The following is a 54478-nucleotide window of genomic DNA, read 5'->3' as shown; positions in this document are numbered from 1 at the left end:
TTGGGCTGGCTGGTCTGGCCCTCGCGGCTCATCTGTCTCCCAGTGGTCGGCTCTCTATAGAGCTGATCGTACGGGCGGACGGCCGAGGCAGGCCAAGGCCGTCCCTGACAATTTAGCGCGTCTCTCTAATGAACCGTTGACCTCTATAAAGAGATTTGCTCTACTGGAGGCAAGCGAGGTCACGACGAGCGATCTGCCGATCACCCCGTGCTGCCCTACTCGACTCACCGCTCTGAACCAACCAGGACAGACCCCTTGCGAGAGGACCACCCCATGAACATCACCCGCCGTCCCGCCGCCAGCCTCGCCAGCGAGTCCTTCGACGGCGAAACACTGGCGCTCCTGGCTGAACTTGAGGTGGAGCTCCCCGAGTTCGGCGACGTTGACCTGGACATGGCGTTCGGTACGCCGCTGGAGATGTACGCGGCTGGTCATCTCCCCCATGAGCAGTTGGACAGCCTGGACATCAAGGCAGCCATTGAGGCGATCGAGGCCCGCGAGAACCGCATGCTCGCCGCCCGCGACATCGCCGCCGACCCGGTCGCCACCGAGCTGGTGCGCGAGCGCCTGGTCGACGTGCTCATCCTCTTCGCCGCGCAGCTGCGCAGCACGTCGCTGGCCGCCGCAACGGCCCTGCCGGTCGCGGCCTGACTTCTCCACTCCCGCCGGGTCTTCGGACCCGGCTCCCCCACCTGGAACCGCCCACGGGCGGCGCCGGATGAGGGAGCCGGACCCACAGTCCCAATCCCGATCAACTTCATATGTCTGGCTGTCCGTGCTTACACGCCGGCCTTGGTGACGAGTTCGACGCGGTCCCTTGGAGCCACAGCCAGATGAGCCACCCGCAGCTATTGCGCTGCCCGCCGGTCAGGAAACGGGCCCCGCCCGGCTCCTGGCTGAAGGAGAACGCAATCGCCACCCAGGGAGTCAACTCGATGCGCCACAATGGCCGCGCCCCCATCAAGGCCAGCAGCCTTCGCCCCGAGCACCTCAACCTCCGCGAGGGCGAGACCCGCATGGTCGTATGCCCCGAATGTAAGACATGGCACCGCCTGACCCGGTCGATGATTCACCCCCACCGCGACGGTGTGGAGCAGCCGAAGCCCGAGGGCCGCCGCTACCGTGACGCCTCCGTCAAGGCCAAGCCGTCCAACGGCCGCCGCTGCCCCGGCAGCGCGCAGCGCATCGAGATCGACATCACCTCCGAGCAGTGGACCGAGCGGCTGCTCGCCGCTGAGAGCACGGCGTCCAGCCGGCGCACCACCAACCCGGTCCGCAAGCCGCGCCCTCAGGCCCCGCCTGCGACCGTCCAGATGAACTCTGCTGCTCGGGGCCCGCGGGAGCAGCTTGCCGAGCACCTCCAGGACGACTGCTCGCAGTGCCGCCTCGGGCACTGCGCCACGGTGATCGAACTGCGCAAGCTGATCAGCCGCATCGCGCAGACCAACGTCCCCGCTCTGTACGGGCAGCTGCGCACGGCTCTGCAGCAGCACCGCACCACCTGCTCGCCGTGCAAGGCGGGCACGCCCTGCGAGGGGGGCCGCCGACTCACCGCCCGGATGTCCGGGCTCGCCCAGGACCAGATGCGCAGCACCCGTCCCGACCTGTACCGCACCACCCGCCAGGTCCCGACAGTCCACCTCACCCGCAACGGCTTCATCACCCGGACCGCGCCCGCCGCCTCGGACGGCCGCGACGCCGAACGGGGTTGAGGCCCGCACGAACGACCGCGGCCGCGGCTGCTCGTACGACAGCCGAAACGACGACGACCCCGGGATAGCGCCCCAGGGCCGTCAGCAGGTCAATCCAGTGGAGGAAAAACCTTGAGTCCCATGATGACATCTCCCGCGCCTCCTGGTGCGCGCGGTGACAGCAGCCCGTGCATGGACGACATGCTGCGCCGGGCCCGCCAGGCCGACTCCGGCCGGCCTGCGGCCCGCCCCGAGCTCCCCGCCGTCGTCCCCGGCCTGTACGTGCGCCACCGCGAGGGCGGATTCACCGCCCACATCACGGCCTCCCCGGACACCTTCAGCGAGGTGCGCCGGCTGACCGCGACGGTGCCGGTGGCGTACGGAGCCGAGCAGGAGGCCGCGGACACCGCGCAGTGGGTCGTCTCGGAGCTGCTCGGCAACGCCGTGCGGGCCAGCGGCGATCACGTACCGCTGATCGTGGAGGTGTACGCCACCGGCCGCGGTGTGGCGGTGAGCGTGCACGACCCCGTCGGCGAGCTGCTGCCGATCCGCCGCTCGGTGGCGATGGACAGCGATGACGCGGAGTCCGGGCGCGGCCTGGACCTGCTGGACGTCCTCACCTCCGGATGGCGCGTCGTCCCCACACCGCTCGGCAAGCAGATCCACTGCCACATCGGCGGCACGCAGTAGCACCTCCCGCCGAAGGGGCGGGTGTGAAGAAGGTCAGCCCGGTGATGGCGCGCACGTTGCGCTGGAGGGCCGCTGATCACCGCACCCCGCCCCTTCGGCTTGCCCGCACACCCCACCCGCCTGAACCGCCCGCTACGGAGGACACACATGGACTGGCGTCACAACGCTGTCTGCCGCGAAAAGGACCCCGATCTCTTCTTCCCCGTCGGCAACACCGGCCCGGCTCTGCTGCAGATCGAGGAAGCCAAATCGGTCTGCCGCCGCTGCCCCGTCATCGAGCAGTGCCTGCAGTGGGCGCTGGAGTCCGGCCAGGAGCACGGCGTCTGGGGCGGGCTGAGCGAGGACCAACGCCGCTCGATGAAGCGCCGCGCCGCCCGTAACCGGGCCCGGGCCGCGGCACAGGCCCGTGGCTGAGTCCCTGTACGACCGCTACATGAAGGCCACAGCCGCCAACCGTGCGCACGGCGAGACCTGCACCAGGTGCTCACCGGACGCGCGGTGCGACACCGGCCAGCGTCTGTACGAGTCGCTCGCCCGGTTCCAGGACGCCTACCTCGCCCAGCAGAAGCAGAAGCGGGACTGACCGCAGCACGGGACGGAAACCCAACTTCCGTCCGCACCACGTTGTTCCACCAGGCCGGCCGCCCGCCGTACGGGCGCCGGCCTTTCGCGCGTCTCCAGCCCGGGAAAGTCTCGGGCTCGCTTCCCCCGCCAGGAGAGCCCCATGCGCAGCAGCACCCAGCTCGACACCGCGACGACCACCACCGGCGCCACCCGGCTGCCGGACTCGCTGTGCACGCACACCCCGAAGTGCCCGTCGGCCGACAGTCCGGACCGGGAGGCCGCGCACGTCGTGGCCGCTCACCCGGAGCAGGGCTGGAGCCTGCTGTGCAACGGCGTCCTGCTGTTCGAGGACACCGGCGAGCTGCTCCCCGACGGCCAGGTCATCGCCCCGCACCGGCCCCTCGCGGTCGTGGCCTGACGGCTGCCTGATCCGCCCGCACCGGCCGCCGACTTCACGGCGGCCGGGTCGGGCGGTGACTGGGAGCCGGACAGTCCGGACCGCGTGACCCGCCAAGGAGTTGCCGTGCGCGACAGCGCCCAGAGCACCACCCCCGCGATCAAGTTCAAGCGGGGCCAGTTCGTCCTGTACCGCGCCCCGGAGCTGTTCTGGACCGGGCAGACCAACCACACCTTCGTCTGCCGCGTCGACCGGGTCTGCCTGGACAACACCTACGACCTGACCCCGCTGCCCAACGGCCGCCCGATCTACTACGCGAACCCCGACTACATGCGGCTGCTGCCGGCCGTCGACGCGATGCGCGACATCGACACCGCGCCGCTGAACACCGACGGCGCGGCCGACGACATGACCGCGGCCGCCATCGCCTGGCTCACCCAGCAGCACGCGACCGCTAACCAGCGGCCGGAGCTGCCCGCCCAGCGCGACTGACCGAACCACCCGTGAACCGCCGCCCCCGTGGGGCGGCACCCGATCTGGAAGGAGGCGGCGTGGCCGCCACTCGAACCCGTAAGAGGCCCACCGCCCGCAAGAAGCCGGCGGCATCCCGTCCGACTCAGCAGCCCACCGCCTCCCCCACCCCCGACGCTCCCCCGGCCCAGGCCGGAACTACTGAGACGGAGATGGACTGGGAGGCGCTGGCCCGTGTCGCGGACGCCCGGGACCGGGCCGCCGACATCATCGACACCGCGCGCGAGCAGGCCGCAGTCCTCCAGGCGGAAGCGGAGACGGCGGCCGCGCGCACCGTCGCCGACACGCACGAGCAGGTCACCGTGCTGATGACCGAGGCGCAGTCCCGCGCCGCGGGCATCACCGCCGACGCCGACCAGGAGGCCACCGCCCAGCGCGCGGCGGCGAAGAGCGACCTGGAGGCCGCGCGCGGCGAGGCCGACCGGCTTCTGGCGGAGGCCCGCGACCGTGCCGAGACCCTGGTGGCGGAGGCCCGCGCGCAGGTCGCCGACCTGACCGAGCTGGCCGCCACTGACCGCGAGGCGACCGGCAAGGCGGTTGCCGAGCTGCGGCGCCTGGCCGAAGCCGATCTCACCGAGATCAGCGCCCTGGTCGACCAGCGCCGCCTCGAGGCCGGGCAGATCCTCGCCCGCGCCCAGGAGCAGGCCGACGAACTGGTGGCCGCTGCGCAGCGGGAGGTCGACCAGGCCCGCGAGCGGTTTGCCCAGCTCGCGGCGAAGGCGGCTGAGCAGTACGACGGCCGCCGGGCGGAGGCGGAGGCGCTGTACGCGGACGCGGTCAAGGCCGCCGACGACCGGCGCCGCGAGGCCGACCAGCACGTCGCCGCCGCGCACACCGAGGCGGAGCAGGCCCGCACCGAGCTGCGTGAGAAGCTGCGCGCGCTCACCGACCAGTTCGACACGGAGGCCGCGACCAAGCGCAAGGCCCTCGCCGACGAGCTCGCCGGGCTCAAGCAGGCGTGCGACAAGCAGCGCGAGCGGCTGCGGGAGGAAGCCAAGACCGTCGCGGCGCAGCTGCGGGAGGCCGCCCAGAAGGAGGCGAGCCGCATCACCACGGAGGCGGAGCGCAAGGCGAAGGGCATCACCGATCGGGCGCAGGCCGATGAGGCCCGCGCACGCCGGCTGCTCGATGAGGCCCGGGAGGCGAAGCGGGCCAACTCCCGCTTCCGGGGCTGGCAGCAGAACCTCAGCCGCAAGGCGTGGAAGACCGCCCCGTGGATCGCGCTCGCCGCCGGCGTCGGTCTCGCCGCCTCCGGCGAGTACGAGCTGGCCCGCATGGTCGGCATCCACCCCTACGTCGCCCCGCTGCTGCCGGTCAGCATCGACGTCTACTGCGTCACCGCGTTCCGGGCCAAGAAGGACATCCCCTACGCGCTGCTGCTGATGGCGTCGGCGAACGTGACGTACCACCTGTCCGAGCAGGCGCACATCGTCAAGGAAGGCCAGTCGGCACCGTGGCAGCTGACCACGTTCGTCGTGCTGATCTTCGTGGCGGTCATCTGGCGCGTCCACACGCTCATGCACGACGACGGTACGGACGGACACGGCAGTACGGCTGCTGCGGGCGGCCGTACCGGTACGGACAGCGGAAACGGAACGCCCGCCCGTACAGGTACGCACCGGCGTACAGACGGAACGGATGGCGCGTCGTCCAGCCGTACAGGGGCCGCCAGCCCCGACCTGTACACCGCTCACAGCGCGGTCCGGCCGGACGGAACGGGCACCGGACGGGACGGTACGGACCCTGTACGCCCCGCCTCGCACCCGCCGCACGATGACGGGTTCGAAGCGGCGGTGACCAGGCCGTACAGCGACCGTACAGACGGTGTACACACCACCCCCGAGGGGGCGCGGCGTACAGGTACAGCGGCTGCGGGGCGTACCGGTACGGCCAGTGCGGCCGTACAGGCGCGCACGGGTGCCATCAGCGTCCGTACACAGTCCGGCGGTGACGGTGTTCCGGAGGCCCGTACAGGTACGGGTGCCGCGTCCTCTCCTGCAACCGGAACCAGCGGTACGGCGGGTGCGGACCGTCCCGGTACGCCTGTACGGACGGACGCTGAACTCCTGCCGCTCGTACAGAACCTGCCGCGTGACGAGGACGGCTTCGTCACCCTCTACCAGGCCCGCACCAAGCTCAGCGTCAACCAGTCCCGCGCGGTCCGGCTGCTGAAGGAGGCCGGCCTGCTGCGTCCCGAGGACGCGGACAAGCACCTGAAGTGATCCACCGTCCGGCACACAGCAGTGAGGGCCAGCCCATCGGAAGTGGGCTGGCCCTCGCTGCGACTGCCGGAAGCAGTCGACAGCCCCACAAGTACACCAGGAGGGAATCCCCGCCGTGAACAGCAACAACGACCCGAATTACGCACCTCTGCGCGACGTCGCGCAGAGCCCGGAGGCAACCGCCCGGTACCTGGCCGACGTTCAGCGGGTCCTGCTGGACATCGGCAAGAACCTGGAGACCCTCGCGCACGAGACCCGCGTGCACCTGCGCGACACGCACGTGGAGGGCGACCGCTGGTACCACGCCAGGCTGCGCGCGATGCCCGTCGAAAAGGCCCTCGGAAACGTGCTCAAGAACCTGAACAACCTTACCGAGGGCCTGGAAAAGAGCGCCTATAAGCGCCGCGCCCACGACGAGGCCGTTGTGAATACGGCCAAGGGCAGGAAGGAAAAGGAAATCGAAAGGCAGCGGAAGAAGAACCCGCCGTCGCTCCAGGCCGCGCCCAATCCGCCGCAGCAGGGTGGACAGAACCAGAATCCCGGGTACAGTGGTGGTCCCACGTCGATTTACGACCTCGGTCGGGAGTCGGCGTGAACCGCCCCCTCAATAGTGCCGAACGCTCCGCGCAGCGGCGGCAGAACTGGCTGACGGAAGAGGCGAAGAAAGCCCGCGAATCTCGCGGCGAGGCAGGTCAGATGGAATTCTGGCTCCGCCTGGCGCGATCCCGAATGGCCAAGGACGTTAAAGCCGGTCGCGGCGACGTCTACTCCGGATTCGCGATGATCTGCCGCCTGTTCATCACGGCGCTGGACCAGCGCGTGGAGGGCAACGGACGGATCTGGAACGACCTGCTGCAGTACGCGGAACAGGTCGTGGCGAAGCACGACCCGCGTAACTGAACGTCACCAGCGAAGGCCCCGCCGGGCTCCGGCGGGGCCTCGCGCGCGTAAAGCGTGCACACGTGCACGTGCACACGCGTGCACACAAGACCCCACGCTCTGTCAAGTCCCAGGAGGGAGGCGCACCGTGTCCGATGAGGACGGCACCGGGACCTTGGTCCAAGGCCCCTGGAGCGGTGATTCCACGTATGTGCCACCGCCGATCCCGGATTACGGCGACACCATTCCGCCGCCGGAAGACATTCCCCCAGCGCCGCCGGAGTCGCCGGAAGAGACGACGATGGAACTGCCGACGATTCCGGCTGCCCCGGACCCGTCAGCGGCCCTGCGCTCTGAAGGAATTACGGCACCGGAAATCAGCGAAGATGACGGCGAATACGAGGAAGGTGAATACGAACAGCCTCGTTCTCTCGCTGACCGTCTCGGTGACTGGTTGGAATTCCGCCTGGAAATGGCGCGGGCCAACCATGAAAGCGAAGTGCCTTTCCGTGAGGCGGAAATAGCACGGAAGGCGGCGCTGCTGGAGGGCCGCACCGCGCAAGAAGTCGCGATGATGGAGCAGAACGGAAAGCTCCACGCGGCGATGATGAAAGCGAAGGGCGACAAGGCGGCGGCGCGCGGAAAGGCCGACGCCGACCGCACGAAGTCGTCCGGCTCCGGCCTGGGCGCGGACAAGGGCCGCTCGAAGGCCGGCGGCGGGGGCGGGTCCTCGCGCGGCGGTGGCGGCAGTGGCGGCGGACCGTCTCGCAACAACTCGGGTCCCGGCTCCAAGGGGCCCGGGTCACGTGGCTCCAACTCCGGAGGCCCCGGCGGGCGTTCGGGGTCCGGATCGTCCGGGGGCAGCGGAGGCGGCAAGGGCGGCACGAAGGGCTCTCAGACGGGCTCTGGCGGCCGTGCATCCGGTCCCGGGCGCAGCGGTTCGTCCGGGGGGTCGAAAGGCTCTCAGACGGGCTCTGGCAGCTCCGGCCGGGGCGGCAACTCGAAGGGCGACGGCGCAAGTCAGGCGTCCGGCGCCCGTGCCGAGCGGGCCCGCGGCCGCCAGGAGCGCGCCGGGGCCCGGCAGGCCGGGCGGCAGGAGCGGCGCACAGCTGGGCACGCCGCCGGCGTCGCGGACCGGAGCAAGGACCGCGACCAGGCCCGCGCCCAGCGGCAGCAGGCGTGGGAGGCCCGCCGGGCCAAGAAGGCGGAGCGGGCGGAGGCACGGAAGGCGAAGCGGGAAGCCGCGGCGTCGGCCGACTCGGGCCGCACCACATTGGGCAAGGCCGTCGGTGAGGAAGCCCAGCGCCGCTTCGACAAGCGCCGCGCCGACGCGAAGGCCGCCGCGGACGCGAAGGATGCCAAGGGCGCCAAGGCCGGCACCGAGAAGGTGAGCCTGACCAAGGACAAGGACTCCAAGGGCAAGGGCAAGGGCACCGACGACGGCAAGAGCACCGACGGCAAGGACGGGAAGTCCGCCAAGGACGGCCCTGACGGGGCCTCCAGCGCCGCGAAGGACGGCAAGGCGGGCGATGAGCCGGGCAAGGACTCAACGGCCGGTGACGGGGCGTCTGACGGTGCGAAGAAGCGGCGCCGGTTCCGGCGTCGGCGCACCGGCGGCACGGGACGGGCCGGACGGCGTGGACGTACCCGCCGCACGGGTCGCACCGGTCGGGCTGGGCGTGGTCGTACGGGTCGGGCCGGGCGGCGTGGCCGCCCGGCGGACAGCCCGTTCGGCGAGGAGGACTCCACGCCGACGTGGGAGTGGCTTGGCCGTCCGGCCCGCTCGCCGCGCACGGACAGCAAGGGCGAGGACGACATCGTCGACGCGGACATCGTCCCTGACGGGCCCGCAGCCATGACGACCGGCGTGAGGGGCCTGCCGCCCGCGCCGGAGCGGCACACCGCACGGCCCGGCACCAGCCGGCCGACCAGCACGGAAGGGAGCAGCGTGAGCAGTTCGGAGGTCAGCAGGCCGTCCGGCGCGGGCGGCCTCGGAGCCCAGCACCGCACGGACATCACGTTCGGCGAGTACCTGATGGAGATGGCGAACATCGCCATCCAGGCCGCGTCCGACCAGGAGCGGGCCGAAGCCCTCGCGGAGGCCCTCGACAAGGTCGCCGACGCCCTGCGGGACATGGCCGCCGACCTGATCGGCGACCACAACGTCAGCACCGAGGTCACCGAGCTGATCTCGGACCTGGCCGACTCCGCGGCCCGGTTGAAGCAGCTGGCCGAACGGTGCGCGTCCGAGTGCGGGCTGGCCCTGGAGGCCGCCAAGCTCGCGGCCGCCATGGTCGCCCGCGTGTACGGCCAGGACATGGCTGCGAAGGAAGACGCGGGCCTGAAGTACACGTCGGCCGCCGCCCACCACGACTAAGACCAGGGAGGAAACCCGCTGATGAGCAGCGAACTCGCACCCCGCCCCAGCGGCGCGGCGCCCGCCGTGGCCGACGGCGACAACCGCTATAAGGCCGTCCAGGCCAAGCTCGACGCCCTCGGACGCGCGCTCGACGATGCCGGGCTCGGCCTGGAGGAACTCGTGCGCAGCATCGCGAAGAACCGCAAGCGTGCCGAGGACGCGGCCCGCGACGTCGCCAACGCCGAACTGGACCCGAAGTTCGTGGAGCTGACCAGCAACGTCGGTGTCGCCCTCGGGGGCGCCGGGGTGCAGGTCAAGAAGCTGCACGATACCGCGCAGGAGACCGCCGACCTCACCTTCGAGACCAAGCGGACCCACTCCAAGCTGTACGGCGCGCTGGACGACATCCGCTCCAACCGGCGCGAGAGGACGCCCAGGCCGGGCTTCTTCAACGACTGACCCCCACTCCCCCACCCACCCCCGCCACGGGCGGCTCCGCAGATCGCGGGGCCGCCCGTCCCGTTTCCCGAAGGAGAAGCCGGTGACCACGCCGCGCAGTGTCGCGCTCGAACGCCTCGCCTACACCCTCGCCGCGCCCGTGCTGGCCGTGGCCCCGAACCTCTACCCCGACAGCCCCGTCAACCAGGTCGTGCAGCTCGCCGGCGCCGCCGGGATCGGCGGCTGGTTCCTCGCCGCCAAGAGCGATGAGCCCGGCGCCGGACGCAAGATCCTGCGCTGGTCCCCGCTGGTCCTGGCCGCCGCCGTCGACGTCGCCGCCAAGACCACCACCGGCTTCGGCCCGTACTGGATGGACGCCCTGCTCGCCGCCGGATGGGCGGCGGCCGGCTACCTGGTGATGCCGTTCTCCCGGCACACCCGCCACCGCCACCGCCCCGCCCTCGCCGCCCCGGCCCCGCAGCCGGCGCCCACGGAAGTCCTCGAGGAGCCGGTGGTACAGCCGGACGACGGAGCCGACCTGCTCACCCGCGACGCGCGCGTGCTGTGGGAGCAGGCCGGGATGCCCGGCCGCACGCACATCGTCAAGGCCACCCGGCACGACGGTCAGCGGCACGACATGACGATCCTGCTGCGCGCCTCGGAGACCGGACGGCCGATCACCGGCCTCACGGAGGCCGCGGTCGCCGCGCCGTTCGGCGTGCACTCCAGCGACGTCGTCCTGTCGGAGGTCGCCATCCAGCCCGGCCGCCAGGGCGGGCCCGGCTGGATGGAGGCCCGCATCACCCCCGACGCCAACCAGCGCCGCCGCACCAAGCCGACCGCGCAGGAGCGCTGGACGGACCGGGTCGGCGGACCCAAGGGCGGCGCCCCCGGCTCCGAGCTGGTCCACAAGACCCGCGACGACGAACGCGGGGTCACCTTCTACCGGGCGAAGATGGCTGACTCCACCGAGACCCCGCGCATCGACCTGCCCAAGGTCTGCCGCGCACTCGGGCTGCCGGAGGACGACTCCTGCGTGTTCGTCCTCATCGACGGCAGTGAGTTCCTGATCAGCGCGTTCGACACCCCGCCGCTCAGCGCGATCTTCCCCGCCACCCGTGAGCTGCTCACCCCGGACGCCAAGGGGATGTACGTGTGCGGGTTCACCATCACCGGCCAGCCGGTGAAGACGATGGTGTACCAGCACGACAAGAACGCCGCCGCGCACGGCCTGATCCTCGGGGTGTCCCGCTCCGGCAAGACGCAGTTCTTTGCGATCAACATGGCCGCCCAGTCGCTGGACGGCCAGGTGGTGTGGCTGTCGACCGTCCGCAAGGACGAGAAGACCACCGTGCTCGGTCGGTACATCGACCGGCAGGGCTCGAACGCGCTGTGGATGGCCCGCCAGCTGCGCGCGGCCAAGGCGCTGTGCGAGATCAGGGCGGAGATGCCCTGGCCGCACGACGGCCAGCCGCACGACTACAAGCCCGGCGACACGCGCTGCCCCTACCGACAGCTCAACGTGTACGCGGATGAGTTCATGACCGCCGCGCAGGACGCGGACTTCGGCGAGTTCATCCAGAAGGACGGCGACGACCTCACCGTCACCGGCCTGAAGTACGGGATCGGCTTCAACCCTGCGGGCCAGTCGCCGTTCGCGCACAACGGCTTCTCCACCGAGATGAAGGACAACCTGCGGCAGAACAGCCGCCCGATCATCTTCAACATGGGTTCGCCCGGCGCCACCCGCAAGGCGGCGGAGGGCACCATGGAGAACGCCTACGACGTGCCGACCATCCCGGCCCGCTACTCCCGCCAGGAGGGCTCCGCAATCGAACGGGCCATGAAGGGCGAGGCCGACCCGGAGAACGGCGTCTCCACCGGCGGCGTCGCGGTCATCGTCCTCGACAACGGCCGCGCCGTGCTCATGCGGTCGCTGTACGCGGACTTCGACACCGACCTGTCCACGCTGTTCCCCGACGAGGTCAACCGGCTCACCGACTACGAGATCAGCGAGCTGGAGAAGCGCGGTCTGTGGTTCGACTGGAACGAGCCTGTGCGGCCCGGCGAGTTCTGGCCCGAGCCTGACGAGGACGACGAGGGCGAGGGCCGGTCCCGCCGGCGCGGCGGTGGAGGCGGCGGCAAGGGCGGAGGCGGGCGCGGCTCCAAGGGCGGCGGCCGCCGCTCCGAGCAGGTCGCCTCGCCCCGCCAGGCGCTGGAGGCCATCAAGAACCTCACCGACGCCTGATCACACCCACCTATCCCTGGGGTCGGCCTGCCCGAGCGCGGCCGGCCCCACCCGACCCCTTGTGAAGGAGCACCACCGCCGTGGCCCTTTCCATCTCCGCCGCCGCGCTGCTGGGCATCATCGTTGTCGTCCTGGTCAAGGGCGGCTACGTCCGCGTCGGCTCCGCACTGGCCTGCACGCTGTTCGGCTTCACCCTCGCCGCCACCGGCTTGGCCCCGGCCATCAACAGCGGCCTCGCCTCGCTCGCCGGACTGCTCTCCAGCCTCTGAACTACGCCTCGGTCCACGGCGGGTCGGGCGTGTAGTTGAGCCCGTCGCAGAAGCGGCAGTCCCACTCCGAGGGGATCTCCCACTTGTCGACCCAGAAGCCGACCTGCTTGCCCACGAAGTAGTTGTCGCCCCCGCACCATCCGCAATCGAAGACGAACTCCACCAGATCCCCTTCCCCGCGCCTGTTGGTTCGAGGATGCCCGGGGCGCAGGTGCGGTGACTACCCACCCGCCAGCCTCAACTCACCTGCTGCGCAATTCCGAAGGGCGCCACCGGATACGACTCCGGCGACGCCCTTCGCCGTTGCGCGCGGCCACTCCCCCACGCGCCCTCCCGGCCACCACGGCCAGGAGGGCGCTCCCCTTCCCGCGTGATCGGAGAACCCCGATGGACCCCCTGAACACCACCCAGTCCGGCATGCCCGAGTCCGAGGCCGCGGCCGAAGCCCGCCGCCTGCTCGACGAATGGGCGAGCAAGCCCGTACGTCACCACCCCACCTCGTTCCGCGACGACACCGAGACGCCGGCCTACGGCGATGCCCCGCCCGTGAAGCAGGAGGACCACCGGGTCGTCCCGGCCTGGGCGGCCGGGATCGCGGTGGCCTCCATCGGCGTGGGCGCCGGGGTCACCGGCATCGGCTGTGGTGCCTGGCTCGTGCTCCAGGGCCTGGCCTCCGTCACGTTGAACGGCGTCCTGATGGTCACCCTGCCGTTCGCGGGCCTGGCCATGGTCGCCACCGCCATCGGCGGCGCGATCAGCAAGGCCCGCGCGGCCGTCACCAGGAACGTCTACGAGGGTCCGGTCACCCACCACACCGAGATCCACAACAACAGCACCACGCGCGGGGCGTTCTTCGCCCGCACCCGCAACGAGATCCGCTGACCAGCTCCGGCCAGCCCGCACCACCCACAGATCCCCTTCGCCGAAGGAGCAGCTACGCCATGCCCAGCAACGACAAGCCGGTCAACGGCCAGGAGAACCCGTCCTTCCTCGACGTGCTCAACCAGTTGCCGCCCGTGCCGCCGACCCCCGAACCGGACGGCAAGCCCGGCACCCAGCGGCTGGCCCGGCTGCGCACCGCGTGGAAGGAGTCCTGGGAGGAGGGCGGCTTCCTCTACCAGCGGTGGGAAGAGATCTTCCAGGCCCGGCACGCCAGCTGGCACGAGATCGCCACCTGGCTCAAAGCCGCCGCACTGTTCGGCGGGCTCAGCCTCATCGTTCTGATGGTGGACGCCGCCGGCGACATCGCCTCCGCCACGCTCAAGGGCCTGTCCGCCGTCCCGGCGTCCGGCGCCGGTGACGGCAGCGGCCTGTGGGGCACGGTCGACCACCCCATCCGGCTCTTCCTCACCGACCAGGCCGCGCACCTGTCCGTCGCCCCGGCCGCCCTGTACGCGTTCTGGCAGATGACCGGTCTGGTAGGCCTGGTCGGCGGGTTCTTCGGCAACGCCGGAGCTCGCATCGCCTGGCTGCTGTTCGGCCTCAGCAGCCTCGCCATGATCTGGTCCGCCGCCCCGGCCGGAGGCCGCGCCGCCGCCATCGGGCTCGCCGCCCTGATGTGGGCACTGGCCAGCATCTTCGCCCTGCGCGGCCTGACGCTTCGGCCCATCGTCCACAACCACCCGCCGCAGTACCAGTTCAACCCCGCGCTCCACCTGCACGCCACCATCCCCGCCCCCAGCCCGGCAGGCGACGACCTCGGTCCCGACAACATCCGCCCGATTCAGCGCTGACCTGACGCTCTGCCTGGCCCTCGCCCACCCCGCCCCGGGGTCCGGCGAGGACCGGACAGGCCGCCCGGCCGCACGCACCACCCCGTTCCGATCGAGAAGGAGACCCCGTTTTGGCTGCGAAAGCCCCGACCGTCATAGGCGTGCTCACCGAGCCCCCGGCTCCGACCTGGTGGAAGGCCAACCGACACAAGGTCTTCGGCGTCACCGGGCTGCTGATCGGCTACCTGGTCGGCACCCACCTGCACGGCGCCCCGCAGCAGCCGGAGACGCCCCGGCCGGGCCACACCACGCCCGCGCCGGTCGCGCCCGGAGCTCTCCGCACGCACACGGCCCACGGCCTCGCCGCCTAACCAGCCGCCCCCCCGGCCGCGCCCCGCCGACACCAGCACGACGTCGGCGGGGCGCGGCACTGTCCGCTCGACGACTGGAGGAACTGCTCGTGCTCATTCCCCGCCCGCGCCGTCAGATCGGCCGGCCCCGCCCGCAGCGTCCCGGCCCCCGCTACCCGCACCGCCCCTACCGGCTGCCCGGCGCCTGGAGCAGGTGATGACGCGCCCGCGGAAGAAGCGCCGCCGCCCCGAGGTGACCCGGGTGCCGCGCAGCGACGCGGCGCTGCCCGAGTACGACCGCAGCACGGTGCCCGAAGGCTTGGTCACCAGGCGGCAGTTACGGGAGATGGGACTGAGCCCCGGCGACAACGAGGGACCAGTCGCGATCCTGCGCTGCAAACTGTGCGCGACCCGCCCGCAGTGGTCCTGCCGTCACCCCACCCGCGGCTACCTGCTCCGCGTCGACCTGGCCAAGCCCAAGCGTGTTCCGACGCTCGCTCAAGAGTGGGCCCTGGACCGCGCCATGGCCGCAAGATCCACCTGCCCCGAATGCGGGCGCCGGTACTGGTTCTGTCTCCCGCTGCGCAGCCAGGGCTGCTGCGACCCCTGCGCCAGGGGCTTCGAGCCCAGTCCCGACACCTACGTCGCTTCCACGGCCCCGGTCATCCACCGGCTCGCCGCCTGACCAACGAACCCCTCGAAGGAGAGTCAACCGTGGCTCTGTTCACCCGCCCCGCCCCAGCGCCCGAGACCTGGACGCCGGAGGGCACGATCGTCTCCCAGCGCTACCGGGCGCTGGAGGGCGCGACCGTCCTCGTCTACACGCCGACGCCGACCGGGGCACCGCGCACTACGCCGCCGCCTGCCTGGGCTGCACCTACCGCGCGGACCAGAACGTCGCGCACAACCCGATGAAGGAGACGGAGGCCGCCAAGGCCGCCAACACGCACGCCGCGGCCTGCCAGGCGATGCCGCGCGGCGTGCCCGCCCGGCCCGACGACACCGAGGCCGCCGAGCTGATCCGCACCCGGCTGTGGGCCCGCCGCTACGGCACCCAGCCGCACCCGGTGCACCTCGCCGACTTCAACGCGCTCCGCGTCGACCTCCAGCGCCCCACCGACTGGATTGAGGCGCTGCTGGCGTCCCTCGCGCAGACCGACCCCGGCTTCCTCACCGCGACGCCCACCAGCTCCGGGCAGGGCACCCGCTTCACCGTCCAGCCCTTCGGCCGGCCCTGACGTCGTGCGCGCCCGAACCGCCGTGCTGGTCGCGGCCGCCGTGCCCGTCACGGTCATCGCGGCTGCCGCCGTCCTCGAGACCGGCCACTGGAAGCTGCATGCCGACCGGCACTGCATCGAGCTGACGCCCCGGCCCCGCCGCTCCTGCCCCGACTACCGGGGCGCGGGCGGCTGGTGGACCAGCGGGCCGTTCCCGGACATGGAGGCGTGCGGCTGCTGGTCCGACCGGCGCGAGCTCCGCATCCGGCTCCTGCCGCTGCCCGCGACCCCCGACGAACCACCGTTCTGACCACCTCCGGCGGGCCGCGCGCGGCCCGCCCGGCAACGACAAGGAGAAGCACCGCCCATGACCTCCACGGTCACCGCTCCCAGCATCGACAAGAACATGGACGCCGCCTGCGCCTCGGTCGCCAGTGAGATCAGCAGGACGGACGGAAAGTCGTCCTTACTGCTTGCCTTCAACGGAGCCGTCCTGGCAGGCCTCGCGTCCGTCGCCGACAAGGACCTGCCCCTGCCGACCAAGGTGTTCGGCGCGGCGGCCGTCCTCGCCCTGGGCGCAGCCGCCGTGCTGCTGCTCCTGGTCGTCCGGCCCCGGCTCAGCGGCGCAGACCGGGCCTCCTTCCCGTACTGGGCACAGCTCGACGAGGACGCGATCCGCGACTGCATGGACGGCGACACCCGAGCCGCCCGCATCCGGGTCCTGTCCACCCTTGCCGTACGGAAGTTCACCCACCTGCGGCGCGCGGTCGACCTGTCGCTCGCCGCCCTGGTCCTGATCGCGCTGGCCGCCGCCGGCCTCGCCCTGTGACGGCGGCCGTGACCCGCACGCGCCTCGAGCGCGTCCGCGCCTCGGTCGGCATCGCCTCCCTGGCTCTCCAGCAGATCGAGGACGACCTCAGCGCCGAGGACATCGACCAGGAGGAACTCGCCGCGATCCTGCGGGAGCTCATCGAGGACACCGACCCGCCCGGCGGGTTCATGGCCCGTGTCGCGCAGCTGCTTACCGTCGCCGCGCACCGTGCCGAGCAGGTCGAGCCCGACCGCGACGGCGACGCCTCGTGCCCGCTGCACGAGGCCGCTGCCCTGCTCACTGACAACGCCGGGATGCGGCTCATCTGGGCTGCCCGCGCCCTTCACCCGCAAGGAGCCAGCTGAGATGGCGAACACCAAGGCGATGAACCCGCCCCGGGGGCAGTGCACGCAGTGCTGGTACCACGCCTACGCCAGCCGTGAGGCGCACGCCGGGCTCGGTCCGCGCGAGGACTGCCCGCAGTGCGTGGACCACATGAAGAACGGCCACCCCGCTCGCATGATCGTCCGCTGACGGCGCCGCGCAAAGCCGCCGCCCTGCTCACCCATCACGCCGGGCAGCGCCCCATCCAAGCTGCCCGGCACCTCTCACTCCGTTTCGCTTCGCCGAACAACCAGAACCCGCCGCGACCCGGCCACACCGGGCGCCCGCTGCTAACCCGGGAAGGACACCCACGCATGGGGATCACGATCACGAACACGTACGGCACCGCGCACAACGTCAGCGAGACCAACCCGGCCCACGTCACGAGCTGCGACTACTACCGGCTGCCCCTCGTCGGCACCATCGCCCCCGGAAACCCGGGCTACGAGGACATGGTCGAGATGCTGCGGGAAAACGGCCACGACACCCGACCCGAGGGGTATGGCCTGATCTTCCTGGAATCCGAGGAGTTCAGCGCGACGTACTTCGGGTCGATCGAGCAGATCGAGAAGTACAAGCGCGAGAACGTCGACGGCAAGGCGACCTTCGACGCCTCGCAGGGCGTCATGTACGCCCAGTGGCCCCACGGCAAGGGCTGGGACGACTTCCTCTCCCGCGTCTTCTGGAACCAGGCACAGCGCGGCGCCATCGCGGACGGCGTCGGCCTCGTCACCGCCTTCTCGCACACCGAGATCCCGGGCGCGGAGGTCATCGTCTACGAGTTCGAAGGCACGTGGCTTCCCGGCGGCGAGCCGGACCAGCTGATCACCTACCACTGCACCGTCTGCCACATGGACACGTTCCACGACTGCGGGCACGTCCACGAGAACACCGGCCCCGACAGCCGCCGCTGGGCCGCCCGCCAGGCCCGCCAGCACATCATCAGCGCCGCCCGGCACGGCGTCGGCGACACCAACAGCGCCTGCCGCCCCAACAACGGCGAGATGCTGCGCGCCGTGAACGCGGTCGCCCGCGAAATGTGGGGCACCACGGGCAACGCCCTCCCCGAGACCGACGACGCGTACTGCGCCACCAAGGGCCCCTGCTCCATCATCCGCGAGCTCCGTGCCGGAGTCCGCCCGCCCGTCTACCGCGCCTGACGGACGCTCCGTGCCACCCCGGCCCACGACAAGGCCGGGGCGGTCGCGGTGGTCCCTCAAGCAGCAGAAACCCCCGGGACCAGGACCAGAGAGGAGATGGACGTCATGCCGGACCACGAGTTCTACGAGGTAGACGTCCCGATGCACCACACCACCAACCCGGCCCTGCGGGGTCTGCACGTCTTCGCCGGCGTGGCGGACTCCCGCAGTACAGCCCTGCGACGCGCGCACGAGGTCTGCGACGCCGCGCTCGCCGCGCAGCAGGCCGGACTCGAGGACCCCGGCAAGCAGCCGGACAGCTGGACCGCGCGCGGGCTGCGACCTGGCTGGGAGCTCGACTGGCTCGCCGCGAAGGCCGGCCCCTGGAAGAGCCCCTACAGCTGGACCACCCGCAGCGACTTCGAGCTGTAGCTACGCCCCGGGACGGACGTCACGGCGTCCAAACCAATCGCCCGTCCCGGGCCCACCCAACCCGTACGAGACGAGAGGGAGATCCCCAGTATGGACTCCGTCCTGCGCGTTCAGGGCCGGATTGGCCCGCGCACCCTCCTGATCACCACCGCTGCCCTGCCGTTGACCGGCTGGATGGTGCACGCCTTGGCGCTGCACCGCAAACTTGCGGCAACCCGGAAGGATCCGCTGACCGGCTTGATGCGCCGCGACGCCTACACCGCCCGCGCCCGCCGGCTCCTGGCCCGCCACGGCGACGACACGACCGTGGTCCTGGTCGACGTCGGCGCATTGGTTGGCGCCGCGCCCCCGGACGTGATCGACGCACGCGCCCTGACGCGCCTGCAGAGGGGGGCCGACGCAGCCCTGTACGCCGGCAAGCATTCCGGCCGCGCGGTCCTCGCCACCGCCGTGCACGCCACCGTGCCGTCCATCAACGGGCGCCGGGCCGGACGGCCGGGCACGGCCGTGTGGGGGCGAGCCGCATGAGCCCCACGACCCTGCCCGAGGGCGACTGGATCCGAGGCATCAGCATCCGGCAGCCGTACGCGGCCTGCATCCTCGCCGGAGCCAAAGACGTGGAAAACCGGCCCGCACCGTGGCGGACCGGCTGGGTGCTGCTGCACACGAGCAAGACCATCGACCAGCCCGCGCTGCGCACCCCGCTGATCGGCCGCACGATCCGCGGCCGCCAGCTGGTTACCGGCTCGGTGGTCGGCATCGCCCGGATCACCGACTGCCACCAGGACCCCGACGGAGCGCCGCCCTGCTCGGAGTGGGCGCACCCGGGCGCCTGGCACCTGGTGCTCGCCGACGTCCAGGAGCTGCCCCTGCCCGTCCCCGCACGCGGGCAGGTCGTGCCCTGGAAGCCGACGCAGGACCTGCTGGAGCGCGTGTTCCAGCAGCTGCCCGGCTTCCGGCCGTGAAGGGCCGTCCCAGCAAGAAGGAGTCGCCGTTCGAGCCGGGCCTGATCCCGGCTCCCGGTGGCCTCCTGGAATGGCGCGACGCTCGGCACTTCGCCCGCTGGAAGGACCTGCCCTGCGTGTTGTGCGGGCGGCCCACACCGATGCGCTCGCACTCAGAAGAGCCCGTGCACAAGGCGTGCGCCGAGAGCTGGATAGCCGCCAACCCCGTTGAGGCCCGCCTTGGGCGGTTTGCCTCCGACGCCAAGCCGAAGCCCAAGTCCAGGGGCCAAGGCGACGACCACGCCTGACTCCTCCGCCTGGAGGCTCCCATGAGTAACACCCACCGCGACGTCGACCACGCCCTCGCCTATCCCGAGCCGCCCGCCTCGCCGCTCTGGCACCGGCACGGCGCGAAGGCCCGGCCGCTCACCGACGCCCAGCGCAAGCGCAACCGGGAGCTGCTGGACCTCGCCCAGCGCAAGCCCCGCACCACCGCCGCGTAGGAGGCCGGGCTGTGTTCACCGACAAGAAAGAGGCCCTCGAAGCCGAGGCCCTCGAACTCACCCCGCTCGGCAGCGACCAGAGCAACGCCGCCTCCCTGGTGGTCGCCCACCACGCCCGCGACAAGGAAGACCTCGCGGACCTGCTGGGCGCCCTCGGACTGCCCTGCGCCGAAGACGACCTCGTGCGGCTGCTCCCGCACCTCACCAACCCCGACGACACCGGAGAGACGATGACCGTCAACGCCTTCACTGCCACGGCCGCCTCCATGCTCAAGAACGGCAACAGCCCCGAGCACGTCCGCAGCACGCTCGGCCTGTCCGAGGGCGAGCTCGCCGAAGCCGTGAAGCACGCCGACCTGCCCGCCACCACCACCGTCCCGGCCCCGGGCACGGACGACAGCAGCACCCCGGAGGCGGCTGTCCAGGCGCCCGACGGCACGGCGGACTCCGACGGGATCGAGGCCCTGCTCGCGTGGGCGGAGAACCACCCGGCCGCCAGCATCCGCAACCGGGCCGCCCGCGTCCGCGCCGACCTCACCGAGCTGACCGAGCGCCGCGCCACCGACGCCGCCCAGCGGGAGGCAGAGCAGCGGGTCGCGAAGGCCAAGGCCGAACTCGAGGCCGCGCAGGCGCAGCTGCGCAAGGTGAAGGCCGGCGGCCGCGCCGCCACGGCGGAACAGGACGCCACGCCCCTGGCTCCCGCCCCGGCTCCGGCGGTTCAGACCGGCAAGCGCAGCAAGGAGGAGCTGGCAGCGATCCGGACGTGGGCGCGGGCCAACGGCTACCAGGTCGCCGACCGGGGCAACCCGGCCAAGGCCGTCCTGGACGCCTACGACGCCGCCCACCGCACCAACGGCCTGGCGGAGGCGAGCTGATGGACGCCATACCGCTCGCCCTGGACGGCTACCTGGCCGCCGAAGCCGAACCCGGCGACCGCGAGGGCACCGTCTCCTGGCGGCTGACCTGCTCCGCCGGGACCGACCACCTGGTCGAAGAAGCTGTCATCCCCTGCACCACCATGGAGCCGGAGATCGCGCACGCGTTGCTCACCGAGCGGCAGCCCGGCGGCCTGCTCCGCGTCATCGGCCACCTCACGCTCCCGGACACCGCCGACGGGTCATCCGGCTGCACGCCGACAGCCTCGAAGTGCTCTGGGAAGCACCGGTGCTGGACGCGGGCGACGAAGCAGGGGACACGGCGACCGCGACGGACGCGGACGCCGACCGCACCAGTGCGATCGCAGCTCTCGCTGAAGCCCTCACCGGCTTCGGGCAAGCCGCCCTCGGCCCCGGGCAGAGCATCCGCATCCACATCAGCCCGACCGGAGCCCTCGGTTCAGGCCTGGAGCACTGCCACAGCCTCGACGTCACCCCGGCCATAGCCCACCGGCTCGCCGACTACATCGACGCCATGAACTGTTCATGGACAGCGAACGCCCCGACAGCGTCGTCCTGGACCCGGAGACCATCGCGGACCTGACCGACCTGTTCGAGGACATCGACCTGATCGACCTCACCAACACGGTCCTCAACGCCACCCGGCCCGAACACCGACCCGCCGTCACCCAGGCGATGGACGACATGTTCGGCGACGTCCCCGCCCCCGAGGACACCGACCCGTGACCGCCAGCCACACCCGAAGGGAAGCACCCCTGATGGTTACCCAGCCCCAGCGCACTGTCCTGGAGAGGTTCCCCGCCGGAGGCCCTCGTGGCTCCTGGCCGGCGGAAGAGTATGCCGCCGCCCAGCGCGCCCAAGGCAGGCCGGACGCCCAGGTCGTGATGGACCTGCCCAGCGACCAGTTCCTCGTGGTCACCGGCACCACCACCGAGTAGCAACCCATCCCCCTGAGCGCCGCGCCCGCCTCCCCGGCCGGGCGCGGCCTCTCTCGTCCTACAAGAAGGACCCCCGTTCATGGCCCGCAGGTGCTTACCGTAGAGCCATGGCTTTTCGCTCACGCCGGCTGGAGGCACTCCTCGGTGGCCGTCTGGAAACGGTTGGATACGGCGACATCGCCGCTCTCGTCGGACGCCAGGAGGCAATCGAAGCCGAAGACCTCGACTACAAACAGCAGCACTACGGCGGCGAACCCAAGCACCGGGAAGAGCTGGCCAAGGACGTCGCAGCTCTGGCCAACCACCTTGGCGGCGTGCTCGTCATCGGGATGGCAGAAAGCCGGGGCATTCCGTCCCGTGCTTTCGACGTCGACCTCGATGACCAGCACATCCGAGACCTCCAGCAGCGCATTGCCTCGTCCACTGCCCCGCCGGTGCAGTGGGAGCCGTTCCTCAAGGAGAACCCCGGCAATCCAGGGCACGGCTTCCTGCTAATTGCCGTCCCCCGAAGCCCGCAGGCGCCGCATGCCATCACCATGGCGCCGACGAAACCAAACGCCCCAGCCCTGCGATACCCCCGCCGCTCCGGCAGCAAGACGGACTGGCTGTCCGAGACCTACGTGGCCACGGCCTACCACCAGCGCTTCACCGCTGCCGCGGACCGGGCGACGCGCACGCGCGACATCGAGACATGGCTCGTGACGAGCGAACTGACCCGCGAGCGCCCCCATCTGCTGGTGACGCTGGTGCCGGACATGCCCGGCGAGATGCGGATCAACCAGAGTTCCTTCACTGAGTACAAGGAACAACTCCTTGCGGCCCAGCCCTTGATCGGCTCCGGGACACGACTGTTTCGGCAGGTCAGTGTCGGCCCCCACAGGCTGACCCTGGAGCAACGCGCCGGCCGCTCCGACGGAGACCTGGTCCACCTCTATGACGACGGATCCGGCATCTGGGCGCAGCCCCTGCCGACACGCGTCGACACGGACGAGGACCCCACGGACCGAGTCCGTTCCCTGCAAGGGGACGTCCTCGCCCATCGACTGATGTCAGCGCTGGCCTTCCTGGCCGCTCATGCCCGGGACCGGTGCGCAGCCACCGGAACAGCAACTGTCGAAGTCGACCTCGTCGACGGCATGTACGCCCACCCCTACGCCCCGCCCAGGCCCATACGCAGGCCCGGACAACCCGCACGCAGCGAGACTTACCCCCTGACGGTTGAACAGGTACCACCCTTTCCGTCGGGAACGCATTGCGCCGAAGCGGCACAGGCCGAAGCCACCGCGCTGGTCGACGACCTGGCGGACGGCAGCACCGGCATGGTGCAGGCCGCATCGCTCCTGGCGAATCACCTGGTCCACACCTTCGGTATCCCCGAAGCTCACAGCATCACCGCCGCGGGCGAACTCCGTCTCGTGGCATGGCAGTCGGAACAGCGCGAGAACATCAGTGTCTGGGCGCACCAGCAATCCATCGCGACAACCGAGTAGAAGCTGCCATGGCCGGGGACCCCGCTAACCCCGGCCGCGTTCACCGTTCTAGGCAGCCAGAAGCATCCGCGACCTGGGCACCCTGACACCTGCTCCACCATGAAGCTCCGCTCCCCGGCTGCGTGCCGGGGAGCGGAGCTTTTTGCGTTTCGAGCGTCTGTACGGCGTCTCACTTCGCTGTCGGGTCGAATGACGGTCAGGTGGCTGCTGCCTGCTCAGCGAACTGAGCCCGCTTCTCGGCGCGGGGTACGGCCTTCCAACCGGGCAGCAACGCCGACAGCATCGGGTCGCTTTCGATTCTCTGCTGGGTGAGCCGCATGCCTTCATCGATGACCGCGTCCCACTTTTCGGTGGCGAGTTCGACGCGGCAAGGCAGGTCTTTGATGATGTTCGTGTCCACAGTCAGGTAGTTCGACGCCCGGCGCTTGCCGCCTCGGTCGGCAGCGACGTAGGCGTCGGGACCGGCCTGTTCAGGCAGGAGTGAAATGAGGACGGCGTCACCGTCCTCAGCGATCTTGCGAGCCGCCTTGCTGGCCGCAGAAACCTCAGTCTTGGAGGGCGCACGTCCGAGTACGCCGATCAGTGTGCCGCGGACGCTGACTGTGTCCCGGTCGGTCAGGGCGCTGCACAAGGCCGCCAGGAGAGTTTCCGTTGTCGATGCCATGACCGCGATTGTTGCGATCGGCCAGCTCGCAGTGGCGCGCTCATTGCCGTGCTCCGTGTGTGTTCCCCCATACGGCAGATGAAGGCCGAAGGCCCGTACTCCCCGCTGAACGCGGGGTACACGCCTTCTTGTGTTTGCGGAGGGCCGAGCCCAGGGCCCGCGTGGGTGCTTCGGGCCGGTCGAAGCAGCTGTTTCCAATTCGTTCGACCGTCTCGAATGACTGCTGTGGCTAGCTGTGCGGACTAAAGTCATCCGACTCGCCAGCCTCGAGCAGGCCCTTAACCGGGTTAAGGCCACCTCCTTGTCTGCGTACGCTCAGGCTTCCTCGATCTGGGCGCGTAGAGCTTCTTCTTCCTCTGCGCGCCTGCGATCTACGAAGGTGTCTGAGGCGAGGTTCATCCACAGATCCTCATGGGTGCTGCCGTCGGCGTACGTAAAGGTCGCGGCCGGCCCCATGGGGATGTCTTCGTAGAGGTGATCGAAGTAGCCGAGAAGGTAGCCGTCGAGGGCGAAGCTGCAGACGCTGCACAGGAAGTGGCGGGTGACGAGGACAACCTGCGGCTCTTCTTCCATTTCCGCGAAGCTGGTATCTAGATCACCGCCGACCCAGCCGCGGTTGGAGCAGGCAGGGCAACGGCGCATCGCTGCGGCTTGCCCAGCTACCATGCTGTGTACCTCTGCGCTGGCTATGGCCTTACGCCGCTCCTCGGTGTCGCTGGCGCCGAACCGTGCCACGTACGTCTTCTGAGCGCGGATCTTCAACGCCTCGATCCGGATCCAGTCCGCGCGGCGCTTCTCCTCAAGGATCTTGTCGTGCAGAGGCTGGAACTCCCCCCAGTACTCGGCAGCGTCCTCTTCAAGCGCGACGAGAATGGCGTCGACGACCTTGATCCCGGTACTGAGAAGGTCCTCTAGCTGGGCGGTGTCATGGACTCCGATATGAGCGACGCCGTTGCGTGCGTCGGCAATCACGCGGAACTGCTCCTTGGTCACTAGCAGCTTGTCCTTGTCAAGGATCTGACTGACTCGCAAGAAGGCGTCGACGGCACCGATGGTCTTGACCAGCGGCAGTTCCTTCTTTGCGAGATCACCTCGGCCAGCGGCGTGCAGCAGACTCGGGAGATCGCGCCCGTCGACGACAAGAGACGGGTGGATGTCGCACAAGTGCGCCTTGAGAGCGTGCTCGATGGCGACGCCTGCGTGCAGGACAACCACGTCAGCTTGCTGGTCAGCAGCACCGAGGTCCCCGAGGGCCAGGTGCATGAGGCGCCTACTGGAGGCGAGGAGATCGCTCTTGTTCACGTCTTCTTCCATGACGGTCGTGGGGAGTCGCTGAACTCGCAGAGGCCCCGGCGTGGTCTCGGGCACTCGACAAGGAGGGTCCGGACTCCTAGGGGAGTCCGGACCCTCGACCATCCAACCCGATCGTTGGTTGTACGGTGCCGTCAGCTATCTGCCATGAGCAGCAGCACGAGCTCCTCGCGGTGCTCATCCGACATGTGCGCGCGGAGCTGCTCGTTGAACCAGGCCGGATCCGTCCAAGGAAGATCTGGGACCTCGGCGGGCCTCTGCACACCCTTAACCGGGTTAAGACTGTCAGCGTCCGGAGCTGCGCTCGTTGCGTCCCCAGGCACCTGGGAAGGAATCGGAGGCGCAGCCGACTCGCTGGCTGGGGCGCCGGTTTCCTTGGACTTGCGCTTGCGAGGAGTCTTAACCCGGTTAAGGGCTGCGGCAGCCTCGGTCTTCTGCCGGTCGGCAGGGAGCCGGCCGATGCGGCGCCCATCCTTCACTGTCAGCTCGCCGGACTCGACCTTCTCCTTCAGATCCTCGGTCAAGCCGAGCAGCGCCAGCCGCTGCGACACCCAGGCACCCGACTTGCCGAGTCTCTTGGCCACCTTCTCCTGGCTGCCGTGCTTGGTGAGTAGTTCCTGGATCGCCTTCGCCTGATCCAGCGGCGGGACATCGACCCGGTGAACGTTGGCGATCAGCGCTCCCTCGAGCATGTCCTCCGCGCTAGCGGCGAGATCGTCGTTGACATCGATCCGCAGCTCCGTCAGCCCGGCAACGGACGCGGCAGCCAGACGCCGGTTACCGTCGATGACGACATACTCAGCAGTTCCGATCTCCTCTTCCCGCCCAGGATGCACTGCCAGGAACGCCGCCCGCCGGACGACCGCTACCGGCTGAAGCTGGCCCTTCTCCCTCAAAGAGTCCGCGGTTTCGTCGATCTCGGTGAGCTCATCGCGCGGGTTGAACGGGTTGTGCGCCAGCATCGACAGGGGCACAGACGCCGGGGGGCGCTTCCCCTCCCCATTCATGATCTGCTGCCGCGTCCGAATGCGACGGGGCGCAGGCTTCGCCTCCTGGCCCTCCTCGTCAATGCTGAACCCGCGGGTGACCCGCTGCGTCGGGGGCGTCATACGGCCAGCTCCTTTGCCAGGTCGCGCATCACCTGCGCGTGCTCACTCTCAGGCGCGTACTCCAGCAGCGGGATCTCACCGTCTGCCGCCTCACGCCCTTCCTTGAGGTCACCGATCACGGCCAGAACCGCAGGAGAACTGCTCTTCTCCCACTGGTCCTTGTTCTCCTTCACGAGCTTGCCTCGGCGGCTGTCGTACGCGTTGATGATCAGACCGAGGTAGTCGACCTGGATGCGGCCCTTACGGCACAGATCATCCATCTGCGACTTCAAGAGCCGGAACGCCCGATGCGAAGCCTTGTTGGCCCAAACCGGCGTGATGACGCCGGAACGGTCAGCGAGTTCACCGTCGCGGCGCCGTACGTAGTACAGGGCCGTGTCCATGTTCAGTCCGAGGCTGGGCGGTCCGTCGATGATGATGACGTCGTAGTCCGCCTCCAGCGGCTCCAGCGCTCGCTCCAGCGCGGCCTCGCTGAAGCTCACTTTCGACAGCGCCACGTCACGGAGGAACGCGTCATCGGATGCGGGCAGCAGGTGGAGCCTTTCCCCGAACCGCTCACCGTCCAGCGCCACCAGCAGGTCATGGATGTCGCCCTTGGCGCTGCCGTCCATGTGCATCATGAGCGTTTCGACGTCGTCCTCGTACATGAGGTCCTCGAAGCCCAGCTCGGCAGTCAGGTGGCCCTGGGGGTCGTAGTCGACAAGCAGTACCCGGTGGCCGGCCTCCGCGAGAGCTTGGGCGATGCCAGAGGAGAGGAACGTCTTGCCCACGCCGCCCTTCTGGTTGGCCACTATCACCCGCACCACCGGCTGAGCCACCAACGGGGCGCTGGGGGAGGGGTGGTTGTCGAGCCACAAGGTGATGGCCTGCGCCAGACCCTGGACGTAGGTGACACCGCGCTCCGAGCAGGCCGCCTTGAATTTGTCCGGCTCGCCGACAGGGAGGAATGTCCCCCATGTCTTTGCGCCGTCCGTCTTGACCTCCGGCAAGCCGTCGGCCGAGTACCAGGCGTTGATCGCGTGCTCGGTCGCGTCCTGGATGTCCATTCCGTGCTCAAAGGCGCGGATCTTCAGGTGTCTGCGCAACTGGGGAGTGAGAGCGGTGATTAGCTTCTCTCGCTCCCCCCGGGGGCTGGGGATGCTCATGCGGCCGAACATTACTAGGTGATGATGGGGGAGAGGCACGCTCTGAGTGCAAGACACTCACTTCGGCCCAACGGTGTACGTGCCACCTGCCCGGCAAGTTCGCCGTCAGCGCTGGGCCATGGACCTTCCTGTCCGGCGGAGTCTCCAACGGGCCGTGACCGAGCCCTCCGGCGGTCGTTGTCTCCAGCAGAGTCGCCCGTGACGGCTCCAGCTCAGCAACCGCCGCCCCGTGAGCGCCGACTGCATCGAGAGCTGAGACACGCTCCGCGTGATCGCTGCCGGCTCATTCGCGTCATCACCGACTGCCAGCGCCGGGTCACGGGTCTGGCGCGGAAGACGAACCATGCAGTCCCACAACCAGGCACGGGCCAACGCGGCCCGGCGACGGCAAGCCGAAACCGGCGAGTCCTACGCGGCTGCGCTAGAAGCGATCCGTCTGGACCGGCTCCACGAGGATGATGGCGTCGCTGGAGCAGGCAATCCTCGTGACGGCAGAGGACCCGACTACTTCCACAACGAGCCTGTCCCTGAAGTGCTGACCGAACTGGTGCGATACCACTCCCACCGAATCGCCAAGTACCTCTACTTTGCGATGGATGAAGGGCGCTGGCGCAGCGACTTCGCGGAATGGCAGGCCATGACGCTGTACAAGCTCACCGATGCCATGGCGCACCTGCAACTGCTGATCGGCACGATCTCCGCGTACCTACGAGACGAGGGAGTCGAGCGGTATTTCCTGCGCCGGTACCTCCAGGTCAACGAGGACCGCCAGGTAGAGGCGTACTTCACCCCACGAGTGGAAGAGCATCTGGCTGGACTCACTGGCCAGCCGGCACCTGAACACTCAGTGGTCTGGCACTCCGTGGGCAGTGACATCGCCGGCCAATCGGGGTGGAGCCATCCGGAACAGCACGAAGCCCTGGAAGCGGCGCTGCACGCGCTCTACGGCAACTACCCGGACGACAGCGAAGCCTTCGACCACTTGCCGCCAACTCTTCAAGACCGCGTCCTCGCGCTGATCCCGATCATGAAAAACCCGAGCACCACGGTGCCGCCGACTGAACCGTCGCAGTGCGAGCGCGCTGAGTAGGCCGTTGTGGCCATGGAGGCGGAGCTCCAATCGGGAAGGGCCCCCGGGGTCACACCCCAACGCCCCGCAAGCCCAATGGGGTGAACCGTGGACGCAACGTCCCCGATGTAACCATCTGTGCCACTACGCTGCTGAACGGCCTATCAGGAGGCCATCACCCACAGGCGCGCCAACCGACCAGGTGCCCAGCACACAGATTGTGGGTGTGAAGGAGCCAGGCCCCGCCCCACTAACACCAGCGCACCCAGATCACCGACCTGAGTGCACCGGGGTCGGACGGCGCACAGATCAGGATGATCATGAGCCACGGAAGCGCGCTCACGCAGAAAGCCCGCTACCGCTCCCACTGCACCGGCAGAGGCCACCAGACAAGCCTGCAGCAACTTGCATCGCCAGTAGACCAGCATCCGGTGCCCGACGCAGATCGTGATCAGGCCCGGCTCGAAGCGAGCGTCTTCGAGCGCCTGGGCGGCACGGTCGACTACTGCGCCCATCCCGTCGGCGTCGCCTACACCCTCCCAGCAACCGATCACCTGGTAGTGGGACTGGACGCCAAACTGGGACCCCGTCACCGGCTCCCGCAGCACAGCCTCGGGGCTCTTCTGCCCACCCGGTACACCGGCACCAAGGACTCAGTGGAGGGACCCGGCGGCATCATGGGTGCCAGACTCCATCGAATCGACGCGGACGGCCTTCATCTCGGCCTCGTCGGCACCGATGCCCACGTCATCCTGGCCGGGCCGACGCCGAACCAATGGCGGTCGATCCTCGCCGACCACCGAGCCTGGTGCACTGATCACCAGCTTGCACCCCTCTGGGACGCCCCCGAACTGACCAGACCTGAACGTGACTACCTGGCCCAAGACCCCACCTGGTGGGAAGAACGAGCAGGAACCGCTTGGATCGCCAGCGGCCTGCTGCGCCGGATCGCCCTTCTTCACACGGTAACCAAACCGTTCTGCGTCAGGTACTGGCAGCACGGCCTGGGATGGAAGTTCGAGCTGTGCTACGAGCACGGCGTCTCGGTTGATCACGACGCGCTCATCGAACACCTGACACATCCGAGATGGGGAATGAGGTTGCAGGTGAAGCGTGACTTCTGCGCCTGCAAGCCATGTGACTGTGACGGCGGTGCCGAGCGCTCCTGCTGGTTCAGGTTCGACCCGGGGCTCGGCTACGGAGACGTCGCGGTCCACTTTCGCCGAACCCGAGCCGACTACCGCACCGCGGACGTGTACGAACGGCTGGTTGCAGCAGGAGCCGAACCAGCCTGGCTTGAGCAGGCACTGCCAGCCCAACACGAGCGCATGGCCGACCAAGCGACACCCACCGCAGCCAGGCAACCCCGCACTCCTGCCGTCCTCGCATGATGTGCAGCGGGGACGTTCACCGATCCCTCGGCCGCTGGCGCGGACGCCACTACGAAGGCTGTGCCGGTGGACTGGCGAAGCGGCGGCGCCACCCGGCGGTGAAGCGGGCGTGGCCTCGTACAGGTAGCACGGCACCCCGGTAGGTGCCAGGGCAGCGTCTTTGGCCGTCGGGTGAGGGGAGCGGTACGCGGGGGTGAGCCTTGACGCTGGAGTCGGCTGTCGTTGGGGTGCGTGAGGCGTAGGCGGTCGTCCGTCGCGCAGCATTTGCATGGCCCGCCCGGTGGGCACGGAACTGCGGCCGGCGCCCGCCTTACGGGACCGGCCGTGAAGTTCTGGTGAACTGTCCCGCCTCACGGGATCGTGCTTTTTCCCAGGTCAGAGTCGGTGTCCCCTGTGGGGATGCTCAGTGTTGCGAAGGTCCAAAGGCGAAACGCGTGGCGGTACACCTGGAGGGCCGCACGACCGACCCCGCGACGTGGATGACCTCGCCGCAGAACCTCGCCCGTATCGCCGCGCTCACCCACGCGGCCGAGGCCCGCGGCCGCACGGTCCACGAGCAGGCGGACCAGACGAGGCAGGCGGACCAGGCGAAGCAGGCCCCGGCCGCCGACGCGGGCGGCCAGCAGCAGCGGCACCCCACGGTGCAGCCGGACCAGGGCAGGGGAGCGGGCGGCCGCGGCCGCTGAGGGAGACCGGAGCCCACCCGGCGGAACGGACGGCGAAGTCGTCGGGCCAGCTGCCGGGACGCGGCCAGAGCGCACGCCCTAGAGGCGGCGGGGACGGGCGAGGGTGCGGGGGACCGACTCGCCGAAGCATGGAGGCCCGCATGGTTGACCCGGTCCCGCCGTACCTCTCGCCGGAGCAACTGAAGCACCTTCAGCGGCTCACCGACGCGTCCCGGCTGCGCGCGTCGCTGTATCCGTCTCCGCGCCCATCCGGCGCCGCTCGCGGCAATACCCCGGTGGCCGGCCGAACCCGTGGCGCACCGCGCGCGTGCGCCGACGCCACCAGCGGTGAGTGAGCCTTCGCCAACCTGAAGCAGCAGGTCAGCAATGTGGTGTGACCAGCTCTCGAAGTGCTCGCGCTGGTCGTGGGTGGCTGTCTGCGGAGTAGATCGTCTGACAGAGCCGGACGGTTCGCTGGTTCCTACTCGCTGGGGTCAGGCGGCCATTTACGATCCGATGCATGGATCCCGAGCTGCTGGAACGGATCACCGCGCGGCGTGCGGAACTGGATGAACTCGAAGCACAGCTGGCCAAGCAGCTGGCGGAGGTGCGGGCCGAGCGAGACGAACTTGCTGTCGCCGAACGGGTTTTTGAGCGGGTGAGCGAACAGATCGCTGATGAGCGCGTCTCGGCCACGTCGGTGCCCGCGCAGGTGGGTGGGCGGGCGGTCATGCTGATCCCACACCGCACCTCCGATGTGGAGGAGAACGTGCTTCCGCCGGACTACCAGCGCATTCTCGCCGCCGTGCGACAGGCCGCTGGACCGGTCATGGCTCGGCAGGTCGGCGAGATGCTGGGAGTGGACGTCAACATCCGATCCAAGCTGGAACCGCTGCGTGGAAAGCTGGTCAGACTCGTCGACCGGGGCTGGCTGCGGAAGCTACCCGACGGCCGGTTCACCACCCGCCTGTGACGGGCTGCCGCTGATCACGTACTTCGCCCCATCCGACAGATCGTTGCCAGCGGATGGGGAGCCGCTCGGCTCTCCTGCTGAAACTCGCGATAGAAGTTGCCCATCACCGCGGCGACCGGTGCGTAACGGACAAGGAGCGCCGCGACCGACGCGGGAACCCCCTCTGGGGGCGCCCCTTGGGCGCACGCGTTCACAAACGTTTTGCGTTCTTCCGGTGTGTGTCCGTAGAGAGCGACGGCCAGCCAGTTCATCAGGTGGGTGACGGCATAGCACTGGTCGTAGGTGCGGTGCTGGTCGAAGAAGTCGGCCTCGTCCTGTGTGAGGTCGAAGCGTGAGGAGATCGCGAGGCCGTAGTCGGTGAAGAAGAGCCGTCGGCCGTCGGTGAGGATGTTCTCGAAGTGGGCGTCGAAGTGCAGAAGTCCGCGGGCGTTCATGAACGAGATGCCAGCTTTCAGCTCGTCGTCGACCATAGCGCAGGCCCGTGCGGCCGCCTCGTCGCCGGCCCCGATCTGGACGCCCAGCCAGTCGTGCAGGTTCTGCGGGATGTACTCCAGGAACAGCACAAGGCTTGCCGTGGAATGCTGGAGAGCTTCGATCCGTCGGCGTACCGCTGATCCGCCTCCCCAGTAGGCGACAGCTCGGTCCACATCGGCCAGTTCCTCGGGCAGCGGCCGGCCAGAGTCTGGGATCACCCGCCAGTGGTACATCAGAGGGAAGCCCTCGTAGTCTCCCGCGACCACCCAGTTCGTCGTCATGGTGTGCGCGGCCAGCTCCCGCCAGGCCCCGAACCCCGGGCCGCCGATGGTGCCGATGCCGTAGTGGCAGAAGGCAGGGAGTCCGAACAGATTCGCGGTGGAGTGAACATGCTCCGGCCGTCGCTCCAGATCGGTCAGCCGTACCTGCTTGACGAAGACCCGGGTTCCCTCGACCTCCAGCAGGACCGTCGTCCCACCGATGCCCGACCCCAGCGGTGCGCCGGCATCCACAAACTCGCGCAGACTGCGGTCACTGCGCAGCGCCAGCGATGTGGAAACGGCGCCGTGGGCGGCCAGACGAGCACCGCGGGACATATCAGGGCCCTTCACTCACTCCTCCAACCGTGCCCCGCCTCCTGTTCAACGGCTCCAGCAGACGCCGGGACGGGGGCCAAAGACCACCCTCCCACGCAGAGCCGGTGAGAGGCGGCGTAACTGGAGGTGCTGCAGGTGGGGTTGAGGTCGTATGACGAAAACCGAAGAGCCTGCCGAGAATTCCCGCGCACTTACTTACCAGTGCCGTTTATCGCTGTCCACGCGTACCGTCAGCCACCTCGCCGGTCTGCTGCGACGCCATCTGAAGCTGATCCGGTCCAGGTGGCGGATCCTGCCGCCTGGAAGGATCGCGGTGATCGTCCTGGCCGTGCTGCGTCATGACCAGCGCTTGGCCGACATGGCTGGCGGCAACAATGTGTCCGAGTCCACCGTTCGCCGTTGGCGCGACGAGCTGATCGAACTGCTTGCCGCGCAGGCGCCGCGGCTGGACCGTGCCCTGAAGAAGGTCGTCAGGCAGGGTGGGGAGGTGGTCCTGATCGATGGCACCCTCATCCGCACCAGGCGCCGCACCGGGAAGGCCGACCGGCGGAACTACTCCGGCAAGCACCGCAGCCATGGCCTGCACTTCCTCGCCCTGACCGACGAGAACGGGCGCCTGATCTGGATATCCGCTGCCCGGCCCGGCAGCACCCACGACAACACCGCCGCCCGTCACGACCATCCTGGCCCACCTGCGCGCCGCCGGCCTCGGAGCGCTGGCCGACCTCGGCTTCCGCGGCCTGGACAACGACATCCTCGACCCTGTGATCGTCACCGGCTACATCGCCACCCGGACCCACAAGCTCACCCCGGGGCAGAAGCAAGCCAACAGGGTCCTCGCAATCGGATGGGCACCAGTCGAGCACGGCTTCGCCCACCTCAAGAACTGGCGGATCCTTACCAAGCTCCGCACCGATCCCGCTCGCGCCACCCGCCTCCTGCGTGCTCTGCTCGTCCTGACGAACCTCGAGATCAACCGCTGACGGACGATCTTCTGCGCGGACTCCCGCCCACGACCAGCACGAGTACCCCGGGGACCGGTCACACCAGTCCTTTGAACTGGAACTTCAGGTTGGCGGAGGCTCAGTGGACGCCACTTGGCGCACCGGGCGGAGAGTGGAGCCCATCGTGAAGCGCATCGGCTGCGCGGTGGAGTCCACCCGGTGCGCTCCATCCGGTGGGGGAGTGCGGTGCGTTGCGTGCAACTCATCGCGCCGCGCGCCTACCGGTGCGCCTCCGCGCGCCGCTGTTTCCGGTGGCTGGTGCGCGTGGCGCGCGACGGCCGCCAGGAGTCGGCTCTACGATCCGCGCGTGGGACAGACCCCGGCACAGAAGGCCGCGAAGGCGGCACGCGGGCAGCAGCCGAAGAAGCGGCCCGGCAAGGCGCAGCGCGAGGCGATCAAGCGGGCGCAGGCAGCGAAGAAGAAGGCGGGCGGCGGGAAGCTGGCCGCGAAGAAGACAGCGGTGAAGAAGGCGGTGCCGCTGCCGCGCGGTTCGGTACGCGCCGCGTATCCGGGCACCTGCCCGGCCTGCTTCAAGGACTACGCCAAGGGCGAGGTCATCACGAAGGTGACCGATGGCTGGGGACACCCCGGCTGCGCGCCCCGGCAGATGTCCGCAGCCGAGCGGGAGTTCGCCCGGAACAAGGCCCGGATCGAAGCCGGCGAGACGTTCCGCGGCCAGAAGCCCTCGGACTGGCGGCGCGGAGCCTCGCCGTCCAGCACGCGCCCAGCCCGGTGAGGACCTCGGGCTACGGTGCGACCGCGCCTCCTTGCTGTGCGGTGGCTCTCAGGCGTGCGTAACGGCGGTTGGCCTCGGGCACCTCGCTGTAGAGGACGGCGCGCGTGACACCGAGAGCCTTCGCGACGGCGGTGATCGTCTGCTTGGGGTCGGCTAGGAGCTCTCGCGCCAGCGCGACTTGCTCATCCGTCATCCTTCGTGGCGGGACGAGCGCGACGGGGTTTCCCTCCTCATCCCGCTGGATGTACGGGTGCTTCCTCCCCGTTGTTACCTCCATGGCCGCGGCCTGCGCCAAGTCCATGTCGACTTCGCCGCGCAGCCCATCGGTGAAGGCGCGGAAGGCGTCGCCCGCGGCGATCAGCTCTTCCAGTCCCACTTCCTTGTTGTCAGCCGTCACGCCGTAGGCGTCCTGGGCCCGGTTGAGTCGAATGCACAACGCGATGGCTTCCCGCAGGGTCTTCTCCACGTCCCGTCAACCTGGTGCCGGGCGGGAGGTCACGAAGTGCTGCGCTGTCCGGGGAAGGTGTCCGGCGAGCTGAGGGACCTTGGGCCGCGCTCCGGGACACGGCACGGACGTGACTCCGGTCACGGACAAAGTAGGACTGCAAGGGGCGGTCAAGGAGGAACCGGACGCCTAACGGTGGTTGCCGTCAGACCGCGGACAAGGGGTGGCTTCACACGGTGGCCCCGGCCCGTGCGCACATCCGCGCGCGGGCCGGACGACTGCCGACCCGGCCAGCAGGCCGGAGAAACCGAGGACACCGTGCCGACCGAACCCACGCCCAACCCCGCCCACGAGGACCGCGCCGCCCGCGTTCGCCGGCCTTCCGTCGACGCGGACCAGGCCCCGCAGGCCCCCTCCACGGGCCCCTCCATCGCCCCCTCCACGGCCGCTTCACCTGCCCGGCGCGAGTCCGCAGGTCAACCCCGGAAGTCAAGGTCCCGCGACCCGTTCGACAACCCTTCTAAGTCTTTGAAGCAGACATGGAAGCCAACCCACACCAGGAAGAAGGAAGTGCTGAAGGCTCTGGGGATCTTCCAGAGGGCTACCGCTGAACACCTGTGGCGGATGCTGCGCCCCGGCGACCGGCACGACCGGTGCACCAGGGACACCCTCAACGCCCTCAAGGACGACGGGAAGGTCCGGGTGGAGACGCGGCTGGAGTCGAACCACCAGCTATGGGTGCTCACCGAGCGAGGACACAAGGAAGCCAAGCAGCTGCTGCCGGGGAACGTCCGCATCTCCGCGCTGCGCAAGCTCGAGTTCGACGACGACGGCGAGCCGGTCACCGGCGAGGGCTACGACGAACACGCGGCCGCCGTCACGATGACCGCCGCGGTCCTCACCGGGGCCGGCTACGGCACGCCGCTGTCCTGGCAGACCGAGATCGCCCACCGCCTGCCGTACGGGTACACCCAGTACGCCGACCTGACGATGCGCGCCCCGGACGCCGGGGTGCCCGCGATGCTCCTGGAGGTCGACCGCGTCAACGAGCCCGTCGACGACCTGACGGCGAAGCTGCGCCGCTACAGCGACTGGTTCGAGCTCTTGGCGCCGAAGGCCGACAAGGACAAGGAGAAGGCCGCCCGGCGGCAGGGTGCGGCGGTGCACGACTTCCGGCTGTGGTCGCGGATCTACCCGGCGACCGGGCGGGAGGGCTACGTACCGGTGGCCTTCGTGTTCACGGGGAAGACGGCCGCGCAGCGCGAGAGCCGGATGCGGCGCCTGGAGCAGGCCGCCCGCCGCTACTTCGCCGGCACCCCATACCCGTGGGCCGGGTTCACGGCCGTCGACTACCACCGGGCGGTGCCCGTGGTCGTCACCGAGCTGGAGCGGATCACCGCCGACCCGGCCGGGGCAGCGGGCAGGGTGTGGCGGCGGCTCGGGCGCGAGGAGTGGCAGACGCTGAGCGAGGCCCTGGACAACCCGGACGGCGAGCGGCTCTACCGGATGGAGGAAGAGGAGTCCCGCCGGCGGCAGGCGGAACGCAAGGCCGCGGAGCGCGAGGCGCAGCGGCCGGCGTGCACCCGGTGCGGGGCGAAGTTCACCGACGAACGCTGGCAGTCGGTCATCCAGACCTCATGGCGAAGCACCGGAGACAACCTGTGCGGGCCGTGCTGGAAGGAGGACGTCGACCGCGCGGAGGCTGAGCGCGCTGCGCGCAGAGAGGCAGAGGAGGCCGCAGTGCGGGAGGCAGCCGAAGCGGACGCGAAGAAGGGCCGCGGCCTGTTCGGGCGTCGCCGGTAGACGCAGGACGCGACGCTAACGGGGCCGGTGCTCTACGTTCCCGCCCGCTCGGTCCCGCGACCGCGTCTCCAGCCAGGAGACCAGCGGGGCCAGGCGGAAAGGACCGTCACCATGACCTTCATCGAGCCCGGCCTGTACGTCCGCAACGGCTTCGCCGAAGGGCCGCTCGCCGACGCCGCGCTGTCCCGCGCGGCCCGCGCCGGGCAACTCCTCGACGATCTGCAGGAGCGGGCGTCCACGCTGACCGACGGCCAGCTGCGCGACGGCGTCTACCGGGCGCTGCGCCGCTTCACCCAGGAGCAGCCGCTCACGTGCCAGGTCGACAGCCTCACCGCGCTGATCCGCCGTGGGGTGCGCATCGACTGGCCCGCCCCCGACCGGCTGCCCTGCGCCTGACGCCCGCCCTGCGGGAGCGCACCTCCGGCCTCTCCCGCAGGACGGGAGAGGCCGGACTTCCGGTCGCCGCCGGCCTTCCGCTGTCGGCGGTGGCTGGGAGGCTGGTCGGATGAACGCCGATGACGAGCAGCTGCTGCGCGGCCGGGTGTACGGCCGCGACCACGACGCCCCCAACCCGGGCCCGCTGCCGCACCGGACGTACGCGGCGTTGGTCGGCGGGCCGCTGGACGGGCTGCTGCTCGACATCACGGGCTGGCGGCCGGAAGAGATAGACGACGGCGTCGCCCTGATGACCGAGCTGGGGCGGTGGCCCGGCGGCCGGGCGCTGTACGACCCGCGCCCCGACGACCCGCGTCCGGGGAGCGGCCCTGGTGTGGTGTGCCGCTTCCACTACTCCGGCGACACGCCCTGACCCCGGCCGCCGGACCCGGCGCCCGGCCTGCCCTCGGTCAGTTGGGCGGCGGTGTTCTCGATCCACAGCAGCGTCCACTCGACTCCGGCCCGCCACCCGGGTTCCGCGCTGTCGTAGCGGCCTTCGGCGTCGGCGCGGATGTTGGCGGCGAGGGCGCGCAGATCCTTCTGCAGTCCCTGCCGCTTGGCCGCGTTCATGGCCTGGATCATCTCGTCGGTGATGTCACCGGGTCGCAGTGCGCTCATCGCCCCACCCTGGACGACCGACCCCGCGCAAGGCCACCCCTGCCCCTGCCTCGTGCGAAGGCATCGCGGCAAAGCCCTGGTCACCGCGTGATCTTCCGTGGCAGGCTCGTGACCTTCCAGGCGGAGGGAGCGAAAGATGAAGAACGGCTTCGCGGAGACGCCGGGCGAACTGTGCCCGGACTGCACAGCGGGCCCCGCCCGGGAGAACGTCCGCGTCGCGGGCGGCACGCCGTACGAGATCTGGCACACCTCCGACTGTCCGGAGTGGACCGTCATGCAGATCAGCTTGGAGGCAGGCTCGCGGCGTATCAAGGAACAGGACGAGTGGGCCAAGGAGCTCTTCCCGACCGTGCACGAGCGGCTGAAGCAGGCTGCCGAAACCCTGCCGCCGGACAACCCCGCCCAGCCGTTCGTCGACGCCCTGACCGAGCTGGTCCAGGCGCAGGCCGACACCACCGGCTTCGTGGTCCTGCACCGGTGGGTGGAGATCCTGGAGCGCCACTTCCCGCCCCAACTGCCGGACCCTGAGCACACCACCGAGTAGCGGCAGCCGCAGCGGCGATGAGCAGCTGCTGCGCGGGCCGGGTCTGCGGCCACGAATGGGGCGGCGGTGGTTGTCTGCGGCGTAGCAGTCGTCGGCGTGGACCTGGACGGGTGGGTGTGCGGTGCCGATGCCGAGCTGGGCGATCCGCTCCGGCCTGGCGGGCCGGCCGCGTTGGCCGTGTTCCCGTTCGGCTTCTCGCCGCTGGAGTTCGGCGATCTTGTTGTCGATGCGTGCCGGCCACATGGCGTGCCACACCCGGGGTGTGAGCAGTCGCTCCAGGTCAGGTAGCAGGTCGCCGAACACGTTCGGTCCCAGGGTTTTCGCCGCAGCAGGGCGACATCGCGATCGGCCGCGGTTCGGCCCGCCGGGGCCGTGGCGGTGTACCGGCGCGAGCGTCAGGCGACCAGCAGCGGCGCAAGTGCGCGGTGCGGTTTGACGCCGCGGTGGCCCGAGCCGGTCAGGCGGCCTTTTCCAAGTGCCCGGGGGAGTCGTCGTCTTCGTCGGGTTGGTGGGCGGCTTTCTCGCGGGCACGTAGGACCGCCCAGAGGGGGAGGGACAGGCCGGTGAGGTACCAGGGGATGGGCCAGAGCGCGGTCCACCAGGTGGTCTGTGGTTCGAGGACCAGGTCGGTGGCGGCTGTGGTCATACCGGTGGCCAGGCTCCAGCACGTGAGGCGGCCGGCGTACCGGACTGCTCGGGCGAGCCGGTCGGAAGCAGTGTTGGTGCGGCGGGAGGGCAGGGTTCTGCCCGGTTCACTCATCGCGGGGGAGTCCTTCACAGGGCGTGGACGGCGTCGAAAGGTGCCGGACGCGGTAAGTGTGCATGGAGTGAAGTTGTGCCCCTAACAGCCCCGCCAGCTGCCTGCCGTCTCTGAGGCAAGTTGTTCCGGTGTGGTTTTGCGTTCAAGGGCTGGTAAGCGCTCTCTCTGTACATCTCGACTAAGTCTGAACCTGGCCGAAAAGCAGTCAGTAGTCAGACGGAATGCACTGATTGAGATGCAGTCGAAGCGTTCCGGTCAGTGTGTCCGTCTAAATTGGCAACGGAATTGACAATTCCTACTTCGAGTGGTGCTGCATTGCCCCACTGTGTCCCCATTCGACCAGTCGAAGCGGCGAGGCTGATTCCGGCCCGCATGGGATGAGTGTTGGGGGGCACGGCCCGCACGTTTGTGCGTTTCCTCTGGCAGCTTGTGTGGCCGAGGTGACCGTGTGGGTCACCGGTTCTGACTGTCTGTCTGACTTCCTGTGGGGGGAAGCTGATGCATTTACGTGCTGGAAGCACGTCGTTTCGGCGTGCTCGGAGAACGCACAGAACCGCTCTCGTCGCGGCGATCACCACGGCCGCCGTGGTAATCGCCGCGGCGCCCGGTCTGGCGGCTGCACCGAAGCCGGAGCTGCCGGAGCCGGAGAGTCCGTGGACGAAGCCGACCAAGGTGGAGGCTCCGGCGACGCCGACCGGGTCGGTCAAAGCACCGGACTCGGAGGCTGAGGCCAAGCCGTCCGCCGAGATCGCCGCCTGGCGGGCGGCGCAGCGGGCCCGTACGGGCGGCAAGACCGATGCCCAGCGTGCTGGGGCCGCTGCCGAGGCCACGCCGTTCGTTCCGGAGGGTCAGGGTGAGGTGCCCTGGCACCGGATCATCGACACGCGCTTGAACGACGCGCTGGTGGCGCGGGTGAACGTCTCCAACGGCAACCTGATGCTCGCCGCGACGGACTTCGACATCGCAGGCGTCGGCCAGAAGCTGCAACTGGCCCGTACGTACAACTCCCTTGAGGCGCCCTGGGGGAAGGTGTCGCAGCGCTGGTGGCAGGCCTACGAGCGCTACCTCCAGGCCGGCGACGGGGAGGCGGTCGTCTACGACGCCACGGGTGAGGCCCTGCGGTTCAAGGAGACGTCCACCGGCGGCTACACCACCCCGACGGGCTACTCCAAGGACCTGAAGAAGAACGCGGACGGCACCTACACGCTGACCGACCGCAAGTCGGGCACGAAGGACACCTACGACGAGCACGGCACACTGACGAAGGTCACAGACAAGAACGACGGCACGATCACCGTCGACCAGCACGACGAGGGCAGCGAGCACAAGGGCTTCAAGCTCACCGAGACCCGCTCGGGCCGCTGGATCGACCTGGTCAAGACCGACGCCAGCCAGTGGCAGGCCAAGGACCACACGGGCCGCACGGCCGTGTTCGACCTGGACCCGGCGGGCAACCTCGCGAAGGTCACCGACACCGATGGCAAGGCCACCACCTACGCGTACGACTCCTCCCGCCGCCTGACGAAGGTGACCACGCCCGAGGACACCGTCACGCTGTTCACCTACGACGCCCACAACCGCGTCAGGTCCCTGCAGCGCGCCACCGACGTGACGGGCGGCGGCCACATCGGTCCGACCTGGCGCTACGACTACACGGCCGCGACCCCCTCCGATGCGGGCACCACCACGGTCACCGACCCCGACGACGACGCCACGAAGTACCTGCACAACGCGGACGGCGAGGTCACCAAGGTCACCGACGCCCTGGGCCACTCCCGCCACGCCAAGTACACCAACCACCTCACCCAGACCGCGATCGACGCGATGGGCACGGGCGCGGACGGCACCGGCGGCAACACCACCACCTACGGCTGGGACGGCCGTAACAACGCCATCTCCCAGAAGCTGCCGCTCGGTGCGACGGCGTCCGTGACGGCATATCAGACCGTCGCCGGCATCGATCTGCCCAACGACTTCACCTCCGCGGACGGCCGCAAGGACACCTTCAAGTACGACACCAACGGCAACACCATGTCGGTGACCACCTCCGGCACCGCAGGCGGCACCCGCGAGTACACCTACAACAAGGACACCCCGACCTGCGGCGGCTTCGAGGGCCAGCGCTGCACCGCCAAGGACGGCAACAGCAAGGTCACCTCCTTCGCGTACGACACCAAGGGCAACCTCAAGACGGTCACCCCGCCGGCGCCGCTGGGCAAAACGGACTACACCTACGACGCGCTGGGCCGGGTGGAGACCGTCACCGACGGACGCGGCATCAAGACGGTCTACGTCTACGACAACCGCGACCGCGTGACGAAGGTGTCCTCCACCAACGCCACGGTCACCTACTCCTACGACGGCGACGGCAACGTCAAGACCCGCACCGACGCCTCCGGCACCACCGGGTGGCACTACGACAAGCTCAACCGCGAAAGCGTCCGCACCCTGCAGAACGGTGCCCAGACCGCGCTGGCCTACACCCCGGGCGGCGACGTCGACTACTACACCGACCCGACCGGCAAGACCGACTACACCTGGGACAAAGCCGGCCGCCTGGACTACCTGACCGCCCCGGACGGCAAGAAGACCGACTTCGACTACAACGAGAACGACAAGCGCACCAAGACCGTCTACCCCGGCGGCACGACACAAGTCGTCGGCATCGACGACAACGGCCGCCCCGAAGCCGTCAAGACCACCTCCGGGACGACGACGCTGATCGACCTGGCTTACAGCTACAAGAACTCCGCGGGCAAGGACACCACCAAGATCCGCACCCGCACCGACAACCTCACCAAGTACAAGACCACCTACGACTACGACTCCCAGGACCGCCTGCGCTACGCCCTGGAAGCCGACTCTGCGGGTGCCCGCAAGGCGTCGTGGCTGTACTGCTGGGACAGGGCCGGCAACCTCACCAGCCAGGACGGCAGCAAGAACGCCTGCCCCGGCGGCACCACCTACACCTACGACGACGCGAGCGAACTGACCGGCAAGAACGGCTCCACCACCGGCTGGTCCTACGACAAGCTCGGCAACGAGACGGCAGGCGCGAGCACCACGGCCCGCACGGGCGAGTCCTGGACGGACTACAGCCAGATGTCCGGCATCACGGCGGGTGGCAAGTTCTACGACGCGGTCCACGCGGGCACGGACAACTCGGAGCGCACGAAGCTGGGTTCGACGTGGTTCCACCACACCGCGCTCGGTCTGGCCTCCACGACAACGAACGGCGTGGACACCGGATTCATCCGCGAACCGGCGGGCACTCTGAACTCCATGACGGCTGGGGGGAAGTCCTACTACTACCTCACCGACGCCACCGGCAACGTCCTCGGCCTCGTCGACGACGCGGGCAAGCGCACCCACACCTACGCCTACGGCCCCACCGGCCTGCCCCGCGGCACCACCACCGAGGCCATGCCCCAGCCCCACCGCTACACCGGCGCCTACCTCGACCCCACAGGCCTCTACAAGATGGGCCACCGCTACTACGACCCGTCCCTCGGCCGCTTCACCCAACCGGACCCGTCGGGGCAAGAGGCGAACCCCTACCTCTACGCCAGCGGCGACCCCATCAACAACACCGACCCGTCCGGACTGTTCGGATGGCCTGACATCGGCGAAGGTCTCGGAGCGTTTGCTGGGGGTGTTCTCGGTGTGGCAGCCACGGCCGCGGTCTGCTCGACAGGTATCGGATGCGTTGTGGCCGGAGTAGCGCTGGTCGGTCTGGGCTCAGGCTCCGGGGCATCCATCGGAACTGCCCTTGCCGGGGGGAACAACGAGGAGCGGGCGGATGCCTTTATGAACGGCGCCTTGTGGGGGGCCCTCGGCTCCAGCCCGGCTGGCTCGTGGGTGGGACGCTTTCTGAGGTAGAGACACCGTGCGGTAGGGGACCGCGCGAGATCCTGCGCGGTCCCTTTAGCAAAGAGAGAGGAGCATGCCCCATGAAAAGGAATCACCACAGCGCGCGGCGGCGTCGGCGCGGGGCACTCGTCACGAGTATTTTCGGGTTCATTGTGGCCGGACCGCCGCAGTTGTTTGACTCCGGACTTGGCTGGGACTTTGCCATAGTCGGGGCGATCGGTGCAGTCGCAGGAGCAGTGACGGGTTTCTTGTTTCCCTTGCTGTTGGTTCGTAACCCTAAGGGCGCTGCACCTTCGCCTCCATCATCTTCGTATCCCCCACCTCCACCTCCTTCACCTCTGCCCCCGAGGCCGCCTGAGTAGACGCTGGCCGGGCCGGGCTGCATCGAAGATGGTGGCCGCCGACCCGGCCCCCGCCCCGCAACCGCGAACCTGCGCCGCGCGCCGCCCCCGGCAGGCGGCCCGGTCCTCAGCCCGCGTCCAAAGTCACGGCACCGCGGCCGCGTTTTCCCCCGCGCACCGCGTGAGTTCGCACCAGCGGCCGGCGGGACGGCGAGCGTGCCGCCCCCGCTGGGCACCGGCACTCTCCGTACCTGCTGCACGTCGCTTCTCCTCGCCTCGCTCGCCCGAACTCGTCCCTCTGCCTGCTTCATCGAACGAGCGACCGTCATGGCGTCTTCGGCGCTGCGGGTGAAACCGGCATCATCGCCACTGCCGGCATCATGGCCGGCCCGTGGGACACGGCGGCCGCGGTCGTGGGCAGTTGCGCCGTCGGAGGCTTCCTCGGTTACAACAACGCCGACCTCATCAGTTACGGCTGATCCGTGACGGAAGGGCACGTTAAACCATGAGCAACAAAGTCAAGATGAGCATCTTTCTGTCCGTGGTCGCGGTCGTCACCCTGCTCGCGCTGCTGCAAGGCCTCATGGCAGAGGGATCGAACAAGGCCCTACCGCTCATCGTGGCAGCCCTTGGAGTGGCGTCGCTCGGCATGTGGACCATCGGGGTCCGCAGCAAGGCCAAGAAGAAGTGACCAGACTCCTCGCCGTCCGCGCGGCCGTCGCGGGCGGCGAGGAGGCGGTGTCGGGCTCACGACTGAATAAAACGAGACGGTCATCGCGCTGATCCACCCCAAGCGGACTATGGCGCCGACCACGGCTGGTCAGCGGATCATGGCTGGTCGCCTCCAGCGCTACGAGTCGGGTTCCTGGTGCAGGTCCAAGAAGCAGCGCAGCCGTACGCCGGGCTCGCCGGGCTCCCGTGTTGTACGGTCCGCCGGTGCGATCGCGCATCGTGCGGCGAGCAGTTCCTGGACGGCGAAGGCAGTTTCGTCATCGGAGGCTGCGACCTCCACCACGGCCAGGCCCGGTTCTGCCACGTGTGCTTCGTTGATCGGCTTCATGCCCGGCACGACGCGTGAGCGGTCGCCGGGGTTTCCCAGTCTCGCCTTCTTCACCCGACCGAGTAGAGGCCCGGCATGACGCCTGCACGCGACCCCGCGTGGAACCGGGCCGTGTCCGCGGCGGCAGCACCTTACGATCTCTGCACGTGGCACATACCTTCGAAGAACTCGTGCAGATGCAGTACGTCGCCGATGAGGCACACACAACCGTCGAACAGCTCCAGGACCAGTACGGTCCACCGACCCGAACCGCCTGGACCGATGATCAGCAGGCATCGTGGTCGACCGCTTGGCGGGCCTGGCGCGACCTTGCCGCCGACGTCCAGGCCGCAGTCACGGAACACGCCAAGGAGCAGGGCATACCACGCCACCAGGTCGAGGCGGACGTGAAGAAGTCGGCACGCCACCCGGAGCTCGTGGCCGGCGGCTGACCTACGAGTTCTGCGGCCAGCTTCGCGAGCACCCGCTCGCCGCCGTCGGCGAGCTCTGCGCCGCGCCTGCCTGACGATCACGGCTCGGTAACGGCACTCAGCGGAGTGTCACACCGTCGACTTTCGCCACACCTCTAGCAAGTGACGGGGGACTTCCATCCGGACCCCCGCGTCACCTGCGTGAGGAGCCTTGTCATGACGTACATCAGCAGCGCCCGGCAGCCCGAGCCGGAGCCGCGCCCGACCTGGACAAGGGGTGCTGAACGCCTGCCGGGCGGCCCGGAATCCAGTGCCGTGAACAGTGCCGCGAACGATTCCAACGTCGTCCCGATCACCGCAGCTCACATGCCCTCGGTGAGCGTCCACTCCACCAGCGCGGGCAGCGACTTGGCGGGCACGGTCCCGGCACGCTGACACCTCTCTCCCCTCCCCTGACTCCGTAGACCCGTTCAACGAACGGTGCCCGTCGACGTCACGCCACGGCGGCCTGGCTCGCCAGCACCGCGAGCGGGGAGCGCCGGCAGCTGTCTCGCTCCGGTGTTTGTGACTGGCCGGCTCCGTGTCAGACGTGGGCGTCTCGCGTCAGCAGAAGGCTGGCGGCTGGCTCTCCCGCTTCCGTATCTGTCCCGGGCAAGCTGCGGTGAACCGATCACGTGGGCAAGCCCGCGTTGTCGGTGGGCGGCTGCAAGGCTGATCGGCGTGAACGGCGATGAGCAGCTGCTGCGCGGGGGCAGCGAGGCTGTTCGGGATGTCAGTGCCGTGCTCTACGGTCGCTGTGTCCTGCATGGGACCGTTGCGCTCTCGCCTGGCCTCTTTGGCTGGCCAGGCGAGAGCGGCGATGCCCGCGTCCCCCAACTTCGGCACAGGGGCGGGCCCTTCCGGATGGAAGGCCGACACCCAACGGCGTCTTGTTCCATTGACCCGTTTTCGGCGTGCAATTGCAAGGAGAACTCGGAACTTCCACCCTTCAGCGCGCCGACTTGCCTCTCGGGTCGCTGCCGCTCACGACGTCCGCCCGTGATCGTCATTGTTCCGTGATTCCTTGATCACGTGGCGTAGCAACTGCCGCTCTGGCCATGCTGGTTGCCCTCCCCGGCGGAGCGGCTGGCACCCGCCTGCCCCGGGGTGCCGGTGGCCTTTCCGGATGGGCCGCCGGCCTCAAGAAGGCTGACCTCCCCAAGAAAGTGGCGGTATTCATGAAGACCCGACCGATAGTGGTCATCTCGGTCACAGCGACGGTGTTCGCCTGGAGCGGGGTGATGGTGGCCACCGGCCAGACGGCCGCCGTAGCCGCGCTCGCCCCGGCCCTCGCCCTGACCGTCCAGCAGATCGTCCACATCGTCCGCCCCCACACCGCGCCCGGCGACGGCAACCGCCCGGACGCGGCCGCGGACAAGGAGGACGACGCCCCGTGACCACCCCCACCGAGCCGCCCCCGCCTCCCGACAGATCCGCCGCCGCACGCCGAGGCCGCAAACTCGGGCCGATCGGGGCCACCGTCGGCAGCGCGCACCGGGCGTGGCTGGAGCCCATGCGAGGCGCCTACCTCGCCAGCGGGCTGACCCTCAGCGAGCTCAGCAGCCGGGTCAGTTTCGCCAAGTCCAAGATCTCCGAACTGTTGCGCGGCGTCGGCCTCTATCCGCGCTGGGAAATCGTCCTGCTGCTGGCCGTCGAACTGGACATGCCCAGCTGGCCCCTGTACCGGCTGTGGCGCCAGGCCGCCTTCGAGGCGCACAAGAGCAGCGAGTGGGTCGAACGCTGCACCCAGGGCACCACCGTGACGACCACCGACGACACCCCTTCCCCCTTGGACCACCAAGCCTTCCGCGAACTGGTGGAGGGCGACTACCTCCTCTACGCCCAGGTCTTCCTCGACGACGACCAGCGCGACACCGCCGTGTCCGACACCTTCGACATCCTCTGGCTGTCCTGGAACGACGCCCTCGCCAGCCACGACACCCGCCGCTTCGCCTGGAACGTCCTGCGCGCCACCGTCATGACCCGAACCCCCCACCTGGACGGCCGGCCCGAGCTGAGCAGAGCCGCCTTCGACACGGTCGCCCTGCAGTCCCTCACCAACCCGGCCGACTGCATCAACCAGCTCACCGAAAGCCTGGAACTGTTCACCGCCATGAGCCGCCTGCCCACCCACCAGCTCGACGTCATGGTGCTGCGCCGCCTGTGCGGATTCTCCCCAGAACGCGTCTCCGCCCTCCTCGGTGCCTCGCTGGCCTCCGTCCGCTCCAACGAGCGCCACGCCACCCGCTTCCTGGAAAGCGTCACCTGCCCGCCGCCGTCCGAAGGGAACACCCCGTGACCCGCATCGACGACCTCCTCTCCAGAGCTCTCCTGGTCCGTGAGCGCACCGTGCCCCGCGACATCGTCCCCACGCCCGCCACCAGAACGCCCCCACCCGGCGACCCCGCCCACACCAGCACACCCAACGGCGCGGCCGAGGACCTGCGCAGCCTGTGCCAAACCCTCGTCACCCACACCCCGCCCACACAGATCGCCGACTTCGTCACCGACCAGGTCCCCGAACCCCGCAGCGCCCTGGTTCTCGCCTGTGTCCTGCAGCTCACCGACACCGACGAAGGCGCACGCTTTTGGTGGCAGTACGCGGCCGGCGCCGGGCAGGCCGCCGCCGCCTACTGCCTGTACCTGCACCACCTGGCCCTGGGGGAAGAAGACACCGCCGACTGGTGGCACCGCCAGACAGACGACGTCCAGCCCGCACCCGAGAGCGCCACACCCGCCGAAGAGCCCGACGCCGGCTGCACACGGGACTGGCACCCGGCCAACCACCGCATCACCAGCACCTCCACCACAACCATCCTGAGAATCCTGCGCCACCTGTCCAAGCAGACCGTCCGCTCCCAGTCCACCGCGGTCACCAACCTCATGGCCTACATCCCCGGCGTGGTCACCGCCGGCTACCTCAGCGAGCCCGATACCGAACTGCCCCTGCCCGGCCCCGGATTCGCCCACCGCATCAACGCTCTGCTCACCACGGCAGACCCGCTCCGCAGCCGCACAGCCCCCACTCGCCACGGCCCACACGACAGCGAGCGCACTTCACCCCGGTCGGACGCCGCCAACACCGTCCAGAGAGCATGACGGCAGTGGAAGGATGCGGAGTCAGCCCGCCGTACCAAAACGACAACCCCGCCTCCGGCCGCGTCCTGGCCAAAGTCGGGTTCACCCGCATCGGCACCGCCGACCGAGACACCGAGACCGGAACCGTCCCCTACGAGCTGTACGCGCTGGAGAGCGGTGCCTGACATGAAGCTCAACGACCTCGGCCCGCTGATGGCCCGCCGCCAAGACGGCGGCCTCAGCTTCGACCGCTTCCGCGCCGACCCGGCACTGGCCGCCCTGCAATGGCCGGACGACGTCCTGAGGGACTTCCTCTTCGACCACGGCGACAACGGCCACTTCGTGGGCGACTACGGAGACGTCGATCTGTGCGCCATCACCTGGGAGCTGGAGACGATCCCGGCTGCGGCCTTCACCACCATGCCGACCGGCGAGAGCGACGCCGGCTGCATCGAGAGCTACGCCGCCGACCCGGTGTACTGGGTCAAGGTGCGGCCCCCGGAAGTCGGCCGGTACTGGGAAGAGCACGGGACGTGGCTGCGCCCGCCGCTCCTCATCGATCGCCGCCTCCTGGCCCCGGCGGACAGCGGACTGCAGGTCCTGGAGGGCCGCACGCGCGTCGGAGTGCTGTGCGGTCGCCTCCGCGAGCAGCTGCGCGTCGCCCCGTACCACCAGGCGTGGGTGGCGCGTCTGTGAGAACCTGCCGCGTCTCGCTGCGTACGCTGCGAGCATCGAGGTGTTTCGAGGAAGAGCTGCGGATGACTGAGAAGGCGTCTGTTCCCGGGCCGCGCCGGGACATGGCGATGCACAACGACTGGTGGGTGTCGGGCTGGGAGCACGTCCTGCCCCGTCAGGGCTTCCCGCTGACCATGCTGATCGGGACGGCGTGCCAGCCCGGTTTCACCGGCTCCCTGGACGACCTGGTGCAAGAGATCTTCGGCGGGCACTGGGACATGATCGGCGGCGACCTCGATGGCGCGCTCACCTTCTCCTGGCCTGATGAGGAATGGGACTACGAGGCCGCGCCGGAGGGCCGCGAGGCATGCGAGGCGGCCCGCTGGGAGCAGTTCAGCGCCATGCTGACGACCGCCGGCTTCCCGGTGCCCACCACCGTGCGGGACCTGTCCGAGCTCTACTTGACGTGGGGCCTGGCTCGCCGCGAGGAGACGCCGGACGGCATCCGGTGGACGATGCCCGCTGCGCTGCCGCTGCCCGGCGACCTGCTGCCCTTGGACCCCGAACTCACCGAGCGCCTCGACGCGATCCGCTGGACGATGCGCACCGGCCCGCTCCTCGACACCCTCATCGACCACCTGGTCAACGATCTGGGTGAACCGGCAGAGACCCTCACCTCCTTGGACCGGCTGGGGGCAGCCACGGGCCAGGACGTCGACGACGTCCGGCTCGCTCTCGCGGAACTCGTGAAATCCGGCGACGCCCGTGTCCAGCGCGGCGAGGAGCCGGCCGACGCGGAGCGCCTGGAGGCCCACCGCCGCTTCCGTCTGGTCATGGACTGGGAGCACTTCCACGAGAATCGCATCCAGGTGAGCCGCGGGTGACTGAGGCCGCGCACGGCACCGTGGGGACCAGCGATACCCGCCTGATCGTGCTCCGAGGCAACAGCGCCTCGGGCAAGTCGTCCGTCGCGGCTGGCCTGCGCGAGTAGTTCGGGCGCAACCTCGCCATCGTCGCCCAGGACAACCTGCGCCGCATTGTGCTGCGCGAACGCGACCGGCCCGGCGGCGCCAACATCGGCCTGATCGACCTCACGGCCCGCTACGCCCTGGACAACGGCTTCCACGTCGTCGTCGAAGGCATCCTGTGCGCCGCCCGCTACGGCACGATGCTCCACGATCTGGTGCGCGCCCACCAGGGCGTCACACGGTGCTACTACCTCCACGTGCCCTTCGAGGAGACGGTGCTCCGGCATGCGACAAAACCGGATGCCGAGTACCCCTCAAGCACGTCACCGAGGACCATCTGTGCGACTGGTACCGGGAGATGGACCTGCTGCCCGACGCCGTGGAGACCGTGATCGGCGCGGCCAGCACTCTGGATGACACCGTCCGGCAGATCATGCGCGAGAGCGGCCTGGACCAGATGAGTTCGATCGACCGTTGACGGACAGCGTGCGGCCCCCTGAGCAGGCAGTCCGCTACATCGCTCGCCAGCCGCCGGAGGTGATCCGATGCTGAGCGTGGATCAAGGACAAACTTGGCGTCGCACGGTTGCCGACTACGGCTGTCGGGCGATCACGCACTGAGGGTAGACGGAAAATGCGTCTCGCCTGTCGGACCTGATTGCCACACTGGGCGTATGAAAGAGGGATCATCCAATCCGTGGCTGGTGACGGCGCAGCAGATCGATGCCCGGATCGAGGAACTCCGGCCCGAGGCCGATCGCCATGTGGTTGGTCAGCACGTGATCTCCAAAGTGCTACTCAAGCGCTTCGCCACTCCCTTTGGCAGTCATGGGCTCAAGCTCGTGCCCTTCAGTAGCTGTTGTCTTTCCGGGCTTGAGGACGGCGTTTTCGCTGGTCGGGCGTAGGGCCGACGATCCTGTGGGAGTGGTGGTCTGTCGTGTCGCCACTGCTGTGGAGGTCATGGATGCCGTCGGTCGTGGGGCTGCTGGAACAGCGCGAGCTCATCGCTCGCCGTCGCGTGGACGAGCTGCGGGAGGAGGCCGACCGCATCCAGGCCGAACTGGCCGTGGCCGAGCGGGACTGGAAGGAATGGGCCATCGCTCGCTCGCGGGTGGGCGAGGTGCTTGCCCCGGAGAACGAGACCGGGCATGGCCACGGCCAGGCCGGCCAGACAGCACCGACCGCCGACGGACAGGCCAAGGCGGCATCGCCAATGCCGGAAGCGGCGAAGACGAAGTCGCAGGTGCCGGTGTGGCATGACGGGCTTGCGTGGTCGGCGGACTACCAGCGCATTCTCACCGTACTCGCGGACCGTGCCCGGCTCGGGCAGGGGCCGGTGACCTGCCAGGAGATGGCCGCCGCCTTCGGTATGGACGTGGTTCCGGCGCGGGTGGAGGCGCTGAGGTCGAAGGCGAAACGCCTGGTCGCGCGCGGCTGGCTGGCCGAGCCGGCACCGGGCCGGTTCACGCCCGCCCGCGGGGTGAACGGGCCAGGCGGCAGGTCATGAGCAGCGTCATCGACCAGTAGATCATCGCCTCGGCGCTGGTGGTGCGGCGTTCGAAGTCGCGTGCCAGGCGGCGACTTCGCATCAGGTGGGCGAAGAGACGCTCGACGATCCACCGCTTGGGCAGCACCACGAAGCCACGCATGTCGTCGCTGCGCTTGACGATCGCCAGGACCAGGGCGAACGCGGCCAGGCAGTGCTCGACGAGGCTGCCGGTGTAGCCGCCGTCGGCCCAGACGAGAGCCAGGCGATGGTGTGCCTCGGCGACTTGGTGCAGCAGCACCTGGGCGGCGGTGCGGTCGCCGACATCCGCAGCGGTGACCATGACGCCGAGCAGCAGACCGAGGGTGTCGACCACGACGTGCCGCTTGCGCCCGTTGATCAGCTTGCCGCCGTCGAAGCCACGGCTGTCCGATCCGACGACGGCGTCCGCCTTGACCGACTGCGAGTCGATCACGCCCGCCGTCGGCTCCGCGTCCCGGCCCAGGCGCTCACGGACCTGCGCGCGCAGCCGGTCATGGAACTCCTTGACCAGGGCGTGGTCGCGCCAGCGGCGGAAGAAGGCATACACCCGGTCCCACGGCGGGAAGTCGGCCGGCATCGCCCGCCACTTGATCCCGTTGTCCACGAGATACCGGACCGCGTCCAGCAGCGCGCGGTGGCAATACCCTTCCGGCCGGCCGCCCCGCCCGCGCATCCAGCCCGGCACCGGCAGCAGCGGCCTGGCCTCAGCCCACTCCGCGTCCGTCATGTCCGACGGGTACCGGCGCTGCCGCCCGGGCCGGTCAGCCGCGTTGCCGTACACGTGCGCGAGACAATCACACGATGGAGCGGCCGAGTTGGACTGCCCGGCCAACGACACGGAAGACTGCGGCACCGGGGCCTCCTGTTGCTCTATGGATTCGACACCCACGAGCTGTTCAGGAGGTCCCTTCCTCATGCCCCCGCCACGGCAAGATCACCCGACCGGGAACCCGTGTTCGACTGCCACTGCTCAAGATCGAAAAGACAACAGCTACTAAACCCGCACCCCACACCAGATCGCCGTATGACCAGCTACACACAGCGATCCGCGGACCGCTTCAGCTCAGCTTGTCAGGGCACGGCACGGCGGCAGGGCGCAGCGACAGTCCCTTTTGCGGGGTGGGTGGGCCGGGGCGCGGCACCGGCCGCCGTCTGCCACGCGGCAGGGGCACCGGGCGTCCGCTGCGCTCCCGCCCTCGCTGCGCGGCCCCTGCGAGCGCTGTGCGCCCCTCGCGTGCTGCGGGGGCAGAGCCCCCTTGCCGATGCGCGGAGCCGGGCACCGACAGCGCTGCGCGCCGCCGGAAGCGGCGACCGGCACCACGCCCCGGCCCGCCTACCCCGGCAAAGGGAATTACGGAAGCTTATTCAAGTAGAAAAGGAAGACAAGAAGTGGCCTATTCTTTGGCCTTTCTGAATTGATCTCGGGTGGCGAATTAGAGAGTATTTTCCTTGCTGGGAGGGAGTGGCACCCAACCGGCAGGCACGGGTCCACATGCGCGGCCCGGGTTTCCATCCCCGAGTCAGACAGCTCAGTCGCCGTCCCTTCTTCCTCCTCCTGCGCGGTTCAGAAGGCATGAGCGTGAGCCCGAGGGGCATGGAGGTGAGGGCCGTCGCTGGTTACCGCGGCGGCCCTCGTGTCGGGTGGTGCTGCTCAGGTGCTGCTGGGTGTGATGATCACGGCGCCCGGTTGTCCGTTCTTGCCGGCGGCGCTTGCTGTGCCGTCCGCACTTCCGGGCTGGCCATCGGTTCCATAACGTTCGCCTGAGCTCCGGAGCGTGACACCGCCGTGACCGCCGTTACCGCCGTGACCCCCACGGCCGCCGTCGCCTCCGGTACCGCCGCCGCCGTACGTGACTCCGTTGTTTTCGGGCCCGGTTCCGCCGGCTCCGCCCGTTCCCGAATCACCGCCCGCGCCGCCGTAGCCACCCTGGGCACGAAGCGAGCCGGACTGCCCCGTCACGCCGCCCTTTTCCCCGCCGTGCCCATCAGAGCCGCGAGTACCCGCGGCTCCGGGAGAGGTGCCCTGGTCTTGCTGAAAACCACCCGGGCAACCGCCCGCACTCGGGGTTCGACCTCCTTGGCCAGGCATGCTCTCGGACTTTCCGCCGCTGCCCGCTGCTCCACCCGATCCATGGGAATCGTTGGTGCCGCTATAGCCGCCCTCGCCGGCATGGCCACCCCAGCCGGTAGGTGTTCCACCGGTGCCCTGGTTACCACCGCTTGCTACAACTAGTAGCCCCCCAGGTCCGCCACTGGGGGTCACTGTGCTCGCCTCACCACGCGCCCCTTCTTCGCCTGGGTCGTTTCCGTGGCCGCGCCCGCCGTTTGTGCCGCCGCCGAAGGTTGATTGTCCGCCCTTGCCGGCTCCTCCGGGCCATGCGGCGTGAGCGCCATTGCCGCCGGTCCCGCCTTGGCCGACGACAACTTCGAGTTGTTGTCCCGGCATCACGGACACCTGGCAGGACACGAAGCCACCTGAGGCCCCGCCGCCCCCGCCGGCACCTCCGCCGCCCCCGCCCGCGCCGCCTCCGCCGCCACCGTCGCCGCGGCCTACACCGCTGCCGTTGCCGCCTCCACCGCCTCCGCCTCCGCCCTGGCCGCCAGCCCCGCCCCCGCCGCCGCCTCCGCCTCCCCAGGCGGAAACCGTCAGCGAGTGCACACCGTTAGGCACGGTATAGAAGTGCCTGCCGGGCGTGGTGAATGATTGACTGCCTTGCGCGGCCGAGCCAGCAGCATCAGCCGTCTGCCCACCGGCCATACCGGCCATACCGGCCATCATGGCCGTAACGGCCGCAAGAGCCAGAGCTCGCTTAACTGTCATCAGCGCCCTTTCTCACGCCTTACCGAGTCCAGTGTTCGGTGGCTTGCGCCCCCTACTGCGCTCTGGGGGTGCCCCCGCCGGGGTGGCGAAATCGCGTTACGGTCGAGCATCACCTGATTGGGTAACGCTGATGCACTACTTGGAGCGTTTTAGGGTTTGTATACTATTCTAGTTAGTTGGCATCATGCACTTTTACTACCTCTGACGTCTACTCAGGCAGTTCCGAGACGGTAGTTTGGTGAAAGGACCCACATCGAGCGCCAGCGGTGACCAGAGAGGGGATTCCGTTCAGCTCCTGGGGTGGTGCGGTGGGATCCCAGTCTCTACACAGCACGTCAAGTGATGCAGCATGGTCTAGGGGTGTGGACTGGATCTGCCAAAGGTACATGCTGCATCATTTGATGCAGGGGCCATGGCGGCTGATTCCAGAGTTGGTCTGGCGCCCGTTTTGAAGCATCCTGAGGGGGCATCAGTTCGGGGAGGGGTAGGGCCCGTTCTGCGGATCCGTCCAAAGTTTTCGGCGGGGGAAGCACCCCAGGGCCGACCTTGCGGGGTGGTGGGCCAGGATCCCAGTTGCTACACAGGCCGAGACGTGATGCACCCTCACCTAGGTGCCCGGCGAAGCCGGTTGGGCGGGAGCGCAGCGGACGCCCCCCGGGGAGCGCAGCGGACCGGGTTCAGGATTGGAGCGCAGCGGAAATCCGAATTCCCGCGCAGCGGGAATTGCTAAACACGCGGAGCGGGTTTAGCGGAAAGGCGCGTAGCGCCTTTTTTGAATTCGCGAAGCGAATTCCGCTTCCCAGCGCGCCAGCGCTGGGATACCCGCTCCGCGGGTGCTCACGG

Annotated in this window: 68 protein-coding genes and 2 pseudogenes (1 of these 70 cut by a window edge); 58 read left to right on the top strand and 12 right to left on the bottom strand. The window is 69.3% G+C overall.

Annotation, left to right across the window (positions count from 1 at the left end):
* A protein-coding gene (locus tag ABTX62_RS23255; protein ID WP_352117981.1) for a GntR family transcriptional regulator crosses the window boundary here: on the bottom strand, positions 1-32 show its 5' portion. It extends 727 nt beyond the left edge of the window; the window shows 32 of its 759 coding nt (coding positions 1-32); the start codon lies at positions 30-32; its stop codon lies off the left edge, out of view.
* Positions 33-273: 241 nt separating this feature from the next.
* Here ABTX62_RS23255 and ABTX62_RS23250 point away from each other — a divergent pair, with 241 nt between their 5' ends.
* The 14 genes from ABTX62_RS23250 (at position 274) to ABTX62_RS23185 (ending at position 12288) form a co-directional block, all read left to right on the top strand.
* Positions 274-651, top strand: coding sequence for a hypothetical protein (locus tag ABTX62_RS23250; RefSeq protein WP_352117980.1), 378 nt, complete (start codon positions 274-276; stop codon positions 649-651).
* Between the two features lie 182 nt (positions 652-833).
* Positions 834-1712, top strand: a complete 879-nt coding sequence (locus ABTX62_RS23245) for a hypothetical protein (RefSeq protein ID WP_352117979.1) — start codon at positions 834-836, stop codon at positions 1710-1712.
* Between the two features lie 171 nt (positions 1713-1883).
* Complete coding sequence (locus ABTX62_RS23240; RefSeq protein ID WP_352117978.1) at positions 1884-2381, top strand: ATP-binding protein; 498 nt, start codon at positions 1884-1886, stop codon at positions 2379-2381.
* Between the two features lie 147 nt (positions 2382-2528).
* Positions 2529-2795, top strand: coding sequence for a WhiB family transcriptional regulator (locus ABTX62_RS23235; protein ID WP_352117977.1), 267 nt, complete (start codon positions 2529-2531; stop codon positions 2793-2795).
* Positions 2788-2964: a hypothetical protein gene (locus tag ABTX62_RS23230; RefSeq protein WP_352117976.1), complete on the top strand. Its 177-nt coding sequence runs from the start codon at positions 2788-2790 to the stop codon at positions 2962-2964. Before ABTX62_RS23235 ends, ABTX62_RS23230 begins: the two co-directional genes overlap by 8 nt.
* Before the next feature lie 207 nt (positions 2965-3171).
* Entirely contained in the window at positions 3172-3363 is a 192-nt protein-coding gene (locus ABTX62_RS23225; protein ID WP_352118023.1) for a DUF5999 family protein, read from the top strand.
* A 105-nt stretch (positions 3364-3468) separates the two neighbouring features.
* A complete protein-coding gene (locus tag ABTX62_RS23220) occupies positions 3469-3834 on the top strand; it encodes a hypothetical protein (RefSeq protein ID WP_352117975.1) in 366 nt (121 codons plus the stop codon).
* A gap of 59 nt (positions 3835-3893) precedes the next feature.
* Positions 3894-6095, top strand: a complete 2202-nt coding sequence (locus ABTX62_RS23215; protein ID WP_352117974.1) for a hypothetical protein — start codon at positions 3894-3896, stop codon at positions 6093-6095.
* Positions 6096-6210: 115 nt separating this feature from the next.
* The gene (locus ABTX62_RS23210) at positions 6211-6690 is read left to right on the top strand and encodes a hypothetical protein (protein ID WP_352117973.1); all 480 of its coding nucleotides are present in this window, start codon (positions 6211-6213) and stop codon (positions 6688-6690) included.
* Positions 6687-6995 carry a hypothetical protein gene (locus tag ABTX62_RS23205; RefSeq protein WP_352117972.1) on the top strand — a complete coding sequence of 103 codons (309 nt, stop codon included), beginning with the start codon at positions 6687-6689 and terminating at the stop codon, positions 6993-6995. The genes ABTX62_RS23210 and ABTX62_RS23205 overlap by 4 nt, the downstream gene beginning before the upstream one ends.
* A 127-nt stretch (positions 6996-7122) precedes the next feature.
* The gene (locus ABTX62_RS23200) at positions 7123-9351 is read left to right on the top strand and encodes an ATP/GTP-binding protein (protein WP_352117971.1); all 2229 of its coding nucleotides are present in this window, start codon (positions 7123-7125) and stop codon (positions 9349-9351) included.
* 21 nt (positions 9352-9372) lie between these two features.
* Positions 9373-9792, top strand: coding sequence for a conjugal transfer protein TraB (locus tag ABTX62_RS23195; RefSeq protein WP_352117970.1), 420 nt, complete (start codon positions 9373-9375; stop codon positions 9790-9792).
* 82 nt (positions 9793-9874) lie between these two features.
* On the top strand, positions 9875-12019 hold the full coding sequence (locus tag ABTX62_RS23190; protein WP_352117969.1) for a chromosome segregation protein ParM: 2145 nt from the start codon (positions 9875-9877) through the stop codon (positions 12017-12019).
* A gap of 80 nt (positions 12020-12099) precedes the next feature.
* Positions 12100-12288 carry a hypothetical protein gene (locus ABTX62_RS23185; protein WP_352117968.1) on the top strand — a complete coding sequence of 63 codons (189 nt, stop codon included), beginning with the start codon at positions 12100-12102 and terminating at the stop codon, positions 12286-12288.
* Between the two features lies 1 nt (position 12289).
* Here the strand turns inward: ABTX62_RS23185 and ABTX62_RS23180 are convergent, their stop codons facing one another.
* The gene (locus ABTX62_RS23180; RefSeq protein ID WP_168725275.1) at positions 12290-12451 is read right to left on the bottom strand and encodes a hypothetical protein; all 162 of its coding nucleotides are present in this window, start codon (positions 12449-12451) and stop codon (positions 12290-12292) included.
* Between the two features lie 224 nt (positions 12452-12675).
* Here ABTX62_RS23180 and ABTX62_RS23175 point away from each other — a divergent pair, with 224 nt between their 5' ends.
* The 19 genes from ABTX62_RS23175 to ABTX62_RS23085 all read left to right on the top strand — a co-directional run bounded on the left by ABTX62_RS23175 (position 12676) and on the right by ABTX62_RS23085 (position 23104).
* Positions 12676-13170: a hypothetical protein gene (locus ABTX62_RS23175; RefSeq protein WP_352117967.1), complete on the top strand. Its 495-nt coding sequence runs from the start codon at positions 12676-12678 to the stop codon at positions 13168-13170.
* Between the two features lie 59 nt (positions 13171-13229).
* Positions 13230-14021 (top strand): hypothetical protein, encoded by a 792-nt coding sequence (locus ABTX62_RS23170; protein WP_352117966.1) that lies wholly within the window; start codon positions 13230-13232, stop codon positions 14019-14021.
* A 110-nt stretch (positions 14022-14131) separates the two neighbouring features.
* A complete protein-coding gene (locus ABTX62_RS23165; protein ID WP_352117965.1) occupies positions 14132-14371 on the top strand; it encodes a hypothetical protein in 240 nt (79 codons plus the stop codon).
* 196 nt (positions 14372-14567) lie between these two features.
* On the top strand, positions 14568-15035 hold the full coding sequence (locus ABTX62_RS23160) for an RRQRL motif-containing zinc-binding protein (protein ID WP_352117964.1): 468 nt from the start codon (positions 14568-14570) through the stop codon (positions 15033-15035).
* 226 nt (positions 15036-15261) lie between these two features.
* Positions 15262-15588 carry a hypothetical protein gene (locus ABTX62_RS23155; RefSeq protein ID WP_352117963.1) on the top strand — a complete coding sequence of 109 codons (327 nt, stop codon included), beginning with the start codon at positions 15262-15264 and terminating at the stop codon, positions 15586-15588.
* 4 nt (positions 15589-15592) lie between these two features.
* Positions 15593-15877: a hypothetical protein gene (locus ABTX62_RS23150; protein ID WP_502998001.1), complete on the top strand. Its 285-nt coding sequence runs from the start codon at positions 15593-15595 to the stop codon at positions 15875-15877.
* Between the two features lie 57 nt (positions 15878-15934).
* The gene (locus tag ABTX62_RS23145) at positions 15935-16396 is read left to right on the top strand and encodes a Pycsar system effector family protein (protein WP_352117962.1); all 462 of its coding nucleotides are present in this window, start codon (positions 15935-15937) and stop codon (positions 16394-16396) included.
* Between the two features lie 8 nt (positions 16397-16404).
* Complete coding sequence (locus tag ABTX62_RS23140; protein ID WP_352117961.1) at positions 16405-16743, top strand: hypothetical protein; 339 nt, start codon at positions 16405-16407, stop codon at positions 16741-16743.
* A 1-nt stretch (position 16744) separates the two neighbouring features.
* On the top strand, positions 16745-16912 hold the full coding sequence (locus ABTX62_RS23135; protein WP_352117960.1) for a pRL2-8: 168 nt from the start codon (positions 16745-16747) through the stop codon (positions 16910-16912).
* Positions 16913-17076: 164 nt separating this feature from the next.
* Positions 17077-17922, top strand: coding sequence for a hypothetical protein (locus tag ABTX62_RS23130; RefSeq protein WP_352117959.1), 846 nt, complete (start codon positions 17077-17079; stop codon positions 17920-17922).
* 105 nt (positions 17923-18027) lie between these two features.
* The gene (locus tag ABTX62_RS23125; RefSeq protein ID WP_502998000.1) at positions 18028-18333 is read left to right on the top strand and encodes a hypothetical protein; all 306 of its coding nucleotides are present in this window, start codon (positions 18028-18030) and stop codon (positions 18331-18333) included.
* 90 nt (positions 18334-18423) lie between these two features.
* A complete protein-coding gene (locus tag ABTX62_RS23120) occupies positions 18424-18861 on the top strand; it encodes a hypothetical protein (protein ID WP_352117957.1) in 438 nt (145 codons plus the stop codon).
* The gene (locus tag ABTX62_RS23115; RefSeq protein ID WP_352117956.1) at positions 18858-19298 is read left to right on the top strand and encodes an ASCH domain-containing protein; all 441 of its coding nucleotides are present in this window, start codon (positions 18858-18860) and stop codon (positions 19296-19298) included. The genes ABTX62_RS23120 and ABTX62_RS23115 overlap by 4 nt, the downstream gene beginning before the upstream one ends.
* A complete protein-coding gene (locus ABTX62_RS23110; protein WP_352117955.1) occupies positions 19295-19585 on the top strand; it encodes a hypothetical protein in 291 nt (96 codons plus the stop codon). The genes ABTX62_RS23115 and ABTX62_RS23110 overlap by 4 nt, the downstream gene beginning before the upstream one ends.
* A gap of 21 nt (positions 19586-19606) precedes the next feature.
* Complete coding sequence (locus tag ABTX62_RS23105; RefSeq protein WP_352117954.1) at positions 19607-19780, top strand: hypothetical protein; 174 nt, start codon at positions 19607-19609, stop codon at positions 19778-19780.
* An 11-nt stretch (positions 19781-19791) separates the two neighbouring features.
* Positions 19792-20655, top strand: a complete 864-nt coding sequence (locus tag ABTX62_RS23100; protein WP_352117953.1) for an Lsr2 family DNA-binding protein — start codon at positions 19792-19794, stop codon at positions 20653-20655.
* Between the two features lie 546 nt (positions 20656-21201).
* Positions 21202-21402, top strand: coding sequence for a hypothetical protein (locus ABTX62_RS23095; RefSeq protein WP_352117952.1), 201 nt, complete (start codon positions 21202-21204; stop codon positions 21400-21402).
* Positions 21403-21434: 32 nt separating this feature from the next.
* A complete protein-coding gene (locus ABTX62_RS23090; RefSeq protein ID WP_352117951.1) occupies positions 21435-21614 on the top strand; it encodes a DUF8839 family protein in 180 nt (59 codons plus the stop codon).
* A 107-nt stretch (positions 21615-21721) separates the two neighbouring features.
* The gene (locus ABTX62_RS23085) at positions 21722-23104 is read left to right on the top strand and encodes an AlbA family DNA-binding domain-containing protein (RefSeq protein WP_352117950.1); all 1383 of its coding nucleotides are present in this window, start codon (positions 21722-21724) and stop codon (positions 23102-23104) included.
* 196 nt (positions 23105-23300) lie between these two features.
* Here ABTX62_RS23085 and ABTX62_RS23080 read toward each other — a convergent pair whose 3' ends face one another.
* From ABTX62_RS23080 to ABTX62_RS23065, 4 genes are all read right to left on the bottom strand, one after another.
* Entirely contained in the window at positions 23301-23768 is a 468-nt protein-coding gene (locus ABTX62_RS23080; RefSeq protein WP_352117949.1) for a hypothetical protein, read from the bottom strand.
* 315 nt (positions 23769-24083) lie between these two features.
* A complete protein-coding gene (locus ABTX62_RS23075; protein WP_352117948.1) occupies positions 24084-25136 on the bottom strand; it encodes a hypothetical protein in 1053 nt (350 codons plus the stop codon).
* 77 nt (positions 25137-25213) lie between these two features.
* Positions 25214-26188: a ParB/RepB/Spo0J family partition protein gene (locus ABTX62_RS23070; protein ID WP_352117947.1), complete on the bottom strand. Its 975-nt coding sequence runs from the start codon at positions 26186-26188 to the stop codon at positions 25214-25216.
* Positions 26185-27333 carry a ParA family protein gene (locus ABTX62_RS23065; protein WP_352117946.1) on the bottom strand — a complete coding sequence of 383 codons (1149 nt, stop codon included), beginning with the start codon at positions 27331-27333 and terminating at the stop codon, positions 26185-26187. The genes ABTX62_RS23070 and ABTX62_RS23065 overlap by 4 nt, the downstream gene beginning before the upstream one ends.
* A 343-nt stretch (positions 27334-27676) precedes the next feature.
* On the opposite strand from ABTX62_RS23065, the gene ABTX62_RS23060 reads away from it, so the two are divergent.
* The 5 genes from ABTX62_RS23060 to ABTX62_RS23040 all read left to right on the top strand — a co-directional run bounded on the left by ABTX62_RS23060 (position 27677) and on the right by ABTX62_RS23040 (position 31431).
* On the top strand, positions 27677-28423 hold the full coding sequence (locus ABTX62_RS23060) for a hypothetical protein (RefSeq protein WP_352117945.1): 747 nt from the start codon (positions 27677-27679) through the stop codon (positions 28421-28423).
* Between the two features lie 299 nt (positions 28424-28722).
* Entirely contained in the window at positions 28723-29793 is a 1071-nt protein-coding gene (locus ABTX62_RS23055; protein ID WP_352117944.1) for a hypothetical protein, read from the top strand.
* A 434-nt stretch (positions 29794-30227) separates the two neighbouring features.
* The gene (locus ABTX62_RS23050) at positions 30228-30479 is read left to right on the top strand and encodes a hypothetical protein (protein ID WP_352117943.1); all 252 of its coding nucleotides are present in this window, start codon (positions 30228-30230) and stop codon (positions 30477-30479) included.
* A 140-nt stretch (positions 30480-30619) separates the two neighbouring features.
* Entirely contained in the window at positions 30620-30814 is a 195-nt protein-coding gene (locus tag ABTX62_RS23045; protein WP_352117942.1) for a hypothetical protein, read from the top strand.
* A gap of 164 nt (positions 30815-30978) precedes the next feature.
* Complete coding sequence (locus ABTX62_RS23040; protein WP_352117941.1) at positions 30979-31431, top strand: hypothetical protein; 453 nt, start codon at positions 30979-30981, stop codon at positions 31429-31431.
* A 14-nt stretch (positions 31432-31445) separates the two neighbouring features.
* On the opposite strand, the gene ABTX62_RS23035 is transcribed toward ABTX62_RS23040, so the two are convergent.
* Positions 31446-32501 (bottom strand): protein kinase family protein, encoded by a 1056-nt coding sequence (locus tag ABTX62_RS23035; protein ID WP_352117940.1) that lies wholly within the window; start codon positions 32499-32501, stop codon positions 31446-31448.
* Between the two features lie 151 nt (positions 32502-32652).
* Here ABTX62_RS23035 and ABTX62_RS23030 point away from each other — a divergent pair.
* The 3 genes and pseudogenes from ABTX62_RS23030 to ABTX62_RS23020 all read left to right on the top strand — a co-directional run.
* Positions 32653-33117 (top strand): annotated as a pseudogene (locus tag ABTX62_RS23030) (IS5/IS1182 family transposase); the annotation flags it as partial.
* A 16-nt stretch (positions 33118-33133) separates the two neighbouring features.
* On the top strand, positions 33134-33484 hold the full coding sequence (locus ABTX62_RS23025; RefSeq protein ID WP_502998002.1) for a transposase family protein: 351 nt from the start codon (positions 33134-33136) through the stop codon (positions 33482-33484).
* Between the two features lie 328 nt (positions 33485-33812).
* Entirely contained in the window at positions 33813-34241 is a 429-nt protein-coding gene (locus ABTX62_RS23020; RefSeq protein ID WP_352117939.1) for a hypothetical protein, read from the top strand.
* Positions 34242-34251: 10 nt separating this feature from the next.
* On the opposite strand, the gene ABTX62_RS23015 is transcribed toward ABTX62_RS23020, so the two are convergent.
* Positions 34252-34707: a hypothetical protein gene (locus tag ABTX62_RS23015; RefSeq protein WP_352117938.1), complete on the bottom strand. Its 456-nt coding sequence runs from the start codon at positions 34705-34707 to the stop codon at positions 34252-34254.
* A gap of 549 nt (positions 34708-35256) precedes the next feature.
* On the opposite strand from ABTX62_RS23015, the gene ABTX62_RS23010 reads away from it, so the two are divergent.
* The 3 genes from ABTX62_RS23010 (at position 35257) to ABTX62_RS23000 (ending at position 37297) form a co-directional block, all read left to right on the top strand.
* The gene (locus ABTX62_RS23010) at positions 35257-36489 is read left to right on the top strand and encodes a replication-relaxation family protein (RefSeq protein ID WP_352117937.1); all 1233 of its coding nucleotides are present in this window, start codon (positions 35257-35259) and stop codon (positions 36487-36489) included.
* 111 nt (positions 36490-36600) lie between these two features.
* The gene (locus ABTX62_RS23005; protein WP_352117936.1) at positions 36601-36885 is read left to right on the top strand and encodes a hypothetical protein; all 285 of its coding nucleotides are present in this window, start codon (positions 36601-36603) and stop codon (positions 36883-36885) included.
* Between the two features lie 109 nt (positions 36886-36994).
* Positions 36995-37297, top strand: a complete 303-nt coding sequence (locus ABTX62_RS23000) for a hypothetical protein (RefSeq protein WP_352117935.1) — start codon at positions 36995-36997, stop codon at positions 37295-37297.
* Here the strand turns inward: ABTX62_RS23000 and ABTX62_RS22995 are convergent.
* On the bottom strand, positions 37276-37542 hold the full coding sequence (locus ABTX62_RS22995; RefSeq protein WP_352117934.1) for a hypothetical protein: 267 nt from the start codon (positions 37540-37542) through the stop codon (positions 37276-37278). The genes ABTX62_RS23000 and ABTX62_RS22995 overlap by 22 nt on opposite strands.
* A 136-nt stretch (positions 37543-37678) precedes the next feature.
* On the opposite strand from ABTX62_RS22995, the gene ABTX62_RS22990 reads away from it, so the two are divergent.
* Positions 37679-38086: a hypothetical protein gene (locus tag ABTX62_RS22990; protein WP_352117933.1), complete on the top strand. Its 408-nt coding sequence runs from the start codon at positions 37679-37681 to the stop codon at positions 38084-38086.
* Between the two features lie 457 nt (positions 38087-38543).
* Here ABTX62_RS22990 and ABTX62_RS22985 read toward each other — a convergent pair whose 3' ends face one another.
* A complete protein-coding gene (locus ABTX62_RS22985) occupies positions 38544-38846 on the bottom strand; it encodes a hypothetical protein (protein ID WP_352117932.1) in 303 nt (100 codons plus the stop codon).
* A gap of 585 nt (positions 38847-39431) precedes the next feature.
* Here ABTX62_RS22985 and ABTX62_RS22980 point away from each other — a divergent pair.
* Both ABTX62_RS22980 and ABTX62_RS22975 read left to right on the top strand, forming a co-directional pair.
* Positions 39432-42725: an RHS repeat-associated core domain-containing protein gene (locus ABTX62_RS22980; RefSeq protein ID WP_352117931.1), complete on the top strand. Its 3294-nt coding sequence runs from the start codon at positions 39432-39434 to the stop codon at positions 42723-42725.
* A gap of 837 nt (positions 42726-43562) precedes the next feature.
* Positions 43563-43748 (top strand): hypothetical protein, encoded by a 186-nt coding sequence (locus ABTX62_RS22975; RefSeq protein ID WP_352117930.1) that lies wholly within the window; start codon positions 43563-43565, stop codon positions 43746-43748.
* Between the two features lie 159 nt (positions 43749-43907).
* Here ABTX62_RS22975 and ABTX62_RS22970 read toward each other — a convergent pair whose 3' ends face one another.
* Positions 43908-44171 (bottom strand): DUF6207 family protein, encoded by a 264-nt coding sequence (locus tag ABTX62_RS22970; protein WP_352117929.1) that lies wholly within the window; start codon positions 44169-44171, stop codon positions 43908-43910.
* A gap of 92 nt (positions 44172-44263) precedes the next feature.
* Between ABTX62_RS22970 and ABTX62_RS22965 the strand changes: the two genes are divergently transcribed.
* From ABTX62_RS22965 to ABTX62_RS22915, 11 genes and pseudogenes are all read left to right on the top strand, one after another.
* Complete coding sequence (locus ABTX62_RS22965) at positions 44264-44548, top strand: hypothetical protein (RefSeq protein ID WP_352117928.1); 285 nt, start codon at positions 44264-44266, stop codon at positions 44546-44548.
* A 195-nt stretch (positions 44549-44743) separates the two neighbouring features.
* A complete protein-coding gene (locus ABTX62_RS22960; protein WP_352117927.1) occupies positions 44744-44962 on the top strand; it encodes a hypothetical protein in 219 nt (72 codons plus the stop codon).
* A 782-nt stretch (positions 44963-45744) separates the two neighbouring features.
* Positions 45745-45963, top strand: a complete 219-nt coding sequence (locus tag ABTX62_RS22955) for a hypothetical protein (protein ID WP_352117926.1) — start codon at positions 45745-45747, stop codon at positions 45961-45963.
* A complete protein-coding gene (locus ABTX62_RS22950; protein WP_352117925.1) occupies positions 45960-46865 on the top strand; it encodes a sigma factor-like helix-turn-helix DNA-binding protein in 906 nt (301 codons plus the stop codon). Before ABTX62_RS22955 ends, ABTX62_RS22950 begins: the two co-directional genes overlap by 4 nt.
* Positions 46862-47665, top strand: coding sequence for a hypothetical protein (locus tag ABTX62_RS22945; protein ID WP_352117924.1), 804 nt, complete (start codon positions 46862-46864; stop codon positions 47663-47665). Before ABTX62_RS22950 ends, ABTX62_RS22945 begins: the two co-directional genes overlap by 4 nt.
* A complete protein-coding gene (locus ABTX62_RS22940; RefSeq protein WP_352117923.1) occupies positions 47662-47829 on the top strand; it encodes a GNAT family N-acetyltransferase in 168 nt (55 codons plus the stop codon). The genes ABTX62_RS22945 and ABTX62_RS22940 overlap by 4 nt, the downstream gene beginning before the upstream one ends.
* 1 nt (position 47830) lies before the next feature.
* Entirely contained in the window at positions 47831-48340 is a 510-nt protein-coding gene (locus tag ABTX62_RS22935; protein ID WP_352117922.1) for a hypothetical protein, read from the top strand.
* A 62-nt stretch (positions 48341-48402) separates the two neighbouring features.
* Positions 48403-49203 carry a DUF6042 family protein gene (locus tag ABTX62_RS22930; protein ID WP_352117921.1) on the top strand — a complete coding sequence of 267 codons (801 nt, stop codon included), beginning with the start codon at positions 48403-48405 and terminating at the stop codon, positions 49201-49203.
* A pseudogene (locus ABTX62_RS22925) lies at positions 49200-49765 on the top strand (AAA family ATPase). The gene ABTX62_RS22930 and the pseudogene ABTX62_RS22925 overlap by 4 nt, the downstream one beginning before the upstream one ends.
* Positions 49766-49960: 195 nt before the next feature.
* Positions 49961-50191 carry a hypothetical protein gene (locus ABTX62_RS22920; protein ID WP_352117920.1) on the top strand — a complete coding sequence of 77 codons (231 nt, stop codon included), beginning with the start codon at positions 49961-49963 and terminating at the stop codon, positions 50189-50191.
* Between the two features lie 59 nt (positions 50192-50250).
* Entirely contained in the window at positions 50251-50793 is a 543-nt protein-coding gene (locus tag ABTX62_RS22915) for a hypothetical protein (protein WP_352117919.1), read from the top strand.
* Here the strand turns inward: ABTX62_RS22915 and ABTX62_RS22910 are convergent.
* Positions 50750-51541: an IS5 family transposase gene (locus tag ABTX62_RS22910; protein WP_352117918.1), complete on the bottom strand. Its 792-nt coding sequence runs from the start codon at positions 51539-51541 to the stop codon at positions 50750-50752. The two genes, ABTX62_RS22915 and ABTX62_RS22910, sit on opposite strands and share 44 nt — an antisense overlap.
* Positions 51542-54478: the final 2937 nt, after the last annotated feature.

This window comes from Streptomyces sp. NPDC096046 (assembly GCF_040303285.1).
Lineage (GTDB): Bacteria > Actinomycetota > Actinomycetes > Streptomycetales > Streptomycetaceae > Streptomyces.
This window is presented reverse-complemented; position numbering and strand designations above follow the sequence as displayed.

Excerpts from the sequence above, each read along its gene's own strand:
- ABTX62_RS23250 (WP_352117980.1), top strand. The coding sequence starts at position 274 with ATGAACATCACCCGCCGTCCCGCCGCCAGCCTCGCCAGCGAGTCCTTC.
- ABTX62_RS23245 (WP_352117979.1), top strand. The coding sequence starts at position 834 with ATGAGCCACCCGCAGCTATTGCGCTGCCCGCCGGTCAGGAAACGGGCC.
- ABTX62_RS23240 (WP_352117978.1), top strand. The coding sequence starts at position 1,884 with ATGGACGACATGCTGCGCCGGGCCCGCCAGGCCGACTCCGGCCGGCCT.
- ABTX62_RS23235 (WP_352117977.1), top strand. The coding sequence starts at position 2,529 with ATGGACTGGCGTCACAACGCTGTCTGCCGCGAAAAGGACCCCGATCTC.
- ABTX62_RS23195 (WP_352117970.1), top strand. The coding sequence starts at position 9,373 with ATGAGCAGCGAACTCGCACCCCGCCCCAGCGGCGCGGCGCCCGCCGTG.
- ABTX62_RS23175 (WP_352117967.1), top strand. The coding sequence starts at position 12,676 with ATGGACCCCCTGAACACCACCCAGTCCGGCATGCCCGAGTCCGAGGCC.
- ABTX62_RS23170 (WP_352117966.1), top strand. The coding sequence starts at position 13,230 with ATGCCCAGCAACGACAAGCCGGTCAACGGCCAGGAGAACCCGTCCTTC.
- ABTX62_RS23160 (WP_352117964.1), top strand. The coding sequence starts at position 14,568 with ATGACGCGCCCGCGGAAGAAGCGCCGCCGCCCCGAGGTGACCCGGGTG.
- ABTX62_RS23155 (WP_352117963.1), top strand. The coding sequence starts at position 15,262 with ATGAAGGAGACGGAGGCCGCCAAGGCCGCCAACACGCACGCCGCGGCC.
- ABTX62_RS23145 (WP_352117962.1), top strand. The coding sequence starts at position 15,935 with ATGACCTCCACGGTCACCGCTCCCAGCATCGACAAGAACATGGACGCC.
- ABTX62_RS23135 (WP_352117960.1), top strand. The coding sequence starts at position 16,745 with ATGGCGAACACCAAGGCGATGAACCCGCCCCGGGGGCAGTGCACGCAG.
- ABTX62_RS23130 (WP_352117959.1), top strand. The coding sequence starts at position 17,077 with ATGGGGATCACGATCACGAACACGTACGGCACCGCGCACAACGTCAGC.
- ABTX62_RS23125 (WP_502998000.1), top strand. The coding sequence starts at position 18,028 with ATGCCGGACCACGAGTTCTACGAGGTAGACGTCCCGATGCACCACACC.
- ABTX62_RS23120 (WP_352117957.1), top strand. The coding sequence starts at position 18,424 with ATGGACTCCGTCCTGCGCGTTCAGGGCCGGATTGGCCCGCGCACCCTC.
- ABTX62_RS23115 (WP_352117956.1), top strand. The coding sequence starts at position 18,858 with ATGAGCCCCACGACCCTGCCCGAGGGCGACTGGATCCGAGGCATCAGC.
- ABTX62_RS23105 (WP_352117954.1), top strand. The coding sequence starts at position 19,607 with ATGAGTAACACCCACCGCGACGTCGACCACGCCCTCGCCTATCCCGAG.
- ABTX62_RS23095 (WP_352117952.1), top strand. The coding sequence starts at position 21,202 with ATGGACAGCGAACGCCCCGACAGCGTCGTCCTGGACCCGGAGACCATC.
- ABTX62_RS23090 (WP_352117951.1), top strand. The coding sequence starts at position 21,435 with ATGGTTACCCAGCCCCAGCGCACTGTCCTGGAGAGGTTCCCCGCCGGA.
- ABTX62_RS23085 (WP_352117950.1), top strand. The coding sequence starts at position 21,722 with ATGGCTTTTCGCTCACGCCGGCTGGAGGCACTCCTCGGTGGCCGTCTG.
- ABTX62_RS23080 (WP_352117949.1), bottom strand. The coding sequence starts at position 23,768 with ATGGCATCGACAACGGAAACTCTCCTGGCGGCCTTGTGCAGCGCCCTG.
- ABTX62_RS23070 (WP_352117947.1), bottom strand. The coding sequence starts at position 26,188 with ATGACGCCCCCGACGCAGCGGGTCACCCGCGGGTTCAGCATTGACGAG.
- ABTX62_RS23065 (WP_352117946.1), bottom strand. The coding sequence starts at position 27,333 with ATGAGCATCCCCAGCCCCCGGGGGGAGCGAGAGAAGCTAATCACCGCT.
- ABTX62_RS23060 (WP_352117945.1), top strand. The coding sequence starts at position 27,677 with ATGCAGTCCCACAACCAGGCACGGGCCAACGCGGCCCGGCGACGGCAA.
- ABTX62_RS23055 (WP_352117944.1), top strand. The coding sequence starts at position 28,723 with ATGAGCCACGGAAGCGCGCTCACGCAGAAAGCCCGCTACCGCTCCCAC.
- ABTX62_RS23045 (WP_352117942.1), top strand. The coding sequence starts at position 30,620 with ATGGTTGACCCGGTCCCGCCGTACCTCTCGCCGGAGCAACTGAAGCAC.
- ABTX62_RS23040 (WP_352117941.1), top strand. The coding sequence starts at position 30,979 with ATGGATCCCGAGCTGCTGGAACGGATCACCGCGCGGCGTGCGGAACTG.
- ABTX62_RS23035 (WP_352117940.1), bottom strand. The coding sequence starts at position 32,501 with ATGTCCCGCGGTGCTCGTCTGGCCGCCCACGGCGCCGTTTCCACATCG.
- ABTX62_RS23005 (WP_352117936.1), top strand. The coding sequence starts at position 36,601 with ATGACCTTCATCGAGCCCGGCCTGTACGTCCGCAACGGCTTCGCCGAA.
- ABTX62_RS23000 (WP_352117935.1), top strand. The coding sequence starts at position 36,995 with ATGAACGCCGATGACGAGCAGCTGCTGCGCGGCCGGGTGTACGGCCGC.
- ABTX62_RS22995 (WP_352117934.1), bottom strand. The coding sequence starts at position 37,542 with ATGAGCGCACTGCGACCCGGTGACATCACCGACGAGATGATCCAGGCC.
- ABTX62_RS22990 (WP_352117933.1), top strand. The coding sequence starts at position 37,679 with ATGAAGAACGGCTTCGCGGAGACGCCGGGCGAACTGTGCCCGGACTGC.
- ABTX62_RS22985 (WP_352117932.1), bottom strand. The coding sequence starts at position 38,846 with ATGAGTGAACCGGGCAGAACCCTGCCCTCCCGCCGCACCAACACTGCT.
- ABTX62_RS22975 (WP_352117930.1), top strand. The coding sequence starts at position 43,563 with ATGAGCAACAAAGTCAAGATGAGCATCTTTCTGTCCGTGGTCGCGGTC.
- ABTX62_RS22960 (WP_352117927.1), top strand. The coding sequence starts at position 44,744 with ATGACGTACATCAGCAGCGCCCGGCAGCCCGAGCCGGAGCCGCGCCCG.
- ABTX62_RS22955 (WP_352117926.1), top strand. The coding sequence starts at position 45,745 with ATGAAGACCCGACCGATAGTGGTCATCTCGGTCACAGCGACGGTGTTC.
- ABTX62_RS22940 (WP_352117923.1), top strand. The coding sequence starts at position 47,662 with ATGACGGCAGTGGAAGGATGCGGAGTCAGCCCGCCGTACCAAAACGAC.
- ABTX62_RS22935 (WP_352117922.1), top strand. The coding sequence starts at position 47,831 with ATGAAGCTCAACGACCTCGGCCCGCTGATGGCCCGCCGCCAAGACGGC.
- ABTX62_RS22930 (WP_352117921.1), top strand. The coding sequence starts at position 48,403 with ATGACTGAGAAGGCGTCTGTTCCCGGGCCGCGCCGGGACATGGCGATG.
- ABTX62_RS22920 (WP_352117920.1), top strand. The coding sequence starts at position 49,961 with ATGAAAGAGGGATCATCCAATCCGTGGCTGGTGACGGCGCAGCAGATC.
- ABTX62_RS22915 (WP_352117919.1), top strand. The coding sequence starts at position 50,251 with ATGCCGTCGGTCGTGGGGCTGCTGGAACAGCGCGAGCTCATCGCTCGC.
- ABTX62_RS22910 (WP_352117918.1), bottom strand. The coding sequence starts at position 51,541 with ATGACGGACGCGGAGTGGGCTGAGGCCAGGCCGCTGCTGCCGGTGCCG.